At 61.5% G+C, this 56843-nt stretch carries 53 protein-coding genes and 1 pseudogene (2 of these 54 cut by a window edge); 21 read left to right on the top strand and 33 right to left on the bottom strand.

The features are described from left to right. Both CD175_RS02360 and CD175_RS02355 read right to left on the bottom strand, forming a co-directional pair. Positions 1–450 carry the 5' portion of a hypothetical protein gene (locus CD175_RS02360; protein ID WP_104447508.1) on the bottom strand. Its footprint begins 288 nt before the window's first position, so only the first 450 of its 738 coding nucleotides appear in the window; its start codon is at positions 448–450; its stop codon lies off the left edge, out of view. A gap of 190 nt (positions 451–640) precedes the next feature. Next, entirely contained in the window at positions 641–877 is a 237-nt protein-coding gene (locus CD175_RS02355) for a hypothetical protein (RefSeq protein ID WP_104447507.1), read from the bottom strand. Between the two features lie 275 nt (positions 878–1152). Between CD175_RS02355 and CD175_RS02350 the strand changes: the two genes are divergently transcribed. From CD175_RS02350 to CD175_RS02335, 3 genes are all read left to right on the top strand, one after another. Further along, a complete protein-coding gene (locus CD175_RS02350; protein ID WP_104447506.1) occupies positions 1153–1599 on the top strand; it encodes an anti-virulence regulator CigR family protein in 447 nt (148 codons plus the stop codon). 97 nt (positions 1600–1696) lie between these two features. Next, positions 1697–2197, top strand: a complete 501-nt coding sequence (locus CD175_RS31275) for a hypothetical protein (protein WP_205886312.1) — start codon at positions 1697–1699, stop codon at positions 2195–2197. Between the two features lie 283 nt (positions 2198–2480). Then, positions 2481–4400 (top strand): tyrosine-protein phosphatase, encoded by a 1920-nt coding sequence (locus CD175_RS02335; protein WP_104447503.1) that lies wholly within the window; start codon positions 2481–2483, stop codon positions 4398–4400. A gap of 147 nt (positions 4401–4547) precedes the next feature. Here CD175_RS02335 and CD175_RS02330 read toward each other — a convergent pair whose 3' ends face one another. Both CD175_RS02330 and CD175_RS02325 read right to left on the bottom strand, forming a co-directional pair. Further along, complete coding sequence (locus CD175_RS02330) at positions 4548–5549, bottom strand: AraC family transcriptional regulator (protein ID WP_104447502.1); 1002 nt, start codon at positions 5547–5549, stop codon at positions 4548–4550. 251 nt (positions 5550–5800) lie between these two features. Further along, complete coding sequence (locus CD175_RS02325; protein ID WP_104447501.1) at positions 5801–6253, bottom strand: hypothetical protein; 453 nt, start codon at positions 6251–6253, stop codon at positions 5801–5803. Positions 6254–6571: 318 nt separating this feature from the next. On the opposite strand from CD175_RS02325, the gene CD175_RS02320 reads away from it, so the two are divergent. Both CD175_RS02320 and ppk2 read left to right on the top strand, forming a co-directional pair. Further along, positions 6572–8293: a SulP family inorganic anion transporter gene (locus CD175_RS02320; RefSeq protein WP_104447500.1), complete on the top strand. Its 1722-nt coding sequence runs from the start codon at positions 6572–6574 to the stop codon at positions 8291–8293. 58 nt (positions 8294–8351) lie between these two features. Then, complete coding sequence (ppk2, locus tag CD175_RS02315) at positions 8352–9170, top strand: polyphosphate kinase 2 (protein WP_104447499.1); 819 nt, start codon at positions 8352–8354, stop codon at positions 9168–9170. A gap of 50 nt (positions 9171–9220) precedes the next feature. Here ppk2 and speF read toward each other — a convergent pair whose 3' ends face one another. Continuing rightward, positions 9221–11404: an ornithine decarboxylase SpeF gene (gene speF / locus CD175_RS02310; RefSeq protein WP_104447498.1), complete on the bottom strand. Its 2184-nt coding sequence runs from the start codon at positions 11402–11404 to the stop codon at positions 9221–9223. Between the two features lie 425 nt (positions 11405–11829). Here speF and CD175_RS02305 point away from each other — a divergent pair, with 425 nt between their 5' ends. Continuing rightward, positions 11830–12612, top strand: a complete 783-nt coding sequence (locus tag CD175_RS02305; protein WP_104447497.1) for a DeoR/GlpR family DNA-binding transcription regulator — start codon at positions 11830–11832, stop codon at positions 12610–12612. 138 nt (positions 12613–12750) lie between these two features. Here the strand turns inward: CD175_RS02305 and CD175_RS02300 are convergent, their stop codons facing one another. The 7 genes from CD175_RS02300 to CD175_RS02270 all read right to left on the bottom strand — a co-directional run bounded on the left by CD175_RS02300 (position 12751) and on the right by CD175_RS02270 (position 19068). After that, positions 12751–14046, bottom strand: coding sequence for an NAD(P)/FAD-dependent oxidoreductase (locus CD175_RS02300; protein ID WP_104447496.1), 1296 nt, complete (start codon positions 14044–14046; stop codon positions 12751–12753). Positions 14047–14510: 464 nt separating this feature from the next. After that, entirely contained in the window at positions 14511–15869 is a 1359-nt protein-coding gene (chrA, locus tag CD175_RS02295; RefSeq protein WP_104447495.1) for a chromate efflux transporter, read from the bottom strand. Positions 15870–15913: 44 nt separating this feature from the next. After that, positions 15914–16402 (bottom strand): molybdopterin synthase catalytic subunit MoaE, encoded by a 489-nt coding sequence (gene moaE, locus CD175_RS02290; RefSeq protein ID WP_104447494.1) that lies wholly within the window; start codon positions 16400–16402, stop codon positions 15914–15916. A 3-nt stretch (positions 16403–16405) separates the two neighbouring features. Then, positions 16406–16657, bottom strand: coding sequence for a molybdopterin converting factor subunit 1 (gene moaD / locus CD175_RS02285; protein WP_015095542.1), 252 nt, complete (start codon positions 16655–16657; stop codon positions 16406–16408). Next, the gene (gene moaC / locus CD175_RS02280; protein ID WP_104447493.1) at positions 16654–17160 is read right to left on the bottom strand and encodes a cyclic pyranopterin monophosphate synthase MoaC; all 507 of its coding nucleotides are present in this window, start codon (positions 17158–17160) and stop codon (positions 16654–16656) included. The genes moaD and moaC overlap by 4 nt, the downstream gene beginning before the upstream one ends. Before the next feature lie 43 nt (positions 17161–17203). Continuing rightward, complete coding sequence (gene fdhD, locus CD175_RS02275) at positions 17204–18031, bottom strand: formate dehydrogenase accessory sulfurtransferase FdhD (RefSeq protein ID WP_104447492.1); 828 nt, start codon at positions 18029–18031, stop codon at positions 17204–17206. Between the two features lie 146 nt (positions 18032–18177). Next, the gene (locus CD175_RS02270) at positions 18178–19068 is read right to left on the bottom strand and encodes a LysR family transcriptional regulator (protein ID WP_104447491.1); all 891 of its coding nucleotides are present in this window, start codon (positions 19066–19068) and stop codon (positions 18178–18180) included. 298 nt (positions 19069–19366) lie between these two features. On the opposite strand from CD175_RS02270, the gene moaB reads away from it, so the two are divergent. Together moaB and CD175_RS02260 are read left to right on the top strand one after the other, a co-directional pair. Next, positions 19367–19906, top strand: coding sequence for a molybdenum cofactor biosynthesis protein B (gene moaB / locus CD175_RS02265; protein WP_104447490.1), 540 nt, complete (start codon positions 19367–19369; stop codon positions 19904–19906). Beyond that, positions 19903–21108: a molybdopterin molybdotransferase MoeA gene (locus CD175_RS02260; protein ID WP_104447489.1), complete on the top strand. Its 1206-nt coding sequence runs from the start codon at positions 19903–19905 to the stop codon at positions 21106–21108. The genes moaB and CD175_RS02260 overlap by 4 nt, the downstream gene beginning before the upstream one ends. Before the next feature lie 241 nt (positions 21109–21349). Here CD175_RS02260 and CD175_RS02250 read toward each other — a convergent pair whose 3' ends face one another. Continuing rightward, on the bottom strand, positions 21350–22249 hold the full coding sequence (locus tag CD175_RS02250; protein WP_104447488.1) for a bestrophin family protein: 900 nt from the start codon (positions 22247–22249) through the stop codon (positions 21350–21352). 5 nt (positions 22250–22254) lie between these two features. Further along, positions 22255–23253, bottom strand: a complete 999-nt coding sequence (gene moaA, locus CD175_RS02245) for a GTP 3',8-cyclase MoaA (RefSeq protein WP_015095534.1) — start codon at positions 23251–23253, stop codon at positions 22255–22257. A 555-nt stretch (positions 23254–23808) separates the two neighbouring features. Between moaA and CD175_RS02240 the strand changes: the two genes are divergently transcribed. The 4 genes from CD175_RS02240 to CD175_RS02225 all read left to right on the top strand — a co-directional run bounded on the left by CD175_RS02240 (position 23809) and on the right by CD175_RS02225 (position 28886). Beyond that, positions 23809–26133, top strand: coding sequence for an FdhF/YdeP family oxidoreductase (locus CD175_RS02240; protein WP_104447487.1), 2325 nt, complete (start codon positions 23809–23811; stop codon positions 26131–26133). 155 nt (positions 26134–26288) lie between these two features. Continuing rightward, positions 26289–27710: a cytochrome ubiquinol oxidase subunit I gene (locus CD175_RS02235; protein WP_104447486.1), complete on the top strand. Its 1422-nt coding sequence runs from the start codon at positions 26289–26291 to the stop codon at positions 27708–27710. Between the two features lie 17 nt (positions 27711–27727). Continuing rightward, on the top strand, positions 27728–28744 hold the full coding sequence (cydB, locus tag CD175_RS02230) for a cytochrome d ubiquinol oxidase subunit II (RefSeq protein ID WP_104447485.1): 1017 nt from the start codon (positions 27728–27730) through the stop codon (positions 28742–28744). Then, positions 28731–28886, top strand: a complete 156-nt coding sequence (locus tag CD175_RS02225) for a DUF2474 domain-containing protein (RefSeq protein ID WP_104447484.1) — start codon at positions 28731–28733, stop codon at positions 28884–28886. Before cydB ends, CD175_RS02225 begins: the two co-directional genes overlap by 14 nt. A 106-nt stretch (positions 28887–28992) precedes the next feature. On the opposite strand, the gene CD175_RS02220 is transcribed toward CD175_RS02225, so the two are convergent. Beyond that, the gene (locus CD175_RS02220; protein ID WP_104447483.1) at positions 28993–29373 is read right to left on the bottom strand and encodes a hypothetical protein; all 381 of its coding nucleotides are present in this window, start codon (positions 29371–29373) and stop codon (positions 28993–28995) included. Positions 29374–29521: 148 nt separating this feature from the next. Then, on the bottom strand, positions 29522–30373 hold the full coding sequence (locus tag CD175_RS02215; RefSeq protein ID WP_104447482.1) for a CAP domain-containing protein: 852 nt from the start codon (positions 30371–30373) through the stop codon (positions 29522–29524). Positions 30374–30515: 142 nt separating this feature from the next. Between CD175_RS02215 and CD175_RS02210 the strand changes: the two genes are divergently transcribed. From CD175_RS02210 to CD175_RS02190, 5 genes are all read left to right on the top strand, one after another. Further along, positions 30516–31136: a cell wall hydrolase gene (locus CD175_RS02210; RefSeq protein WP_104447481.1), complete on the top strand. Its 621-nt coding sequence runs from the start codon at positions 30516–30518 to the stop codon at positions 31134–31136. A gap of 198 nt (positions 31137–31334) precedes the next feature. Then, the gene (locus CD175_RS02205; protein ID WP_104447480.1) at positions 31335–32312 is read left to right on the top strand and encodes an NAD-dependent epimerase; all 978 of its coding nucleotides are present in this window, start codon (positions 31335–31337) and stop codon (positions 32310–32312) included. A gap of 49 nt (positions 32313–32361) precedes the next feature. After that, on the top strand, positions 32362–33102 hold the full coding sequence (locus tag CD175_RS02200) for a glycosyltransferase family 2 protein (RefSeq protein ID WP_104447479.1): 741 nt from the start codon (positions 32362–32364) through the stop codon (positions 33100–33102). Continuing rightward, positions 33099–33377 carry a lipid-A-disaccharide synthase N-terminal domain-containing protein gene (locus CD175_RS02195; RefSeq protein WP_104447478.1) on the top strand — a complete coding sequence of 93 codons (279 nt, stop codon included), beginning with the start codon at positions 33099–33101 and terminating at the stop codon, positions 33375–33377. Before CD175_RS02200 ends, CD175_RS02195 begins: the two co-directional genes overlap by 4 nt. A gap of 3 nt (positions 33378–33380) precedes the next feature. After that, entirely contained in the window at positions 33381–34931 is a 1551-nt protein-coding gene (locus CD175_RS02190; RefSeq protein WP_104447477.1) for an ArnT family glycosyltransferase, read from the top strand. Between the two features lie 1015 nt (positions 34932–35946). On the opposite strand, the gene ahr is transcribed toward CD175_RS02190, so the two are convergent. Continuing rightward, on the bottom strand, positions 35947–36978 hold the full coding sequence (gene ahr / locus CD175_RS02185) for an NADPH-dependent aldehyde reductase Ahr (RefSeq protein ID WP_104447476.1): 1032 nt from the start codon (positions 36976–36978) through the stop codon (positions 35947–35949). Between the two features lie 199 nt (positions 36979–37177). Between ahr and CD175_RS02180 the strand changes: the two genes are divergently transcribed. Next, positions 37178–37378, top strand: a complete 201-nt coding sequence (locus tag CD175_RS02180; protein ID WP_007981151.1) for a YbdD/YjiX family protein — start codon at positions 37178–37180, stop codon at positions 37376–37378. 13 nt (positions 37379–37391) lie between these two features. Here CD175_RS02180 and CD175_RS02175 read toward each other — a convergent pair whose 3' ends face one another. The 6 genes and pseudogenes from CD175_RS02175 to CD175_RS02150 all read right to left on the bottom strand — a co-directional run bounded on the left by CD175_RS02175 (position 37392) and on the right by CD175_RS02150 (position 43959). After that, positions 37392–38159, bottom strand: a complete 768-nt coding sequence (locus tag CD175_RS02175; protein ID WP_104447475.1) for a metallophosphoesterase — start codon at positions 38157–38159, stop codon at positions 37392–37394. 260 nt (positions 38160–38419) lie between these two features. Continuing rightward, positions 38420–39892: an aldehyde dehydrogenase family protein gene (locus tag CD175_RS02170; protein WP_104447474.1), complete on the bottom strand. Its 1473-nt coding sequence runs from the start codon at positions 39890–39892 to the stop codon at positions 38420–38422. Continuing rightward, positions 39885–40712 carry an ABC transporter permease gene (locus tag CD175_RS02165; RefSeq protein WP_104447473.1) on the bottom strand — a complete coding sequence of 276 codons (828 nt, stop codon included), beginning with the start codon at positions 40710–40712 and terminating at the stop codon, positions 39885–39887. Before CD175_RS02165 ends, CD175_RS02170 begins: the two co-directional genes overlap by 8 nt. A gap of 1 nt (position 40713) precedes the next feature. Next, positions 40714–41631: an ABC transporter permease gene (locus tag CD175_RS02160; RefSeq protein ID WP_104447472.1), complete on the bottom strand. Its 918-nt coding sequence runs from the start codon at positions 41629–41631 to the stop codon at positions 40714–40716. Between the two features lie 31 nt (positions 41632–41662). Continuing rightward, a pseudogene (locus tag CD175_RS02155) lies at positions 41663–42804 on the bottom strand (ABC transporter substrate-binding protein). Positions 42805–42843: 39 nt separating this feature from the next. Then, positions 42844–43959 (bottom strand): ABC transporter ATP-binding protein, encoded by a 1116-nt coding sequence (locus tag CD175_RS02150; RefSeq protein ID WP_104447471.1) that lies wholly within the window; start codon positions 43957–43959, stop codon positions 42844–42846. 570 nt (positions 43960–44529) lie between these two features. Between CD175_RS02150 and CD175_RS02140 the strand changes: the two genes are divergently transcribed. Continuing rightward, positions 44530–44877 (top strand): DUF6124 family protein, encoded by a 348-nt coding sequence (locus tag CD175_RS02140; protein WP_104447469.1) that lies wholly within the window; start codon positions 44530–44532, stop codon positions 44875–44877. Between the two features lie 141 nt (positions 44878–45018). Here CD175_RS02140 and CD175_RS02135 read toward each other — a convergent pair whose 3' ends face one another. From CD175_RS02135 to CD175_RS02125, 3 genes are all read right to left on the bottom strand, one after another. Then, complete coding sequence (locus CD175_RS02135; protein WP_104447468.1) at positions 45019–45843, bottom strand: response regulator transcription factor; 825 nt, start codon at positions 45841–45843, stop codon at positions 45019–45021. A gap of 158 nt (positions 45844–46001) precedes the next feature. Then, positions 46002–46397 carry a VOC family protein gene (locus tag CD175_RS02130; protein WP_104447467.1) on the bottom strand — a complete coding sequence of 132 codons (396 nt, stop codon included), beginning with the start codon at positions 46395–46397 and terminating at the stop codon, positions 46002–46004. A gap of 23 nt (positions 46398–46420) precedes the next feature. After that, on the bottom strand, positions 46421–47650 hold the full coding sequence (locus tag CD175_RS02125; protein ID WP_205886311.1) for an MFS transporter: 1230 nt from the start codon (positions 47648–47650) through the stop codon (positions 46421–46423). Between the two features lie 133 nt (positions 47651–47783). Between CD175_RS02125 and CD175_RS02120 the strand changes: the two genes are divergently transcribed. Continuing rightward, positions 47784–48557, top strand: coding sequence for an AraC family transcriptional regulator (locus tag CD175_RS02120; RefSeq protein WP_104447466.1), 774 nt, complete (start codon positions 47784–47786; stop codon positions 48555–48557). Positions 48558–48598: 41 nt separating this feature from the next. Here the strand turns inward: CD175_RS02120 and phnX are convergent, their stop codons facing one another. The 5 genes from phnX to CD175_RS02095 all read right to left on the bottom strand — a co-directional run bounded on the left by phnX (position 48599) and on the right by CD175_RS02095 (position 54490). Continuing rightward, positions 48599–49426 (bottom strand): phosphonoacetaldehyde hydrolase, encoded by an 828-nt coding sequence (gene phnX, locus CD175_RS02115; RefSeq protein WP_102675516.1) that lies wholly within the window; start codon positions 49424–49426, stop codon positions 48599–48601. 86 nt (positions 49427–49512) lie between these two features. Then, positions 49513–50385 carry a LysR substrate-binding domain-containing protein gene (locus CD175_RS02110; protein ID WP_007980564.1) on the bottom strand — a complete coding sequence of 291 codons (873 nt, stop codon included), beginning with the start codon at positions 50383–50385 and terminating at the stop codon, positions 49513–49515. Positions 50386–50438: 53 nt separating this feature from the next. Then, a complete protein-coding gene (locus CD175_RS02105; protein WP_104447465.1) occupies positions 50439–51734 on the bottom strand; it encodes an MFS transporter in 1296 nt (431 codons plus the stop codon). 130 nt (positions 51735–51864) lie between these two features. Continuing rightward, positions 51865–52956 (bottom strand): iron-containing alcohol dehydrogenase PsrA, encoded by a 1092-nt coding sequence (psrA, locus tag CD175_RS02100; RefSeq protein WP_104447464.1) that lies wholly within the window; start codon positions 52954–52956, stop codon positions 51865–51867. Positions 52957–53152: 196 nt separating this feature from the next. After that, a complete protein-coding gene (locus CD175_RS02095; protein ID WP_104447463.1) occupies positions 53153–54490 on the bottom strand; it encodes a 2-hydroxycarboxylate transporter family protein in 1338 nt (445 codons plus the stop codon). 128 nt (positions 54491–54618) lie between these two features. Here CD175_RS02095 and CD175_RS02090 point away from each other — a divergent pair, with 128 nt between their 5' ends. After that, complete coding sequence (locus CD175_RS02090) at positions 54619–55533, top strand: LysR substrate-binding domain-containing protein (RefSeq protein WP_104447462.1); 915 nt, start codon at positions 54619–54621, stop codon at positions 55531–55533. A gap of 270 nt (positions 55534–55803) precedes the next feature. On the opposite strand, the gene leuD is transcribed toward CD175_RS02090, so the two are convergent. Beyond that, positions 55804–56412, bottom strand: coding sequence for a 3-isopropylmalate dehydratase small subunit (gene leuD / locus CD175_RS02085; RefSeq protein ID WP_104447461.1), 609 nt, complete (start codon positions 56410–56412; stop codon positions 55804–55806). 3 nt (positions 56413–56415) lie between these two features. Beyond that, positions 56416–56843 carry the end of a 3-isopropylmalate dehydratase large subunit gene (gene leuC, locus CD175_RS02080; RefSeq protein WP_104447460.1) on the bottom strand. It continues 994 nt past the right edge of the window, so only the last 428 of its 1422 coding nucleotides appear in the window; its start codon lies beyond the right edge, outside the window; the stop codon is at positions 56416–56418.

Below are 56843 nucleotides of genomic sequence, written 5' to 3'. Positions count from 1 at the left end.
AATGTTCGGCCCCCCGGTAACCGCCGAACTCAGCAGACCGTGCTCATCGAGTGTCGATGTTTGCCCCAGGCCGATATTGACGATGTTGGTCGAGACTTTGACCTGCACATTTGCCTTGAACAGGTTGGAGGCGAACAGCTGATACTGCGGCGTCCAGCTGAACTCGTTGTTGCTCAGGTAAGCGTCATAGGACTGCCAGACCACGTTGTAGTCGGCGTCACCCACCTTCTTGGCAAAGCACAGCTTGTAGCCGGACTTCTTCAGCAGCGTCAGGTCGCCGGGGGCGATTTCGATGGTGACGATTTTTTGCGAAGCCGCCAGGGCCGACCTCAGGACCCGGCCGTAATCCGCCGCCTTCAGTTGCGTTGCACCCATGATCGACTTGACGGCTTCTTGCACATCATTGTGAAGCTGCTGGCTCTGTTGGCTGACAGCGATTGACTTGCTCATGGTTTCCCTCTTCCTTGGTGGTGTGTTGGGCAAACAATGGGCTGCTGGCGCTTGGCGCTGCAGTCCATTGACGGCTTCACTCTAGGGGCGAGGGGTAGGGCGGCTAAGTGTCGTGGTGTTACAAGCGGGTATCGGGGTTGTATCAGGGGCCGGGTCAGCGGGGCAGCCGATCGGCCGCCCCGCCTTGACCTCAGGCGGCCCGGGCATCGGCCCAGACGAAGTTCCAGCTGGTGCGTTTGCCCTTGGCAATCTCGATCAGCTTGTTCTCAAACACCGTGTGATTGACCACGCCGGTGTAGGTCAGGGTGCGGGCGGCATTGTTCCCGGTGACCTCGCCCGGCTGGCCGCCAGACTCGACCATGGCTTTTTTCATATCGGCATCCGACGGGGCGCTGCTCTGGTTTTTTTCCACTTTGACGAAACTCATGATTCACCTCTTCCGTGATGGGGGATCGGTGCCAGCGCGCCGACAAGTCGACGACCCTGTTCCACACCGACGGCCATACTCTATTGGCCCGTTCGGCGGCGCAGAAGTGACAACTGCGGCGCTGAGGTAACAGTCGGGAAACAGCGCCACGCGTTGACGTATCTGCGACGTATCAAGCGGGGTGAACGGATCGTTGCGCCCGGTGACCCGATGGAACCAAGTCCGTCAATGGCGTCTAAAGTTCAGGGAACATTCCCGCCACGAAGGAACGACTCATGTTCAAGTCTCGATCGTTGATTGCAGCAATCACCTGTTTGGCCCTGGTCAGCGGCTCAGTGACTGCACTGGCTGATCCAGGAAACGGCCAGGGCAACAACAAGGCCAACCATGGCAACCAGGGCAGTCATGGCAACAAGAACAAGAATTCCGGCGGCGGGGATTGGAGTCATGGTCCAAGCATCAATCACAGCAGCGTGCTCGAGATCATTGGCGCCAACACGGGCTACTGGAGCCCCGGGCCTGCCTTGCCACCGGGTATTCAAAAGAACCTTGCCCGAGGCAAGCCACTTCCACCCGGCATTGCCAAAAAGCTGGATGGCCGGCTGGTCGGCAGGTTGCCCCACTATGACGGTTACGAGTGGCAGCAAGTCGGCACGGATCTGATCCTGGTCGCGTTGGCCACCGGGCTCGTTTATGAAATTCTCAATGGTGTGTTCGATTGATGTGTGAATGGCCTCCAGCCGCCTGTCGTCGAGCTTGAACTGTTTGCGGGATATCGCGTCATAAACCACGCGATATCAACCTCCTACGGAAGCAATCATGCTTTTCAAAAACAAGAGTCTCGTTGCTGTAATGTCATGCGCCATGATGCTTGCAGCCGCCCCTTTGCTGCCTGATGGCCTGTCGATCATGGGTTCTGCCTACGCGAAGGACGGCGGTGGCGGTGGCGGTGGCGGTGGAAACGGTGGCGGCGGCGGTGGAAACGGCGGTGGTAATGGCGGCGGAAACGGTGGCGGCCACGGCGGCGGCATGGGTGGCGGACACGCCGGCACAGGCCACTCCGGCAGTAACGGCCGCGGCAACGGGCTGGACAGCGACCATGCCGGCAAATCCGTGCGCGACCATGGCCTGAGCGGCAACCACTACGGTAGTGAGCGCAACGATGACAACGGTCATGGCAGCACGACCTCAGGCATCGCCCACTCCAAGGATACTCGCGGCATCTCCAAGGCCAGAGCTATCTCGACCTCGACGCCGGGTGAGCACAACACCAAAGGCTTGAGTAAAGCCGGGCTGTCGACCTCGAAAAAAACCCATTGAGTTCACAGCAGTAGCGAGCCGTTTCAGAAAAGCCAAAAGCCCGCTGAAAAGCGGGTTTTTTGCGTCTGGCATTTGATCGGCGGACATCGCGCAGCACGTTTCCCACCCGGCCTGTCATTGGTTTTCGGCACTGAGGCTGGCCGCACCCCGGGCCAGGCACGGACAGAAAACGAGCCACCCGGACACATCGCGCAGTGATTTGCGTCTGCGGGCGATTTGTCATGTTCAGCGTCAATTCAATGTAGATATTGGTCAGCCCAACGTATTCCAATGAGGCTGCACTGTGTTCCAACGACTTGTGTGTTCGCTGTCTGTTTTGAGCCTGTCCATCGCTGCCGCCCAGGCGGCCGAGACTGTTCCCCTCAACACGCCACGCCTGAAGAGCATCGATAACTTCCGCGATGTCGCCGGTCTCACCACGGCGTACACCACAGCCAACGACGGCACGATGCGTGGCGGGGTGTTTTACCGCTCCAATGCGCTGACGCCATCGGCGGCGGACCTGGCGACCCTCAACGGCCTGGGCATCAAGGCGGTCTACGACCTGCGCACGCCCACCGAGATCGCCGCCACGCCCGACACGATGCTCACAGGCGCGACCTACAGCAACATCGACATCATCGGCGGTTCAACGTCTGGCGCCAACGTCACCAACATCGCGTTCCACAGTGCCGCCGAAGCCACCGCGATGATGCAGGACACCAACCGTGATTTCGTCAGGAACGCGGGGATGCGCAGCGAGTTCAACCAGCTGTTCAATGAACTGGCCGCGGTCGACGGTGCCGCGCTGTTCCATTGCACCGCCGGCAAGGACCGCACGGGCTGGACCGCGGCTGTGCTGCAAAGCATCGCCGGGCTCGACGATGCCACCATCATGAGCAACTACCTGGCCACCAACGACTACACCGCGGCGCGTATCAAGGCGACCCTGGCGGCGATGCCACCAAGCATGGCGACCATCTATGGGCCGCTGATCGGTGTGGAAGCCAGTTACCTGCAAGCCGGGCTGGACCAGGTGACCGCGCAGTACGGCACCATGGACAATTACCTCAAGCAAGGCCTCGGCCTGTCCCAGGAAACCATCTACGTGCTGCGCGGCAAGATGGTGTTCTACAACAGCCTGCCGGGTGCGGCGGACCTGGCCGGCAACGCCGCGGCCGGTGCGCAGTTGTTGCAACAACTGCAGAACAGCAACCTGTCGGGCACCTACAGCGCCTACAACTACTACCTGCAATCAGCCATCGATGCGCGCAGCCTCGGCGGCGTCGAGTCCACCGTTGGCGGCCAGGTGCATGCCGATGCTGCGAGCTACCTGCTGCGCCAGGGCGCGATGATCGATCAGGCCGCTGCGCCCTTCACCAGCGGCACCGACCTCAAGACCGGGCAATATCGCCTGTGGAGCACCGCCCTGGCGGGGTATCTGGGCACCGACGGCTCCTCGCAGGCCTCCAGCAGCAACGAGCATAGCCAGGGCATGATGATTGGCCTGACCCAGCGCTTTTCCGAACAGCTCAGCGCCCATGCCGGCTTCGGCTACAGCAGCGGCAATGTCGGTGGCGCGGGTGGCGAGGCCGATACCGACCTGACCTTCTTCAGCGTAGGTGCCCGCTTTGCACCGAACGGTCTGGAGCGCGGCCTGTTTGTGGATGCCGATGCCAGCGCCGGTTATCTCGATTACGAGAGCAAGCGCGAACTCGGCGGCGGCCTGGGCACGGCCAAGGGCGACAGCCATGGCAACCTCACCGGCGCGACCCTGGCCGTGGGCTACCGTGTTCCGGTGAAGGGCGTGACCCTCGAGCCAAGCCTCGGTGTGCGGGTCAGCCATGTCAATCTGTCGGGCTTCCAGGAAAAAGGCAGCGAGCTGGCGCTGGACGTCGATGGCATCCACGAGACCCGCAAGAGCGCGGTGGCCAACCTCAACGCATCCTTTGCACCGGTCAACCTGGGCGCCTGGCAACTGGTGCCGGGGGTGCAAGTGGGCTACGAGCATGTGCTGGGCGACACTGAAGTCGACAGCGAAGGGCACCTGCTGGGCCTGGACATCGAGCAACAGGCCGCCTTCGACAACCGTGACCAGTTCACCGGTGGCGTCAACGTCATGGCCAACCTTGGGCCGTGGAGCGTGGGGGCTGAAATCGGCGCCAGCGGTGGCGGCGACAGCCATGGCTTCAATGGCGGGCTGAAGGCCAGCTACCTGTTCTGACGGGAAGCCATTCACTGGAGATCATTGTGGGAGCGAGCCTGCTCGCGAATACGTCATCACTTCCAACACCATGGTGACTGACGTTCCGCCATCGCGAGCAGGCTCGCTCCCACATTGGTTCATTGCCATTCCTGAATCCCCGAGGGTTCAGAGCATTGTTGAACCCATCGGCCGCGTTCGCACACCCTTTCTCACGTCTGCAGGACTGATACCGTAGGCGCTCTGGAAATACTGGCAAAACCGCCCGACGTTGCTGAAGCCGTATTGCAAGGCCACGTCTGTCACCGACGGCGCCGCCCCCTGGGACAGCGCGGCAAAGGCGCGCTCCAGGCGTACCTGGCGCTGATAGGCAACGATCGAAGTGCCCATGAAACGCTGAAAACCTTCCTGTAAGGCGCGCAGGCTGACATGGGTCAGTTGCGCCAGTTCCGTGCCGCTGGCCAGGTGGTCGGGGTGCGCCTGGATGTATTCGACGGCCAGCTTCACATGCCGCGGCGCTATCAGTGGGGAAGGGCGCCGGAGGGCCTCGGTGAAGTTGTGCGGCCAGGTTTCCAGTACCGCATCGACCAGCATTTCGCGAAGGCGCGAAGGCATCAGCGAACCGCTGTTGATCAGCAGGTCGAACTCGCTGCCCGTGGCCAGTTCGATCAATGCCCTGATGCCCTGCAAGGCCGATGCCCGCAGATCCACCACCGGTTCGAAATGCACCTTTTGCAGGATGGGTTTACCCAGCAGCGTCGACAGGCGCTCGGTGATCAGCCGACGGCTGATCGAAATCCCGTGCTGTGCGTGGTTATCGACAAAGCGCGCCGAGCGGACCTCGGCCTTGTCGATCGCCAGGCCGATCTGCGCGAAACCTACCGACTCGGTGACATGGTTGAAGATGATCTTGCCGGCGGTAGGAATGACGAAAGTGATTTCATCCAGGGGCGCGGGAAAGTCCACCGTGAAGTCGCCGCGATAGTGCATGCGCCGAAAACTGACACCTTCGTGCCGGCCGTAGACCCCGCCGATGATGATGTTTTTCGGCGGCGGCGGGGAGTCGGCATACAGGTTGCCGAACAGGTTCGAGAACAACGCGCCGAAGTCGTCGCAGCTTATGTCGTTGGACCTGATGATGATTTGCTTGCGCGTCGTGCTTGCGTACACCTGAAGTGTCACCTTGAGCGGATGGGCAAAGCCCTGGTACAGGGAACTGGCGATCGGAGATCGAGCGGATGCGGTTCGGGAAAGCGTCAGGACGTTATCAGTGAGTAATGACAGGTTTGTTACTGGTTGTTACTGGTTGTTGCCGCTGTTGTCGCCGGCCCCCGTTTCCATTCACCGAACACCACCGCTCGCACCGGACAATCGGTGGCACGAGCGGTACCGGGGCGTGGGCTGGCCTGCACTGGCCAGGGCTATTTCACCGGCTCTGTCGCCTTGATATCCCCGCAAAAGATATCGACGTTGCCATCGGTCGCAGCCGTTCGCACGACCACCGAATACTTGCCTTCAAGCAAGGTTTGCAACTGCACTGGCGCGGTTCGGGTAAAAGACCAGCCGCGTATGGGTTGGCGTTCGGTGTTGACGGTGTCGTTCATCGCGTAGGCGACTGACCCGGGTTGCTCGCAGGTGCCGTTATTGATGAACGAATAAAGGCGCAGGGGCAGGGTAACCCCGGTTGGAGCACCGCTGATGAAGAAGCTGAGCCCGGTTTTCTTGTCCCAGTCGGTCAAGGTGACGGTGCCGATCTGACCGGCGTTTTGCCGTGTGGCGACGAGGTTGAGGTTCACGCCATGGTGCGAGGAAGTGGCGCAGCCGAAAAGGCTGGCCGCCACCATGAGTGCTGCCAGAGAGGTCTTGAGCTTCATTGCCAAACTCCTGAGTTGAAGAACTGCAATGGGGGGAATTAGCGGGTATAGCTCAATAATCGCTTTCATGGCGTCGTCCATATAAGGCTTTCCATTTTTGCGCGCAGATGGTGGGGCGTCTGTCTCCTTCTCCAGCCATGTGGCGGCGTAGCTGTGCAAACCGGCTACATTTGTAGTCGAGCCTGCATGGATTGCCTGCGGGCAGGCGCACTTCGATGCCGATGAAGGTCTGTAGTGGTTACGCGTGCAGTTAAAGGATTGTGCGGTCAGTTGAGCCCACTCATCATCCGCACGGACGATTTGTGACTGGAGTGACTGATGAATCAACAAGGCAGCGATCCGCAAGCGCGGAACCCCGGCATTCCACAACGGGGTACCTTGCGCAGCCTGTTGATCCCGGAGTGGCTCGGCAGTTATCGGCCGGACTGGCTGCGGGGCGATGTGGTCGCCGGGCTGACGGCAGCGGCCGTGGTCATTCCCAAGGCGCTGGCGTACGCCACGATTGCCGGCTTGCCGGTGCAGGTCGGGCTGTACACGGTGCTGGTGCCGATGGTGATTTATGCCGTGCTCGGCACATCGCGCCCGCTCAGTGTCAGCACCACGACCACCCTGGCCATTCTCGCAGGCTCCGCACTGGGCCAGATCAGCCCCGATGGCGATGCGGCGACCCTGCTGGCGGGCTCTGCCACGCTGGCCCTGATGGTGGGTGCGATCCTGATCGTCGCGGGGTTACTGCGCCTGGGTTTCGTCGCCAATTTCATTTCCGAACCGGTGCTGGTGGGGTTCAAGGCCGGCATAGGCGTGGTCATCGTGCTCGACCAGCTCCCCAAACTGCTGGGCACCCACATCGAAAAAGGTGGCTTCCTGCACAACCTGGTGGCTACGGTTCAGAGCATCCCTCATGCCGCGCTGCCGACCGCGGCGGTCGGGGTGTTCATGATACTGCTGCTGGTCGGCATGAAGCGCTTTACGCCGCGACTGCCCGCACCCTTGATTGCGGTGGCGCTGGGCATCCTCGGCATGAGCCTGCTTGGCCTGGAGAGTTTTGGTGTGTCCGCCGTTGGCGTGGTGCCGATCGGGTTGCCGGCACCGACCCTGCCGCTATGGTCGCTGGCCGAAACCCTGTGGCCTTCGGCGATGGGTATCGCGCTGATGAGTTTCACCGAAACCATCGCCGCGGGACGCGCTTTCGCCCGCAGTGACGAGCCTGCACCACAACCGAATCGGGAGCTGCTGGCCACTGGCGTTGCCAACATAGGCGGTGCGTTTCTCGGGGCCATGGTCGCGGGTGGCGGGACCACTCAAACGGCGGTCAACCGCCTGGCCGGCGCCCGCTCGCAACTGGCCGCACTGATTACCGCTGCACTGGCATTGGGCACTTGCCTGCTGCTGGCACCGCTCATTGGTTTGATGCCCAATGCCACGCTCGCCGCCGTGGTGATCGTGTATTCGGTGGGCTTGATCGAGCCGGCGGAGTTTCGCGAAATCCTGTCGGTTCGGCGTACCGAATTCGCCTGGGCCGTGGTGGCGATGATCGGCGTGATGCTGCTGGGCACGCTGCAAGGGATCGTCGTGGCGATCATCGTCTCGTTGCTGGCCCTGGCCTATCAGGTCTCGGACCCACCGGTGCATGTCCTCGGGCGCAAGCCCGGCACCAATGTGTACCGGCCGCCGTCTGACGAACACGCCGACGACGAACACTTTGACGGGCTGCTGTTGCTCAGGCCCGAGGGGCGGGTGTTCTTCGCCAATGCCGAGCGCATCGCCGAGAAAATCCGGCCGCTGATCGATGCGGCGACACCCAGGGTCGTGGTCCTGGACCTGCGCAGCGTGTTCGATCTGGAATACACGGCCCTGAAAATGCTCACCAGCGCCGAGCAGCGCATGAGCGAGAAAGGCATTTCACTGTGGCTGGTGGGTATGAGCCCCAGCGTATGGGACATGGTCATCAAGGCCCCCTTGGGCCATACGTTGGGCGAGGCACGCATGTTCCTGAACCTGGAACTGGCGGTTGAACATTACCAGCGCAGTCGACGCTGAATGAACGCGGCCGGGTGCTTTCCGGACGCTGTGTGACGCATTGAAGGAGGTAACGGGCATGGCAAAGAAGAAGGCTGCAACGAAGAGCAAGCCGGTTGAAAGCGGCAAGCTCAAGAACAAAGTGTATCTCGAGGAACTGGCGCGGCTGCATGTCGAACTGGTCAAGCTGCAGGAGTGGGTACAGCACTCGGGCGCCAAGGTCTGCATCGTCTTTGAGGGCCGTGATGGCGCCGGCAAGGGCGGGACCATCAAGGCACTGACCGAACGGGTCAGCCCGCGGGTGTTCCGGGTGATGGCATTGCCGGCACCGACCGAGCGGGAAAAAAGCCAGATGTATGTGCAACGTTATCTGCCGCACCTGCCGGCGGCCGGTGAAGTGGTGATCTTCGATCGCAGCTGGTACAACCGCGCCGGTGTCGAGCGGGTCATGGGGTTTTGCACCGACGAGCAGGTGCGCACCTTTCTCACCGGGGTGCCACGCGTCGAGCAGGCTCTGGTCGAATCGGGAATCATCCTGATCAAATACTGGCTGGAAGTGAGCCCGGAAGAACAGACCCGACGCCTCAAGGCGCGCATCACTGACGGGCGCAAGATCTGGAAGCTGTCACCGATGGACCTCAAGTCCTATAACCGCTGGTACGACTACTCCCGTGCCCGGGACGACATGTTCGAGGCCACCGACACCGAGTTCGCCCCGTGGCGGGTCGCCAACTCGAATGACAAGCGGCGGGCGCGCCTGAACATCATCAGCGATGTGCTGAACAGCATTCCTTATGAAGAAGTACCGCGGGCGAAAGTGAAACTGCCCAAGCGCCAAAGCCCCGGCAACTATCGGGATCCGAACTATCCGTTCAAGTACATTGCGGAAAAATTCTAGAAAGATGCATTGGGCAGGAGCCGGCCTGTGCCAGCTCCTGCCGCATGCCATCAAGCCTTGATCACATACCCATACGCCCGGGTACGACCGCCTTCCTGCTTCAGGTACACCCCTTGCAACTCCGGTGTGAAGCCGGGCAAGCGGTTGATGCCTTCTTCCAGCGCCAGGAAGTATTTCAACACCGCGCCCCCCCAGATTTCACCCGGCACCACGCAAAGCACCCCTGGTGGATAGGGCAGCGCACCTTCAGCGGCAATACGCCCGTCCGCATCGGCCAGCGCCACCAATTCGACGTTGCCGCGGATGTACTCGATTTGCGCTTGCTGCGGGTTCATGGCCTTTTTCGGGAAGTGTTCCTTGCGGAACATGTCCTTCTGCAACTGCTGCACGTTGTGGTGGCGATACAGGTCGTGCATTTCCTGGCAGAGCTGGCGAATGGTGTAGTTGCGGTAGCGCTCCTGATGCTGCGCGTAGATGGCCGGCAGCACCCGGCTCATCGGCGCGTCGTCGCTGATGAAGCGTTCGAAGCGGGCGATCTGGGCGGCCAGGTGGGTCATCTTCGCCCAGTCTTCGGCCGGGGTGAGCAGGAACAGGATCGAGTTGAGGTCGCATTTTTCCGGGACGATGCCGTTCTCGCGCAGGAAGTTGGCGAGGATGCCGGCGTGAATGCCGAAGTCGGTGTAGCTGCCGTCCACCGGGTCGATGCCCGGCGTGGTGAACAGCAATTTGCACGGGTCGATGAAGTACTGCTTCTCGGCGTAGCCGGCAAAGGCGTGCCAGCGGTCCTTGGGATGGAACTCGAAGAAGCGGATGTCGCTGGCGATGTCTTCCGTTGGGTAGTCTTCCCAGGCGCGCCCTTCGATGGTGTCCGGCACGAACGGGCGGACCATGGTGCAGGCTTCGAGAATCAGCTTGCGCGCCTCGATGCCGAACTTCACGCAGTCCTCCCACAGACGCAGGCCGCTGCGGCCCGAGTGAATGCGCGCGTTGACATCCAGCGAGGCGAACAGCGGGTAGAAGGGGCTGGTCGAGGCCTGGGCCATGAAGGCGTTGTTCAGCCGGTGGTGGTTGCAATAGCGGGCCTGGCCCTTGATGTGCCGGTCTTTCTTGTGCACCTGGGAGGCCTGGGAAAAACCGGCCTGCTGTTTGTGCACCGATTGGGTGACGAAGATGCCCGGGTCGTTTTCGTTCAGGTCGAGCAACAGCGGCGAGCAGTCTTTCATCATCGGGATGAACTGCTCGTAGCCGACCCACGCCGAGTCGAACAGGATGTAGTCACACAGCTTGCCGATGCGGTCGACCACTTGCCGGGCGTTGTACACGGTGCCGTCATAGGTGCCCAACTGAATGATCGCCAGGCGGAACGGCCGTGGCAGTTGGGCCTTGTCCGGGGCGACTTCGGCAATCAGTTCGCGCAGGTAGTCTTCTTCGAAACAGTGGGCGTCGATGCCGCCGATGAAGCCGTAGGGGTTGCGCGCGGTTTCAAGATACACCGGCGTAGCCCCGGCCTGCAGCAGCGCGCCCTGGTGGTTGGACTTGTGGTTGTTGCGGTCGAACAGCACCAGGTCGCCCGGGGTCAGCAGGGCGTTGGTCACCACCTTGTTCGACGCCGAGGTGCCGTTGAGCACGAAGTAGGTCTTGTCGGCGTTGAACACTTGCGCGGCGTGTTTCTGCGCCAGCAGCGCCGGGCCTTCGTGGATCAGCAGGTCGCCGAGCTTGACGTCGGCGTTGCACATGTCGGCGCGAAACAGCGTCTCGCCGAAAAAGTCGAAAAACTGTCGGCCGGCCGGGTGCTTGCGAAAGAACTGGCCGCCCTGGTGACCGGGGCAGGCAAAGGTCGCGTTGGCCGCTTCGGTGTACTTCTTCAGTGAGTCGAAGAATGGCGGCAGCAGACTGTCTTCATAGGCCCGGGCCGCTGTTTCCAGTTGGTTGCCATGGTACTCGGCGTTGGCGCGGGTGAGATCGAAAATGCCGTTCACCTGCAGCAGCACGTCCGTCAGGTGCTTATAGACTTCCCGGGGACGGTTGGCGGAATCCGGCGAGGCCACCAGGAAAATCGGAATGTCGAAACCGGTGCGCTGAATGGCACCCAGGGCGCCGGCCATGACGTCATTCACAGACACCACCGCCACGGCGACGTTGGTGAAATCGGTCTGGCTGAGCGCTACCACTTCCCGAGCGTTCTTGAAGCTTGCGGCGGCGCCATCGCTGGCGGCTATTTTCAGGGGTTTCATCGTGGCGTCTCCAGGCGGGCACTCAATTGTCCGCAACTTTTTAAGAGATCAACTTCCGAGGGAGCCTTCCAGTTCCCCTGATCGGAAATCGTGTCACCACTGGTTATAGAGCATATTCCTGATCTGTCAGCCTTTTACCGCGACCTTGCACATCTTGACGCCTCACGACCTGTCGGTCAGGCGTGTACCAGCGCAATGGTGAACGAGACCACGATCATGCACGCAAAGGCAAAATTGATATTCATGAGGTTTCCATCCAGGACATGAGTGACGGCGCCATCTTGAACAGCTCACGGGAAAATAAAAAATTCGCTGTAATGATTTGAAAGATCGAAAAAAATGATACCGGGCCGGTTCGTTGTTTTTGCCGGGGGTTGCGGATACTCTCGTGCAACACGCAGTCACACGCATAAACGGGCAAAAACATGCAAGACAACCATTCTGCTGCCGAACTGCCGTCAGTGCGCCGGCAAAAAATCCTGTTGATCCTCGAGCGTGACGGCAAGGTCATGGCCTCGGAGTTGAGCCAGCATTTCGCGGTGTCCGAAGACACCATCCGCCGCGATCTGGCGGAACTGGCCAGTGCCGGCCTGGTGCAGCGGGTGCACGGCGGGGCGCTGCCGCGGCCCAAAGACACGGGCAAGGACTATTTCACCCGGATCAGCGAAACCGATGAGGTGAAAACCCATCTGGCGCAACTGGCTGCGCAACGGGTGCAGGACGGTCAGATCGTGGTGTTCGATTCCGGCACCACCACCTTGCAGATCGCGCGTTCGCTGCCGACGGACATCGCCATCACCGCGATCACGGCGTCGCCGATGACGGCCATTACCCTGTCCGAATACAAAGGCATCAAGGTGATCCTGGCCGGCGGCCAGCTCAACCCGGCGACGATGTCGGCCAGCGGCCACGAAACCCTGCGGCTGCTGGCGGGCATTAAGGCCGATCTGCTGTTTACCGGGGTCTGCGCGATTCACCCGCAGGTGGGCTTGAGCTCACTGCACTTTGATGAAGTGCCGGTGAAGCAGGCGATGCTCGATTGTGCCTCCCATGTGATTGCCGTTACCACGGCGGACAAACTCGGCGCGGTGGAGCCCTTTGTCGTCGCGCCTTGTAACCGTGTGCACACGCTGATCACCGAGCGGCATGTGGCGTCTGGCAATGTCGAGGATTATCGGGTGTTGGGGGTTGAGGTGGTGCAGGCTTGAGCTTTTTTTTGCTGGTAGATGTGTTGAATGTACCGGCCTCTTCGCGAGCAGGCTCGCTCCCACAGGTGCTGTGCAAATCCTTGTGGGAGCGAGCCTGCTCGCGAAGGGGCCAACACAAACAACATCAATGCAGGGGGCTCAGCGCAATCGCTCAAGCATCTGGTAGTACCACATCCCGGCAGCCAGCATCGGGTTGCCCAGCAGGTCGCCCATGGGCACGCGGATGTGCTGGCAGGCGGCGAAGGTGTCGAACTGCTCCATTTGGCCTGTGATCGCGCGGCTCATGATTTCACCCATGATGTGGGTGGTGGCGATGCCGTGGCCGGAGTAGCCCTGGCAATACCAGACGTTGTCCGACAGCTTGCCCAGTTGCGGGATGCGGTTGATCACGATGCCCATCGCGCAGCTCCACTGGTAATCGATGGCCACGCCTTTGAGCGCCGGGAAGGTCTGTTCGATGCACGGGCGCAGCTCGGCGGCGATGTCGCGTGAATCCTTGCCGCTGTAGTTGGCGCCACCACCGAACAACAGGCGACCGTCAGCGGTGAGGCGGTAGTAATCGAGCACGAAGCGGCAGTCGTAGACCGCCAGGTCTTCGGGGTTGATCTGCCTGGCCAGATCGCCCAGCGGCGCGGTGGTGACGATGCCGCCCATGGCCGGGAAAATCTTGCCCTTGAGCTTGCCCGGTTCCAGCTTGTGGTAGACGTCGCCGGCCAGCAGCACCTGGTTGGCGTCGATGTGCCCGTGGGCGGTGCGTACGCCAGGGCTCTTGTGAAGGCCATCGCCATGGATGATCTCCAGCACTTCGCTGTTCTCGAAGATCAACGCGCCCAGGCTTTCGGCTGCGCGAGCTTCACCGATGCACAGGTTGAGCGGGTGCAGGTGCATGTTGCGGGTGTTCTTGATCGCGCCGTGGTAGAGGTCGCTTTGCAGCAGGTCGCGCACCTGGCTGCGGTCGAGCAGGCTGACTTCATCACCCATGCCACGGCGCACCGCCTCGTCGTAATCCTTGCGCAAGCCGTCCATGTGCGCGGGTTTGTACGCGGCGTGCAGGTGGCCGTGCTTGAGGTCGCAGGCGATGCCGTATTTTTCCACGCGCTGCCGGATGATCTGGTGCCCGCGCCAGCGCAGGTTCCAGATGAAATCGTCGACTTCATCGCCGATGGAGCGGCGCATCTGTTTGCGCATGGCTTCGTCGCCCGACAGGCTGCCGGTGACCTGGCCGCCGTTGCGCCCGGTGGCGCCCCAGCCGATCTTGTGGCTTTCGACGATGGCGACCTTCAGGCCTTTTTCCGCCAGCTCGACGGCGGTGGCCACGCCGGTGAAACCGCCGCCGATGATCACCACGTCAACCTTGTGCCGGCCTTGCAGCGTCGGGTAATCGGTGTCCTGGTTGAGGGTGGCGGTGTAGTAGGAGTTGCAACGTTGTGTCATGTCGGTGTCCACGCAGAATTGGGAGAAACCAATGCCGGTCAGTCGAAGTGCGCAACCTGTAGGAGCTGGCTTGCCAGCGAAGGCGTCGTGTCAGTCGCCATGGTTGTTGGCAGGTACACCGCTTTCGCTGGCAAGCCAGCTCCTACAGGGATTGCATACGCTGAGCAAATGTAGGGATAGCGAAGGAGGGTGCTCGCCGATCAGGCGAGCAGGGCGCTATCCGGCGGACGTGCGGAGTGACGCAACTTGGAACGGCGCAGGGCCATGGGCAGGTTGACGATGCGCTTCATGCAATGCCGTCCGCGGCCAGCAGCGAGGTGGCCTGGATCGAAATGTTCAGCAGTGACGGCAAAGTACGCATGGCGCAGGTTTCCGGCGGCGGAAATCGTCGGTGGCGAGTGGAACAAGCCATCCGGGGGATGGCTGGATACTAGGGAGGATTGGGGCGCGTGTAAATGTTTGATTCAGAACATCAGGTGCACCACCAGACCGATCAACCCGCAGCCGATCAACACCTCGATCACTCCGCGCTTGAACCGCAGCAAGGCAATGCCCGCCACGATGGCGATCAGCAGTGAAGGCCAGTCCAGTGTGCCTTCGAAGCCTTTGGGCCACAGCACGTGATAGGCAAAGAAACACGCCAGATTGAGAATCACGCCCACCACGGCGGCCGTAATGGCCGTCAGCGGCGCGGTGAAGGTGAGTTCGTTGTGCGTCGACTCCACCAATGGCCCGCCAGCGAGGATGAACAGGAACGAAGGCAGGAAGGTGAACCAGGTCACCAGCGTGGCGGCCACTGCACCGGCGACAAAGGCTTGATCCGGCCCGAAGACCTGCTGCACGTAGGCGCCGATGAAACCGACGAAGGCGACGACCATGATCAAGGGACCTGGAGTGGTTTCACCGAGCGCCAGGCCGTCGATCATCTGCGTCGGCGTCAGCCATCCGTAGTGACCGACCGCGCCCTGGTACACATACGGCAGCACCGCATAGGCACCGCCAAAGGTCAGCAGCGCAGCCTTGGTGAAGAACCAGGCCATCTGGGTCAGCGTGCCTTCCCAGCCGAACAGGGCGGTGAGTGTGGCCATGGGCAGCGTCCACAAAATCGCACCGATAACCGCCAGGTACGCCAACTTCAAACCACTGAAGCGGGCGTGTTCAGGGGACGGAGTGTCGTCGTCGATCACAGCCGGGCCGTAGGAGTGTTTCGCCGCGCTGTGGCCACCGGTCCTGAATTTTTCCGGTGCCAGGCGTCCGCCGAAGTAACCGATGACCGCCGCGCCGAGCACGATCAACGGAAACGGCAAGTTGATCACGAAGATGGCCACGAAGGACGCGGCGGCGATGCCCCATAACCAGGCATTCTTCAGCGCCCGCGAGCCGATCCGGTGAGCCGCCTGCACCACGATGGCCGTGACCGCCGGCTTGATCCCGTAAAACAGTCCGGCGACCACGGGCACCTCGCCAAAGGCGATGTACACCCAGGACAGGGCAATCAGGACGAACAACGACGGCAGCACAAACAGCACGCCGGCGATCACGCCACCCCAGGTCCGGTGCATCAGCCAGCCGATGTAGGTCGCCAACTGCTGAGCCTCGGGCCCGGGCAGCAACATGCAGTAGTTGAGGGCGTGCAGAAAGCGCCGCTCGGAGATCCAGCGCCGGCGTTCGACCAGTTCCTGATGCATGATCGAAATCTGCCCGGCCGGTCCGCCAAAGCTGATGAAGCCAAGCTTGAGCCAGAACAGGAAGGCTTCGCGCAGGCTGATGGTCCGGGGCTGGGGCACAGCCTGTTGCGTGATCGGAGAGGGCGTGGGGCTCAAGCGCGAGTTCCTTGTGCAGGCAAACGTTGAGCCCGTGACTGTAGCTATGCCGGAACGCGTTGCATAGCCGCCTCTTGTGACGTATCTGCCCAGCGCTCGACAGCGGATCGGTCGCTGTCCCGGGCATCGACCCAGCGTGCGCCGCCGGCCACGTCTTCGCGCTTCCAGAACGGCGCGTCGGTTTTAAGGTAGTCCATAATGAACGCGCAGGCCTCGAAAGCGGCCTGGCGATGCGGGCTGCTGACGCCGACAAACACGATCGGCTCGCTGATCGACAACGGGCCGATCCGATGCACGATCTCCACGGCCCGCAGTGGCCATCGGCCCCGGGCGTTGTCGATGATCTTCTGCAGCGAACGTTCGGTCATGCCCGGGTAGTGCTCCAGAAACAACCCGGCGACCGCCTCACCCTGATTGATGTCGCGCACGTAGCCGACGAAGTTGACCACAGCACCCACGCCCGGATCGTTGGCCTGCAGGCTGGCGATCAGCCGGCCGACGTCGAACACTTCACGCTGGACCCGAACCGTCATGCCTCAGCCCCCGGTGACCGGTGGAAAAAAGGCGATCTCGTCATAGTCCTCGATCACCCGGTCTGGATGGCACAGCTCCTGGTTCAGTGCGCACATCAGGTTGTTTTCACCGAGCACCTGGCTCCACAACTCGCCGCGAGCCATCAGCAAGCGGCGCACGTCTTCGATGGTCCTGAGGCTGTCGGTCAGGGGCAGTTTTTCACCGCCCAGGTTGAGCTGCTCGCGGTAACGGGCGAAGTAATTGATCAGGATCATTGTGCGTCCTCGAACTTGAAATGACCGGAGCGGCCACCCTGTTTACTGAGCAGGCGGATGTCGTCGATGACCATGCCCCGGTCCACGGCCTTGCACATGTCGTAGAGGGTCAGGGCCGCCACACTGACGGCGGTCAGGGCTTCGAGCTCGACCCCGGTCTGGCCCTCGACGCGGCAGGTGCCGAGGATTTTCACGCTGTCCGGTGCGCAGGCCTTGAGTTCGACATGGATCGAACTGAGCAGCAGGGTGTGGCACAGCGGGATCAGCTCATGGGTCTTTTTCGCCGCCATGATTCCGGCGATCCGCGCCACGGCAAATACGTCGCCTTTGGGGTGGCCGTCGCTTTGAATCAGCTTCAGGGTTTCCGGGCGCATCCGCACCCAGGCCTGGGCCTGGGCTTCACGTTGCGTCGGGGGTTTTTCGCTGACATCGACCATGTTGGCGCGACCCTGGTTGTCGAGGTGGGTCAGGCCGTTGGGCGATGCATTTGAAATGTCTGTCATGGGAGGTTCCTGCGCTGGCCGGCGCGGTGATCAGGTGAAGGCATCATGCCGGGCTGTAAATGCGTGGCGCGTTGCGGTGGGGGACGTGAATCAGGTTGAGGCGATGCTTGATCGCCCATTGCACGGTCAGGGCGGTGGGCGCCGACAGGCTGACCAGCGTGCCGAGCCTGGCCCTGACGGCCTTGTGGATCAGCTCCAGGCTGCAGCGGCTGGTGACCACGGTGAAGCCGCTGCGGCTGTCGATGCCGGCGTGTTGCAGGGCACCGATCAACTTGTCCAGCGCGTTGTGGCGGCCAATGTCTTCGCGGCAGATCAGCGCGTTGCCTTCGCTGTCGAAGTACAGTGCCGCGTGCAGGGCGCCGCTGCTGCGGGCCATTTGCTGGGCCTGTTCGATGCGGTGGCGGATGTCGATGAAGTGCTCGGCGGGCGGCAGGGCAACCGGCTCGAGAATCTCCAGTTTCGGCAGGGCCTGCTCCAGCGCTTCCACGCCGCACAGTCCGCAGCCACTGGTACCCGCCATCTGCCGACGATGGTTCTTCAGCGCCCAGAACGCGCGGCTGGAGATCTGCACGTCGGCTTGAACGGCCTGGTCGAAGTGGGTGAGGCGCAGGTCGTAGATTTCGCTCTGGTCCTCAACGATGTCGTTACTGACGCTGAAGCCTCGGATGAAATCTTCCAGGTTGCCCGGCGAGACCATCATCACGGCCTGACTCAGGCCGTTGTAGGTGATTGCCAGTGCAATCTCGGCGGCCAGCGCTGCCTGACAGACTGTCGCGGCGTTGTCGTATTCGCGAAAGTTCACGCTCAGCGGTTTGGGTGCGGGGGCGTTGGTGTCGCTTCGAATATCGGCTTGATCAACTTGGCACAACATGAAAAGAACCTCGAAGCGCTGAATTGAGTTCAGGCTACGGGTAACTTTTAAAAGCGTCCAATCGCTTGTTCCGATATGCCGATTGGTGATGTCTATCAGGCTGGTCAAACATGTCCGGTTCGGTTTTATATAAAACCGAAAGTTGATCAGTTAGTCCGACTGAATAAAGTTCGTGCTTCGGCGAAACACTTCTCGGCAATCGCCGAACGTGGCTCGGTCTTGCGCATCACCAGGCCCAGGGGCGCGAGTACGCTGGCATCCGGCAATTCGATAAACGACAGGTGTTCGATGGGTTCTTCCAGGCCGCTGTCCAGCGGCATGATCGCGCAGCAGAAACCTTCGTGAATCGCCTGCAGCAACTGGTAGGTCGAATCGCTTTCCAGAATCGGCTGCGGGTCCAGTCCGCGGCTGCGAAAGCTCAGGTCGATGGATTTGCGGTAGTGCATGCCGTTGCTGAGCATCCCCAGCGGCAGTTCGGCGGCGTCCTCCCAGCTCATTTGCGTGCCGTCGAAATGGAAGTGACGGGTGTCGTACAGCAGGCCGACGCGGGTCTCGCCGATCTCGAAAAACTCGAAATAGCTCGGGTTGACGTGGTCGAGGTAGCACACGCCCAGGTCCAACTGATTGTTGCCCAGACCCTCGATGATCTGGTCGGAACTCAGGGACGACAGGCTGTACTTGAGCTCGGGAAAGCTGCGGGACAGGCCCTGGATGTAGGTGACCGGGTTGAAGCTGCTGAGCGGCACCAGCCCCAGGCGCAGGTTACCCACGAGCTGGCCCCGGCACGCGGCGGCCTCGGCGAACAGCCCGTCGTGGGCGGCCAGCAGGGTCCTGGCCCAGGCCAGTACACGCTCGCCGGCCTCGGTAAAACCTTCGAAGCGCTGGCCCCGGGTGACCAGCACCAGGTCCAGTTCATCCTCCAGGTTGCGCAGGCGCATCGACAGCGTGGGCTGGGTGATGTGGCAGCGCGCGGCCGCCTGGCCGAAGTGGCGGGTCTGCTCCAGGGCGATCAGGAACTTGAGTTGTTTGATGTCCATGACGGCACCTGCTGGCGGGGGAGTGAAGGGTTAAGTATTGACTCAGGTGCGCAAGACACAAGGCGAGGCGGAAACGTGAGGTGCGGACGATCTCACTGTCTTTGGCGTGCGTCCAATCACTGTTGTTTAAGGGGTTATCGACGGGCTCTATCGTCGAGAGTGACTTCTGGCTTTTTATATTGATAGAGCGGCTCGATAGTCTGGTTGGTTAGAGTGATTAGACACTCCCGTGATTATCCAATTAGTCTCTGAAAGTTATTTAATTTAGCTATTTAATTCATGCCTGCCGGAGAACCCCATGAGCGTCAAACCGGATGCCTTGTTTATACCCTTGAATATTGCCGTGCTGACGGTCAGCGATACCCGCGAATATGCCAATGACACCTCCGGCCAATTACTCGTCAGCCGTTTGCTGGAAGCCGGCCACACCCTCAGCGAGCGCAACCTGCTCAAGGACGACCTGTACAAGATCCGCGCACAGGTGGCGAACTGGATCGCCAACGACGGCATCCAGGTGGTGCTGATCACGGGCGGCACCGGGTTCACCGGCCGCGACAGCACCCCAGAGGCAGTGGCCTGCTTGCTGGATAAACAGATCGATGGTTTCGGTGAGCTGTTCCGGGCGATTTCGATCCTCGACATCGGCACCTCCACGGTGCAGAGCCGGGCGCTGGCTGGGCTGGCCAATGGCACGCTGGTCTGCTGCCTACCGGGTTCCACGGGCGCCTGCCGCACGGCGTGGGAAGGCATCCTTGCCGAGCAGCTCGACGCGCGCCACCGGCCGTGCAATTTCGTACCGCACCTCAAGCCTGTGCAAGCCTGCGGGACGCGCGGATGAGCGCTTCGCCCTTGATGCCGGTAGAGGACGCCATCGACCGTTTACTGACAATGGCCGAGGCGCAGTGGATTGAAGACAGCGAAGCCGTGCCGCTCAATGCCGCCAGGCAACGGGTATTGGCCAATGACCTGTTGGCGACCCTCGATCTGCCGCCGTGGCCGAACAGCGCCATGGACGGCTATGCCCTGAATGTCGAGGGTTGGGACGGGGAACCGCTGGCCGTGTCGCAGCAGGTGTTTGCCGGTCAGGCCCCCGAAGCCCTGGCACCCGGAACCTGCGCACGCATTTACACCGGCGCACCGGTTCCGGCGGGTGCCGACTGCGTGGAGATGCAGGAGAACACGCAGGCACTGGATGACGGACGTATCCGCTTCAAGCAGCCCCTGAGTACCGGCAGCAACATCCGCCCGCAAGGCCAGGAGAACCGCGTCGGCGATGTGCTGCTGCGTGCCGGCAAGCGTCTCGGCCCGTTCGAACTGGCGGTCGCGGCGGCGCAGGGCTGCACCCATGTGCAGGTGGTGCGCCGACCACGGGTAGCGTTGCTGTCCACCGGCGATGAACTGGTCGAGCCGGGCAATCCCCTCAAGCCCGGCAGCCTCTACAACAGCAACCGTACATTGTTGAGCCATTGGTTGAGTGCCTTGGGTTGCGAGGTCATCGATGCTGGCATTCTTCCCGACGAACCACGCCAGACGCGGCTCAAGCTCGAACAGCTGCAACACACGGCAGACCTGATGCTCAGCACGGGCGGGGTGTCCGCCGGTGACGCCGACTGCCTCGGCCAGGTGCTGCGCGAGTGCGGCAAGCCGTTGCTGTGGAAACTCTCGATCAAACCCGGCAAGCCATTGACCGTGGGCCACTTCGGCCGCGTGCCGGTGATTGGCCTGCCGGGTAATCCGACATCGGCGTTGGTCACTTTCGGCCTGTTGGCCCGGGCTTATCTGTTGCGGATTCAGGGCGTGGAAGAGGTCGAGCCGTTGAGCTTCCCGGTCAGTGTCGGCTTTGCCTGGCCCAAGCCCGGGAGCCGCCGCGAGTACCTGCGGGCGAAACTCGAAGACGGTCGAGCGGTGTTGTATCCGAACCAGAGCTCAGGCGTGTTGCTGGGCGCATGCTGGGCGGACGGACTGGTGGAAGTGCCGGAAGGTTGCACGCTGGGCGAGGGTGATACAGCGCGGTTCATACCCTTCAGCGAACTGTTCTGACACTGCCCCTTGTGGGAGCGAGCCTGCTCGCGAAGAGGCCGGCACATCCAATAGAGAGGTTGACTGACCCACCGCCTTCGCGAGCAGGCTCGCTCCCACAGTTTTGATCTTCAGTGAACGCCAATCCCACGGTTACCCACAATACCTGTGGGAGCGGGCTTGCCCGCGAAGAGGTCGGCACATTCGACAGAGATGTCGGCAGACAGACCGCTATCTGCAGGTTTTGTGTGTGTAGTGAATGTCAGTTCAACACAAAATCCACCGGCTCCAGTTGCGGCGGCAACTCCGTCACACCCAGTGCCGCCAGCACATCGCGCTCGATGTTGCGCACGATGGCGTCGGTGGGCAGGTCGTTTTCGTCGCGGCCGAAGGGGTCTTCCAGTTCGTCGGCAATCGCATCCAGGCCAAAAAAGGTGTAGCTGACAATCGCAGTGAAAATCGGTGTCAGCCAGCCCAAGGGTTCGGCCATGGCAAACGGCAGGAGGATGCAGAACAGGTAGATGGTGCGGTGCAGCAACAGGGTGTAGGGAAACGGCAGCGGGGTGTTCTTGATCCGCTCACAGACGGCCTGGGCGTGGGTCAGGCCGGCCAGGTGGTTGGCCATGAGCGTGTAGCGCCAGTCGTTGATCGCCCCGGACTCGTTGAGTGTCGAGCACTGCTGACCGACCTGCATCAGGATCTGCCCGCTGATGTCCGTGGTGTCGCCCTTGGGCATCGGGTGCAGCCAGTCGCCACTGGCGGCCAGTTCGTTCTCCCGGCGCAGGCGCGCGTTGAGGGCATGGGCGAAGCCGCACAGATTGCTGAGGATCGTATGCCGCTCATTCGTGTCCTTGATCACCAGGGTTTCACGAATCATCGAGCGGACCTCGACTATCACCTCGCCCCATGCCTTGCGCGCTTCATACCAGCGGTCGTAGCAGGCGTTGTTGCGAAAGCTCATGAAGATCGACAACGACAAACCCAGCAGCGTGAAGGGCGTTGCACTGACCTTGGAAAAGTAGCTGGGATGCAAGGTTTCAATGAGCACGATGGCCGAGGCGAGCAACGTCACCATCAGGCTGCGCCAGGCAATGCGCTTGGCGATCGAACCCTTGAGGGACGTCAGCACGCCGATCAGGTTGGGTTTGGGTCTCACGATCATGGGGTTCAGCCGCCCGTCATGTTCATGAAGCGAATGACCTGGACATCGTCGTTCACTTCGAAGTTGTGTCGATAAGGCTTGAGTTTCATCGCCTCGATAATGGCTTTTTCCAGGCGCTCGGGCTGTCCGGGGTGGCTGCGCAAGACAGCCTTGAGATCCACCGAGTGCTCATTGCCCAGGCACAGCAGCAGGCGTCCTTCCACGGTCAGCCGCACCCGATTGCAGGTGCCGCAGAAGTTGTGGCTGTGGGGGGAGATGAACCCCAGGCGAATCTGCGGTGCCTCGGCCAGGCGCCAGTAGCGCGAGGGACCCTGGGTCGACTCGGCGGAATCAATCAAAGTGTAGCGTTCGGCGATGCGTTCGCGGACCTGCGCGCTTGCGAAAAACGATTCGGCGCGGCTGTGCTCGTCGATGGTGCCCAACGGCATTTCCTCGATGAAGGAAATGTCGAGGTTGCGGTCGATGGCGAAGCTCACCAGATCATTGATCTCATGGTCGTTGCGGCCCTTCATCACCACGCAGTTGAGCTTGGTGTTGCGAAAGCCCGCCTGGTTGGCCGCGTCGATGCCCTTGATGACCTGCGCCAGGTCACCGGTGCGGGTCAGTTCGCGAAAGCGTTGCGGGTCCAGGCAGTCGAGGCTGATATTGAGGCGCTTGACCCCGGCCTCGAACAACGGCCCGGCCAGTCTGGCCAGTTGCGAACCGTTGGTGGTCATGCACAGTTCACGCAGGCCGGGCAGGGCGGCGATCTTTTCGCACAGCTGCACCACGCCCGGACGAATCAGCGGCTCGCCCCCGGTGAGACGGATCTTGCGGGTGCCCAGCGCGACGAAGCTTTGCGCCGTTTGATAGATCTCTTCCAGGGTCAGCACCCGTTGGCGCGGTAGAAACTGCATGTCCTCGGCCATGCAATACACGCAACGGAAATCGCAGCGGTCGGTGACCGACATGCGCAGATAGTCCACGCGCCGGGAGAAGCCATCGATCAAGACTCGTTCTGACATGACACCCTCGCTTGGTGTTGGATGGGCTTTTGTGTAGGAGCGAGCCTGCTCGCGATGGTCGTTAACGGTTACGCGTGATTGCTGGCTGAACGCGGTGCTCTTGAGTCCATCGCGAGCAGGGCTCGCTCCTACAGGTATTGCGCTGATAACGGATCTGTTGAGCGCAGGTGTAGGAGCGAGCCTTGCTCGCGATGGTCGTTAACGATGACGCGTGCTGACTGACTGAACGCGGTGCTCTTGAGTCCATCGCGAGCAGGCTCGCTCCTACAGGTATTGCGCTGATAACGGATGTGTTGAGCGCAGGCTAAGAGCAACTTTAACGGGCGTCCAATCACTATTAACAACCGGGTGATCGAGCGGGTCGATGATGAACTTTGTTTTGTGGTTTAAATGGCTTTAATTTATTTTAAGTCATTGATAAACAATGATAAAAAACCGTGATAGAGCGTTTCGATAATGTGGTCGTAAATAGCGATTAGACAATAATTAACCCCTGTTCATATGCTTTTCTCCGTCAAACGATCAATGGCCTGAATCAGGTCACGGAGAAGTACCATGTCTCAAGTCGACCGCTACAAACCCTACAAAGGTGCCGCCGCCGGTTGGGGTGCACTGATTGCTGTTACCAGGAACTGGCTGGGCAGTGAAAACGCGCTGAAGAACATTCGCGCCATGCTCAAGACCAACCAGAACGGCGGCTTCGACTGCCCCGGTTGCGCCTGGGGCGAGTCGCCGGAAAACGGCATGGTCAAGTTCTGCGAAAACGGCGCCAAGGCGGTTAACTGGGAAGCCACGGGCCGTCTGGTCGACCCGGCGTTCTTCAACAAATACAGCGTCTCGGCGCTGGCAGAACAGAGCGATTACTGGCTGGAGTATCAGGGCCGCCTGACCCACCCGATGCGCTATGAGGCGGCCACCGATCGTTACGTGGAAACCACCTGGGACGAGGCCTTCGCGACGATCGCACGGCACCTCAACGCGCTGGAATCGCCGGACCAGGCCGAGTTCTATACCTCGGGCCGGGCCAGCAACGAGGCGGCGTTTCTCTATCAGTTGTTCGTGCGGGCCTACGGCACCAACAACTTTCCCGACTGCTCGAACATGTGCCACGAAGCCAGCGCGGTGAGCATGATCGAAAGCCTCGGCGTGGGCAAAGGCACCGTGGTGTTCGACGACCTGGAACATGCCGACGCGATCTTCGTCATCGGCCAGAACCCCGGCACCAACCACCCGCGGATGCTCGAACCCTTGCGCGAAGCGGTCAAGCGCGGAGCCCAGGTGATCTGCATCAACCCGCTCAAGGAGCGCGGACTGGAGCGCTTCCAGCATCCACAGCACCCGATCGAAATGCTCATGAACGGCTCCGAGCCGACCAACACCGCGTACTTCCGCCCGGCCCTGGGCGGTGACATGGCGGTCATGCGCGGCATGGTCAAGTTCCTGCTGCAGTGGGAGCGCGAAGCACAGGTCAGCGGCGGCGAGCCGGTGTTCGACCATGCGTTCATCGCCGAACACACCTCGGGAATGGGGGCCTACCTGGGCGAAGTCGACGCCACCAGCTGGGAGCACATCGAGCAGCAGTCGGGCATGTCCTTGGCTGACATCGAACTCGCCGCCCGCATGTACGCCCGGGCCAAACGGGTGATCATGTGCTGGGCGATGGGCCTGACCCAGCACACGCACTCGGTGCCGACCCTGCAGGAAGTCATCAACCTGATGCTGCTGCGCGGCAACGTCGGCCGTCCCGGCGCGGGCCTGTCACCGGTTCGCGGTCACAGTAACGTACAAGGCGACCGCACCATGGGCATCAACGAGCTGGCGCCCACCGAGTTGCTCGATGCCCTGGAAAAACGCTTCTCCTTCAAGCCGCCGCGTGAGCATGGTCACAACACCGTGATGGCGATCGGCGCGATGGAGCAGGGGCGTTCGAAGGTGTTTATCGCCCTGGGCGGCAACTTCGCCCAGGCCACCCCCGACACGCCGCGTACCCACGCCGCGTTGCGCAAGTGCGACCTCACCGTGCACATCGCCACCAAGCTTAACCGCAGCCATCTGGTCACCGGCCGTGAAGCGCTGATCCTGCCGTGCCTGGGCCGCACCGACATCGACATGCAGGCCGAAGGGCCGCAAGGCGTCACCGTGGAAGACACCTTCAGCATGATCCACATCTCCCACGGCCAACTGAAACCGAAGTCCAAACACCTGCTGTCGGAACCGGCGATCATCGCCGGCATCGCTGCCGCGACACTGGGCAAGCACCCGATCGACTGGAACTGGGCCATCGGCGACTACGGCCGCATCCGCAACATGATTGCCGACACCATTCCCGGCTTCGAAGATTTCAACCGGCGCTTGCTGCACCCGGGCGGTTTCCACATGCCCAACGACGCGGCCAGGCGCATCTGGAAAACCGCCAGCGGCAAGGCCCAGTTCGCCCCGAGCGTGCTGCCGGAGCACCTGATCAGCGAGGGCGTGCGCAACCTGGCGGTCAAGCCGCACCTGATTCTGCAGACCATGCGCTCCCACGATCAGTACAACACCACGCTGTACGGCCTGGATGACCGTTATCGCGGGGTCTACGGCATGCGCGACGTGGTGTTCGCCAACGAGCAGGACATTCGCCGGCTGGGTTTCGAGCCGGGGCAGAAGGTCGATCTGGTGGCGCTGTGGGATGACGAGCGCGAGCGTCGGGTCAGCGGTTTCACCCTGATCGCCTACGACATTCCGGCCGGTCAGGCGGCGGCGTACTACCCGGAGACCAACCCGCTGGTGCCGCTGGAAAGTTACGGTGACCGCACCTTCACCCCGACTTCCAAGTTCGTTGCCATCCGGCTGGAGCAGGCCAAGGCCAGCAACCTGATCTCGACGTCCGCCGCCTAGTACCGGGGCGCTCACCGTTCACTGTGACTGTAGGAGCCGGCTTGCCGGCGATAGCGGTTCGTCAGGCGACCCCTGTGTCGATGGCCATTGCTCAATCGCCGGCAAGCCGGCTCCTACAGGTTTATCTCCTTTAAAGCCTCGATGAGGACTTCGACATGTTTAACCTGGAGGCACTGGACCTGGCGCGGATGCAATTCGCGTTCACGGTTTCGTTCCACATCATCTTTCCTGCCATCACCATCGGGCTGGCCAGTTTCCTGGCGGTGCTCGAAGGGCTGTGGCTGAAGACCCGCAACGACACCTACCGCGATCTCTACCATTTCTGGTCGAAGATCTTCGCCGTCAACTTCGGCATGGGCGTGGTCTCGGGGCTGGTCATGGCCTACGAGTTCGGCACCAACTGGAGCCGCTTCTCCGACTTCGCCGGCAGCATCACCGGGCCTTTGCTGACCTATGAGGTGCTCACGGCGTTCTTCCTCGAGGCCGGTTTCCTCGGGGTCATGCTGTTCGGCTGGAACCGGGTAGGGCGTGGCTTGCACTTCTTCTCGACGGTGATGGTGGCCATCGGCACGCTGATTTCGACCTTCTGGATTCTCGCCTCCAACAGCTGGATGCAGACGCCACAGGGTTTCGAGATCGTCGACGGTCGCGTGATGCCGCTGGACTGGCTGGCCATCGTGTTCAACCCGTCGTTCCCGTACCGCCTGGCGCACATGGCGATTGCCGCCTTCGTGGCCACGGCGTTCTTTGTCGGCTCGTCGGCGGCGTGGCACCTGCTGCGCGGCAACGACACCAGGCAAGTGCGCAAGATGCTGTCGATGGCGTTGTGGATGGCCTTGATCGTCTGCCCGATCCAGGCTGTGGTCGGCGACGCCCACGGCTTGAACACCCTGGAACATCAACCGGCGAAGATCGCCGCGATTGAAGGGCACTGGGAAAACAACGGTAGCGAAGCGACGCCGCTGGTGCTGTTCGGCATCCCGGACATGCAGGCCGAGAAAACCAAATACGCCATCGAGATTCCGTACCTGGGCAGCCTGATCCTGACCCACAGCCTCGACAAGCAAATCCCGGCGCTCAAAAGCTTCCCGAAAGAGGATCGCCCCAACGCGACGATTATTTTCTGGAGCTTCCGCGTCATGGCCGGGCTGGGCATGTTGATGGTGCTGGCCGGCGTGCTCGGCCTGGTCCTGCGTCGCAGCGGTGCCATCTACCGCAACCGCTGGTTCCTGCGCCTGATGCTGTGGATGGGCCCAAGCGGCCTGATCGCCATGCTCGCCGGCTGGATCACCACGGAAGTGGGGCGCCAACCGTGGGTGGTGTATGGCCTGCAACGTACCGTGAATGCCGCGTCCAATCACAGCGTCACGCAGTTGAGCATCTCGTTGGCGCTGTTCGTGGTGATCTACTTCTCGGTCTTCACGGTGGGTATCGGCTACATGATGAAACTGGTGGCCAAGGGGCCCAAACCCCATCACGAGCATGCGCCTGCGGGGCATTCCGATCAGGTGATCACACCGTGCCGGCCGCTGTCTGCCGACGCTGAAATCCTCGAAACCGACGCCCGCGTCAATTGAAGGAAGGGAGTTGAGTCATGGGTATTCAAGGTATCGATTTATCGCTGATCTGGGGCGTGATCATCGCTTTCGGCGTGATGATGTACGTGATCATGGACGGCTTCGACCTGGGATTGGGCATTCTGTTTCCGCTGATCCCGGATGCGAAGGAGCGCGATGTGATGATGAACACCGTGGCACCGGTCTGGGACGGCAACGAGACCTGGCTGGTGCTGGGTGGCGCGGCGCTGTACGGGGCGTTCCCGCTGGCCTATTCGGTGATCCTGGAGGCGCTGTACCTGCCGTTGATCCTGATGTTGTGCGGCTTGATCTTCCGTGGCGTGGCGTTCGAGTTTCGTTTCAAGGCCAGCCCTGAAAAGCGTCATGTCTGGGACATGGCGTTCATCGGCGGCTCGCTGCTGGCGACCTTCTCCCAGGGCGTGGTGATTGGCACTTACATTGCCGGTATCCCGGTGGTCGACCGCCAGTTCGCCGGTGGTTCGCTGGACTGGCTGGCACCCTTTCCGTTGTTCTGCGGATTCGGCCTGATCGTCGCCTATGCGCTGCTCGGCAGCACCTGGTTGCTGGTCAAGACCGAAGGCATGCTCGAATCGCGCATGCGCCTGTTCACCCGGCCCCTGGCCTGGCTGCTGTTGGCGGTGATCGGCGTGATCTGCGTGTGGACGCCGATCCTGCATCCGGACATCGCCACCCGCTGGTTTGCCCATGCGCACCTGGCAGTGTTCGCAGGCCTGGCGGTGCTGGCCTTGCTGGCGATGTTCGGCTTGCTCAAGACCCTGCGCCAACGCCACACCCATTGGCCGTTCGCCTTCACCCTGATGCTGGTGTTCCTCGGCTACATCGGCCTGGCGTTCAGTATCTGGCCGAACATCGTGCCGCCGTCGATCAGCCTGTGGGCCGCGGCGTCACCGCCGACCAGCCAGTTGTTCATCCTGATCGGGGCGTTGTTCATCCTGCCGATCATCCTGATGTACACGGTCTGGAGCTACTACGTGTTCCGCGGCAAAGTGAGGATTGGCGATGGCTACCATTGATTCCCGTGAACCGGCACCGGCGCCTTGGTACAAGCGCTTTGGGTGGCTGGTGTTGATCTGGCTGGGTAGTGTGGTTGCGTTGGGGGTGGTGGCGGGGGCGTTGCGGGGGTTGATGCAGGTGGCTGGGATGAGTAGTCACTGAGGTTCACTGTGGAAAAAGAAACCCGGAGTCCATGACAGGGCTTCGGGTTTTTTGTTGGGCAGGCTGTGTGATTTTCTCCGATACGGACTTGATTCTTTAGTACCTTTCAATGGCTCTCAATGAAGTAGGCTGAAACCCTGAGTGCGATCAGGGAAAAAAACAAAACGAACAAAATAATCACCGGAAATATCAAAAGATTTTTGTAGTGCCTTGGAAGGTTTTTCACTTCTTTGGCATCAACAACGCCTCTTCGAGCGCTGAGTGCGGGCATCATCAATACCATGGCAATAACGCCGCCGCGCATGACCTTGCCGATCAGGCCGCCCGCTGAAAATGCGTCTCTGGTGGTTTTTATAAAAGAGCAATTGGGTAGACGTTCTTCGATTGCGTCAACGTACTTGTGTGCGATGAAGGCGACAGCGAAACAAGTCAATATCATCGGCGCCAGTATCAATCCGGCAATCAGACCTATCGGGATGCTTGTCATTTTTTAACCGCTCCATTTTCCTGTTTCCCTCCTGCCCATCACCAGCGGCAACTTCAACCTATCTTGTCAGTGTGAAGTTACTCCGCTCTTCGACGTGTTCATTGACCACAAAGAACCCCCAATGCAATTGCTTCGGGGGCTATGGCACTCACTGCGCCCCAAACATCGCCGTCCAGTAAATCCCCGCATCGCTCTTCGGATCGGTCGCGTAAGCCGCGCCCAGTTCGCGGAACTGCGGGTTCATCAGGTTGGCGCAGTGGCCGGGGCTGGTCAGCCAGCCTTCGACCACCTTGTGTGCGGTGTCTTGCCCGGCGGCGATGTTTTCGCCGATCTGCTGGAAGTCGTAGCCGGCCAGTTCCGCGCGGTCGCCCGGGGTGCGGCCATCGCGGTCCTTGTGGTCGAAATAGTTGTTGTTGGCCATGGAGCGCGAGTTGCCTTCGGCGGCGCTGGCCAGTGTGGCGTTCCAGGCCAGCGGTGGCGCGGCGGCGAAGGATTGCCCGCCGCACTGGCGTGGGCGGGTGCGTGCGGCGTTGAGTTCGGTGAGCAGCTTCTGGCCTTCGGTCTGGGCGTCGCCCAGGCGTGCGCTCAACAATGGCCGAGCGACCACGATGCGCCATTGCCGGTCCTGGCGGAAGACGCCGACATCGACGAATTGCGGGTCGAGGACGATCTGGCAAAAACTCTCCTGGATCGCCTTCATCGCCGCGGCTGCATCGCGAGGTCCGGACAGGCTGATGGCCTGCACGTTCTTCATCGGATAACCGGCAGCGGCCATGGCTTGCTGCAGATCACCGATGTTCGGGGCGGTCAGCACCAGGCGCGGGTCGGCCGACAGTGGCGGCAGCTCCGATGACACCTGGCCGGCACAGCGTTGCAGTTGGCTGCGGTAGAGGTTGATCGATTCGATCAATTGCGCTTCGTCCGCCGCCATGGCGTTGGCGGCACATACCAGGCCCAGTGACAAACCGGCCAGGCGCATTGCGGATGAAATGAAACCCATGAAAATCCCCCTTGAGCAGATGGCGCCCATGATGTGCGAAGTTGACCCATCCAGGACAACGGATTTATCCAGAGTGTAGTGGGGTAAGCGAAATCATTTCACTACTACACTGTATCGAATCGCTCACCGAGTGACACCGACCATGCGCCTCGACTGGATCGCCACCTGCCTTGCCCTCACGCTGTTCGCCGGCCCGGTATCGGCTACGGATCAGGAACAAAAAAAGGAATCGGCCGAGAACAAGGCCGAGGTGCTGGAACAGAAGGCCGCCGAGAATAAAAACCCCGCAACGGAACCCAAGGTCGAAGCCATTACCCCGTCCGAGGTCCAGGCCGTTGACCCGGCGGGTGTCGCGCCGCTGGACGATGCGATCACGTGCCTGGCCCGCTCCATTTACTGGGAAGCCAAGGGCAAGGACGCTGCCGACATGGAGGCGGTGGCCAATGTGGTCATGAATCGCCTGGGTCACGAGGGCTTTCCGGACACGGTGTGCAAGGTGGTCAAGCAGGGATCGGAGACCAAGAGTTGTCAGTTCTCCTGGTGGTGTGACGGCAAACCCGATTCGGTCCAGGAAGAGGTGCCTTACGCGATGGCCAAGGAAATCGCGCGCAAGGCCCTGAACAAGGAGCTGCCGGATCGCACCCAGGGTGCCTTGTATTTCCATGACCGTACGGCCAAGCCGGATTGGGCCAGGAAATACATCAAGACCGTGGATATTGGCTTGTTCCGCTTTTACAAACCCCATGGCGGATCGGCCAGATAGCAGCGGTGATTTCGGCCAAATATTTTATTTTTTTGAAGTCGCGCAAGGCGTTATCGAAACTGAAATGTTTCTGTTTTATAAGCTTCACAACGTAACCGTGCGCAAATGACGCGATAAGCAGGAACCACACATGAAGCTGATGAGGGTCTGGATCAATAATCTCGCGCCGATCACGGCGCTGTCGATGGCGTGCCTCCCATGACCGTCCTGGTCACCGGTGCCGCCGGTTTCATCGGTTTTCATACGGTCCAGCGCTTGTGCCGCGAGGGGCAGGACGTCGTCGGTATCGACAACCTCAACGACTACTACGACGTGGAACTCAAGCACGCACGCCTCAAGGTGCTGGAGACTTTGCCGGGTTTTCGCTTCCGGAAAATGGACATCGTCGACAAACCGGCCTTGATGGACCTGTTCCGCGACCACGGGTTTACCGAGGTGGTGCACCTGGCGGCGCAAGCCGGGGTGCGTTATTCGCTGGACAACCCGGATGTCTATGCCCAGTCGAACCTGGTGGGTTTTCTCAATGTGCTGGAAGCCTGTCGGCACCATCGCCCCAAGCATCTGATCTACGCCTCGAGCAGTTCGGTGTACGGCACCAACAGCAAGATGCCGTTCAGTGTCGATGACCCTGTCGAACATCCCGTATCGCTGTACGCCGCCAGCAAGCGCGCCAATGAACTGTTGGCCGAAAGTTACTGCCATTTGTATGGCTTGAAAGCCAGTGGCCTGCGCTTTTTTACCGTCTACGGCCCGTGGGGTCGCCCGGACATGGCGCTGTTCAAGTTTACCGACGCCATCCTCAAAGGCCTGCCCATCGACATTTACAACCAGGGCCAGATGTCACGCGACTTTACCTACGTCGACGACATCGTCGAAGGCATCGCCCGACTGCGGCCCAAGCCTCCGGTGCCGCAAGGCTCTGCCGCTGGCGTCAACCGGCTCTTCAATATCGGGCGTGGCAAACCAGTGGCGTTGCTGGATTTCGTCGAGTGCCTGGAGTCGGCCTTGGGCCTGCAGGCCCGGCGCAACTACTTGCCGATGCAGGCCGGTGATGTGGTCAAGACCTGGGCCGATGTCTCGGCACTGGCCGAATGGGTGGGCTTCAGCCCGCAGGTGACGCTGGAAACCGGCGTCGCAGCGTTTGTGCAGTGGTATCGGCAGTTCTATCGGATTTGAAGCGTTCGCCTCTGATCTCGGAAAAATCATAAAGGGCGAGAGAGACTCCATGAGCCAAGACATTTTTGTATCCGTACTGATTCCCGCCAAGAACGAAGCGAACAACCTCAAGCCGCTGCTAGAGGAAATCCGCGTGGCGTTGGCCCATGAGTCGTACGAAATCATCGTCGTCGACGATGGCAGCACCGATGCGACCCTGCAGGAACTGCGGCAGATCCGCCACGACGGCTTGAACACCCTGCGCATCCTCCATCACGAGCGGTCGCTGGGGCAAAGCACCTCGCTGTACCACGCCGCCCGCGAGGCCCGCGGGCAATGGCTGGCGACCCTCGATGGCGACGGCCAGAACGACCCGGCGGACATTCCCGGCATGCTGGCGCTGGTGCGCGGCGAACCGGGCAAGGTCGATGTGCAACTGGTCGCCGGGCACCGGGTCAATCGCCGCGACACCGCGAGCAAACGCTACGCCTCGCGGTTCGCCAACAACCTGCGCCGCCGCCTGCTCAAGGACGCCACCCCGGACACCGGTTGCGGCCTGAAGCTGATCGAGCGCGCGGCGTTCCTGCGCCTGCCATACTTCGACCACATGCACCGCTTCATTCCGGCGCTGATCCAGCGTCACAACGGGCGCATGATCGTGCACCCGGTCAACCACCGGCCGCGCACGGCCGGGGTGTCGAAATACGGCAACCTCGACCGCGCGTTGGTCGGCATTCTTGACCTGATCGGTGTCTGGTGGCTGATCAAGCGCACGCGGCTGAACACCATTGCCCAGGAGCTCGAAGGATGATGCTGACCCGTGAAACCCTGTGGCTGGTGGTCGGCTTTGCGGGGCAGATTGCCTTTACCGGGCGTTTTGTCCTGCAGTGGCTGTACAGCGAATACAAAAAGCGCAGCGTGATCCCGACCAGCTTCTGGTACTTGAGCATCGTCGGCAGTTCCTTGCTGCTCGCTTACGCCATCTACCGTCAGGATCCGGTGTTCATTGCCGGGCAGGCCTTTGGCTCCCTTGTCTATTTTCGCAACCTGCAATTGATTGCCAAAAGCCGCAGCGTGAAGGAATAAACCATGCGTAGATCGTTGTCGCCCCGGGTCGAGTGCCTGGGGCTGATGCTGCTTGCCCTGTTGTTGATCGGCGCGGGGCTGGGGCTACGCCAGGCACAGAACGTGGATGAGGAGCGCTTCCTCGGCGTCGCCCTGGAGATGCTGCAGAACGGCTCGTGGTTGATCCCGCACCGTGCCGCCGAGATCTACGGCGACAAACCGCCGATTTTCATGTGGACGGTGGCGTTCTTCACCTGGCTGACCGGCAAGCCCAACATCGCGCTCTACCTGCCGGGACTGTTTTCGGCCGTGACGGTCACGGCGATGGTCTATGACCTGGGCCGTCGCTTGTGGACCCAGCGTACCGGGCGCAACACCGCGCTGCTGTACCTGGCGACCTACCAGACCTACAGCATCCTGCGCACCGGCCAGATCGACAGCTTTTTGATTCTGTTCACTTCGCTTGGCCTGTACGGTCTGGCGCGGCATCTGCTGCTCGGCCCGGCGTGGCGCTGGTTTTACGCCGGCTGCGCGGCCATGGGCATCGGCGTGATCACCAAGGGCGTGGGTTTCCTGCCGGCGCTGTTGCTGATTCCGTACGCCTATGCGGTGCGCAAAGGCTGGCCGGGTGTGGTGGCCATGCCTGGCGAGGCGCGCAAGTGGTTGCTGGGGGTTGCGCTGATGCTTGGCGCCATCGCGATCTGGCTGTTGCCCCTGGCCTTGTCGATCTTCTTCAATGGCAGCGCGGACGAAATGGCCTATGCGCGGGAGATCCTCCTGCACCAGACCGCAGGCCGCTATGCCGCCGCGTGGCATCACCGCGAACCGTTCTGGTACTTCTTTACCAACGTGATTCCGCAGTACTGGCTACCGTTGGTGCTGGTGCTGCCATGGCTGGTGCCTGCCTGGCGCCGTCAGTTGCAAAAGCGTGACGGCCGGGTCCTGGTGTTGCTCGGTTGGGTGGTGCTGGTGGTGCTGTTTTTCTGCATCAGCACGGGCAAGCGCAAGCTTTACATCTACCCGGCGCTGCCGGGGCTGGTGCTGGTCGCCGCGCCGCTGATTCCGTGGCTGCTCAAGCGCTGGTTCAAAAAGCACCCGCGTTTGCGTCGGGTGTTCCCGGCACTGGTGGCGACCTGGTTCGCGCTGTGGTTCGCCCGGGGGTTCATCGAACCGCTCAAGGACGGCACCAACATCGATCAGGGGCTGATGGCGCAGGCGGCGACCATGACCCAGGGCGCCGATCTGGTGCTGGTCAACTGGGAGGAGGGGCACTGGTTGTTCGCCCGCCAGCCGATCGTGCATTTCGGCATGGATAACTCGTCCATCGAGAAGGCCGCGCTGTATCTGCGCGAACACCCCAAGGCCTACGCTTTGGTGCCGGATGACGTTTTGAACCAGTGTTTCAAAGCCGAAGCGGCCCGTGAACTGGGCGAAAACGCCCGGGCGAACTGGTCGATCGTGGGGGTGGATGCCGACAACGGCAAATGCCAGCCGCCAGAGGCCGGCAAAGCCTATCGGTTCAGCTGGAACGACCCGCACATGCCAATGGTGCCGGCGCAGGCAGCCAATCCCTGAGGGTAAAAAAGGTCCTTCACGCAACCCCGGGAACCTGTAGGAGCCAGCTTGCTGGCGATGGACTCAAGCGCGCCGCGTTCATCCTGTTCACCCGCGTTATCGTTGACGACCATCGCTGGCAAGCCAGCTCCTACAAGGGACCGTGCCCACGCTGAAACTGTAGGAGCCGGCTTGCCGGCGATGGACTCCAGTGCGCCGCGTTTATCCAGGTTCACACGCGTAATCGTTAACGACCATCGCTGGCAAGCCAGCTCCCACAGGGGACCCTGTCCCCGCTGAAACTGTAGGAGCCAGCCTGCTGGCGATGGACTCAAGTGCGCCGCGTTTATTCAGGTTCACACGCGTTATCGTTAACGACCATCGCTGGCAGGCCAGCTCCTACAAGGGACCCTGCCCACGCTGAAACTGTAGGAGCCAGCCTGCTGGCGATGGACTCCAGTGCGCCGCGTTTATCCAGGTTCACACGCGTAATCGTTAACGACCATCGCTGGCAAGCCAGCTCCCACAGGGGACCCTGTCCCCGCTGAAACTGTAGGAGCCAGCCTGCTGGCGATGGACTCAAGTGCGCCGCGTTTATTCAGGTTCACACGCGTTATCGTTAACGACCATCGCTGGCAAGCCCGCTCCTACAAGGGACCCTGCCCACGCTGAAACTGTAGGAGCCGGCTTGCCGGCGATGGACTCAAGTGCGCCGCGTTTATCCGGTTAACACGCGTTATCGTTAACGACCATCGCTGGCAAGCCAGCTCCTACAAGGGACCGTGCCCACGCTGAAACTGTAGGAGCCAGCCTGCTGGCGATGGACTCCAGTGCGCCGCGTTTATCCAGGTCATACGCGTAATCGTTAACGACCATCGCTGGCAAGCCAGCTCCTACAAAGGACCGTGCCCACGCAGGGAAACTGTAGGAGCCAGCCTGCTGGCGATGGACTCAAGTGCGCCGCGTTTATCCGGTTCACACGCGTTATCGTTAACGACCATCGCTGGCAAGCCAGCTCCTACAGGAGGCCGTGAGCTCACTTGCTGGCGTCCAGCACCACGCGGTAGCGCGCCTTGCCGCTGCGCAAGTGATCGATGGCGTCGTTGATCCGGCTCATGGGAAACATCTCGACCTGCGGCAGGATCTGGTGGCGGGCACAGAATTCCAGCATGGCCGCGGTGTTGGCGGGTGAACCGACCGGTGAGGCGGACATGGTTTTTTGCTGGGGAATCAGGTTGAACACGTGCACCGGAATGGCGTCGGGCACGACGCCGACAAAGTGCAGGCGCCCCTTGCCGCGCAGGGTGGCGAGCATGGCTGTCCAGTCGAGGTTGGCGTTGGCGGTGACCAAGAGAAAATCCAGGGTGCCGGCAATGGCGTTGAGCGCATCGGAGTCGGTCGAGGCGACCACCTTGTGTGCGCCCAGGCGCCTGGCTTCTTCCTGCTTGCTCAGCGATGAGGTGAACGCCGTGACTTCGCAGCCCCAGGCATTGAGAAAGCGCAGCGCCAGGTGACCAAGGCCGCCGATGCCCACCACGCCAACCCGGTCAGTGGGCTTGATGCCGAATTCCACCAGCGGGTTGAACACGGTCGAGCCGGCACAGAACAACGGGCCGGCCATCGCCGGGTCGAGTCCGGCCGGGATCGGCAAGGCCCAGGCCCAGTGCGAGCGGACGCGGTCGGCAAAACCGCCGTTGCTGCCGATGATGGTCGGTTGCACCGTGCTGCACAGGTTATGCGAGCCTTCGATACAGGACGTGCAATGCATGCAACTGCCCTTGTACCAGCCGATGCCCACTCGTTGTCCCGGTTCCAGGCCACGCACCTGGGCGCCCATGCGCACGATACGACCGACCACCTCATGGCCGGGAATGAACGGGTAGCGGCTGATACCCCAGTCGTCGTCGATCAGCGACTGGTCGGAGTGGCAGACGCCGCAATATTCCACGGCGACTTCCACCTCATCGTTGCCCAACGGACCGGGATCGTAGCTGTAGCGTTCCAGTGGCGCGCCCGCTGTCGTGGCGGCCCAGCCGGTAAAGGTGGTGAGTTCGCTGCTGTCGCTCATGGGATACCTCCAGATCAGAAGTCAGGGGTCTTGGCCGCTCGGGTGCAGCGGCGGAGCGAGGAAAGTGTAGCGGGTTGCCGGCGGTCCATCGGGCGCGAGCCTGGATACTTGAAAATACAAAGGCGTCCGATCTGGACACAATGCCGATACATGAGCGCGGTTTCATGGGCCAGGTCCCACGCCCACAGAGAGATCCGCCATGTTCCGCAAACTGCAGCAGGTTGCCAGAATGTTCAGCCAGAGCGCCCGATTGATGGTCGGTGTTCCCGAGTACGACAACTACGTGGCACAAATGGCCCGCAACCGTCCGGGTGAGCCAGTGATGAGTTATGAGATGTTTTTCCGCGAACGTCAGGAAGCGCGTTTTGGCCGGGGGAAATGCAATACGCGGTGCTGCTGACCCGAGCGTTACCTCAGAAATCCAGATCGATCACGAAGGCATCATCGAAATCAGGATTTTCATTGATGCCGTTCTTGGCATAGCCCCGAGGGTTGCAGACCACCCGGGTGTTGCCCACCCGATAATCAAAACTGCCATGGGTGTGCCCATGCAGCCACAGTGCCGGCTGCCAGTCTTTGATCCGCGTTTCGAGGTCCGAGACAAAGCTTGAGTTGATTGGCGAGCCGGCAAAGCTCGGGCCGATGCTCAACCGTGTCGGGGCGAAATGAGAGACCACCACCGTGGGCGTGCTGCTGTCGCGGGCGAAGCAGTCTTCCAGCCAGGCGACCGTCTGCAGAAACACCAGCTGGGAAATGGCCGGCGTGAACAGGTCGGGAAAGTCGGGGGCGATCTTGATGTGGCTGAAGTCACGGATCAGTTGAGTCGCCAAGTCGATGCCCAGCGCTCGATCCTCGGGGTTGTCGAGCAGACGATAGTCAGACCACAAGGTGCAACCGAGAAAACGCACGCCGTTGTGGACGTACTCCGAACGTTCCAGCACGTGAATCTGCGTGCCTTGCGCCAGGCTGTTCAGCTGTTCGTAGGTGGAGACCAGGTCACTGCCATAGAACTCATGATTGCCCGCCACGTACAGCAGCGGAACCGGGCACGCCCTGGCCCACTCGATGGCCTTGGCGGGGCGCGCGATGTCCCCGGCGAGCACGACAATATCGGCGTCCACGGCGGGAAACGGGATCGCGTTGACGGACAGGTGCATGTCGGACAGCAAGGCGATGCGCATGGATCAACTCCGGCGTGGCTTGGAGGGCGGGTCATTGAGGGCGGGTCATTCAAGTTACGCGGTGTGAACCCCTCGCCACAACCCTCCTGCTCGCGATAGCGGCGTGTCAGGCGCCACCTATTTTGGATGTGCTGGCCCCATCGCTGGCAAGCCAGCTCCTACAGATCGCTGGCATATGACAGTGTTTTTGTAGGAGCCGGCTTGCCGGCGATGCAGGCGCCACGGTCTGCCATTCAGACCTTCTTCCTCGGTATGCCTGCTTACTTCAAATACCACCCCCACGGCTGGTCACTGACGTACTCGGTCACCTGCTTGACCTCCAGATAATTGTGTAGCCCCCATTGCCCCAGTTCCCGGCCGATACCGCTGTGTTTCATCCCGCCCCAGGGCGCTTCGACGAAGGTCGGTTGCGAGCAGTTGACCCAGACGATCCCGGCGCGCAGCTGGTTGGCGACCCGGGCAGTGCGCTGCAAGTCGGCGCTCATCACGGCGGCCGCCAGGCCGAAGCGGCTGGCATTGGCCATTTGCAGGGCTTGCTCTTCGGTCTTGAAGCGCTTGATGCACAGCACCGGGCCGAACACTTCTTCGCGCCACAGAATGCTGCTGTGGCCGGGCTCATCGAAGATCGCCGGCTCAATGAAATACCCTTCGGCCAGATGCGCCGGTCTCCGTCCGCCGGTGAGCAAACGGGCACCACTGGCCAGGCCCTGGTCGATGAAACCGAGCACCTTGTCGTACTGGCCCTGGCTGACCAGCGGACCCAGCAGAACCCCGGGCTGCATACCGGGGCCGATACTGATCTTGCGAGTTTCTTCCACCAGCCGTTCGATCAGACGCGGGGCGATGGATTCCTGCACCAGCAGGCGTGATGTGGCGCTGCACACCTGGCCCTGGTTCCAGAAAATCCCAAACAGAATCCACTCCACGGCGGCTTCGACATCGGCGTCATCGAACACGATGAAGGCCGACTTGCCACCCAGTTCCAGGCTGATGTTCTTGATGTCCCGGGCCGCCGCCGACATGATTTTCGCCCCGGTGGGCACGCTGCCGGTGAAGGCCAGTTTGTCCACGCCCGGATGCTCGGTAAGCGGGCTGCCAGCGTCGGCGCCGAGGCCGGTCACCAGGTTCAACACCCCGGCCGGCAGGCCAATACGATCGGCGGCGGCGGCCAGTTCCAGGGCGGTCAGCGGCGTCAGCTCGGACGGTTTCAGCACCACCGTGGCCCCGGCGGCCAAGGCTGGCGCCACCTTCCACGCGGCCATCAGCAGCGGGTAGTTCCAGGGGATGATCTGCCCGGCCACGCCAATCGGCTCGTGGCGGATGCGGCAACGGAAACGCTCGTCCGGCAAGGCCAGCGGCTGGTCCTGTTGCTGGTCCAGATCGCGGGCCAGACCGGCGTAGTAACGGAAGCAGGCAATGGCATCGCCGATGTCCCACTGTGCTTCGGGCAGCGGTTTGCCGTTGTCGCGCACTTCCAGTTCCGCCAGCGCTTGCTGGCCATTTTCGAGCTCGGCAGCCAATGCTTCCAGCCACTGCGCACGCTCGGCGCCGCTGGTTTGACCCCAGCCATTGTCGAAGGCCCGCCGGGCCGCGCGCACGGCATGGTCGATATCCTCTTCAGTTCCCGCCGCCACCCGGTGGAAGACCTGTTCGGTGGCCGGGTCGATCACGTCCAGATAGCCGCCCAGGTCCGGGCTGACCCATTCGCCGTTGATGTAGAGCTGATCACGCATGGTGCGACTCCTGGACGCCGGTGCGGCGGTTTTGCAGATGGCGGGAAGTGAACAGCAAGGCCAGCGACACGCAGATGATCACCGTGGAAATCGCGTTGATCTCCGGTGTCACGCCGCGGCGGATGGAGGAAAAGATGTAGATCGGCAGCGTCGTTTCGGAACCGGCGACGAAGAAGGCGATGATGAAATCGTCGAAGCTGAAGGTGAAGGCCAGCAGGAACCCGGCCATGATCGCCGGGCTGATCTGCGGCAGGGTCACCCGCCAGAAGGTGTCCATCGGTGGCGCGTACAGGTCCGCGGAGGCTTCCAGCAGGGCCTTGTCGAGGGAATCGACGCGGCTGCGCACGATCACCATCACCAGGGCCATGGTGAACAGCGAGTGCGCGGCTATCACGGTGAAAAAACCCATGTTCAACTTCGGCACAGTCGGCAGCCAGCTCGCCAGCAGCGGGTTGATCAGGTCGAACAGGCTGATGAAGGCGATCAGCGTCGAGATGCCGATGACGATACCGGGCACGATGATCGCGCAGTAGGTCAGCGCATCGAACAGCAGGCGTACCTTGGCGCCACAGCGCTGCAAGCCGAACACCGCCAGGGTGCCGAACAGCGTGGCGATCACCGCGGAACTTGCGGCAATCAGTGCGCTGTTGCCCAGGGCTTCCATGATGAACGGGTTGCCGAACGCGGTGCCGAACCATTGCACCGAGCAGCACTGGAAGGCCAGGCCACTGCGCCCGGCGTTGAAGCTGAACAGTACGATCAAGGCAATCGGCGCGTAGAGGAACAGGTACAGCGAAGTCGAATAGCTGCGCAGCCACATGTCACAAGCCTCCATCGGCAGGGCGGCCGCCGTAGCGCGCCACTAGTTTCAGATATACGCCGATGATCAGCAGCATCATCGTCACCAACGTCATGGCCAGCGCACTGCCGAACGGCCAGTTGCGCGATTGCAGGAACAGGTCGACCAGCGCATTGCCGACAAAGAACACCTTGCCGCCGCCGAGGATGGCCGGTATCAGGAACTCGCCCATCAGCAGGATGAACACCAGCATCACCCCGGTGATGATCCCCGGCGCCGACAGCGGCAGGGTGATCCGGCGAAAGCTTTCGAAGGCGCTGGCGCCCAGGTCGGCGGACGCTTCGAGCAGGCGCTTGTCGAGTTTTTCCAGGCTGACGTAGATCGGGAACACCATCAGCGGCAGGTAGCCGTAGACGATGCCGATCAGCACCGCCCACGGCGTGTTGATCAGCCGCACATCCTCGAGACCCAGGCTGGCCAGTAGCGCCGGAATGCCTTTGCCGCTGAGGATGAAAATCCACGCGTAGGTGCGGATCAGAAAACTGGTCCAGAACGGCACGATCACCAGGGTCAGCAACAGCGAACGGTTCCTGCTGACCTTGACCGCGAGGAAGTACGCCAGCGGATAGGCCGCCACCAGGCACACCAAAGTGCCCAGCGGCGCGAGCATCAGCGTATTGCTGAACGCTGCGCCGCGAGAACCGAGGTTCAGGTAGTTGGCCAGGGTGAAGCCACCGGCGTAACCGCCCACGGCGCTGCGCTCGCCGAAACTGAAGACCAGGATGATCACCAGCGGCATCAACAACAGCAGCAGGAACCACAGGGTCGAAGGCAAGAGCATCAGCAGGGTGATGCGCCGGCCGAGGCTGCGCCGTTGGCGAACCTCGACCGACAGGGTATGGCCCGGCTGCACCGTTTGCGGGTGGGCGGCGGCATTCATGGGTGACTCCTCATTGGCCATGGTCAGGCGATCAGGCGGACTTGAAACGCGCCATCAGTTCGGCACGCGCCGGGCTGGTCAGCGTCGCGGCGGCACCGAACTCCAGCGGGCTCAAGGCCTCGGCGGCCGGGTACATGATCGGATCGTCGAGCATCGCCACCGGCAGCAGCGCGTCGACACGCTTGTCGCCACTCGGGTAGCCGTGGCTCAGCACTTCCAGCTTGTTGTGCTGCGGATCGAGCAGGTAGTTGATGAAGGCGTAGGCGGCGTCCTTGTGCTCCGAGCTTTGGGAATCGCGAAGAAGTCGCTCCACAACTCGCCACCTTCCTTGCCCAGTTCGAACTGCATTTGCGCGTTGTCGCGGTGCAGTTGCGAAGCATCGCCGGTCCACGACATCGCCAGCCAGGCATCGCCGCTGCGCATCGACGGCTGAATGTCGGAGTTGATCGCGAACAGGTGCGGCTTGACCTCGATCAGCAGCTTTTCCGCGTCGGCCAGTTCTTTCGGGTCCAGGGAGTTGAAGCTGTAGCCGAAGCTTTTCAGGGCATTGCCGATAGCGGTCAACTGGTAGTCGTGGACCATCGTCCGGCCACTGGCCGGGCCCTGGGCGGCGACCCAGAATTCCTTCCAGCTGGTCGGGCCGTTTTTCAGCTTGCCGGTGTCGTAGAGCATGCCGGTGGTGCCCCAGTTTTTCGGCACCGCGTAGACCTTGCCGTCCACCGTGCCCTGGGCCATGAATTTCTGCTGGAACGCCGAGGCATCGAAGTTGGGAATGCGCGACAGGTCCAGCGGTTCGATCAGGCCCAGCCCGACGTAGGTGCTGATGGTGTAGTTAGTCGGCACCAGCACGTCCCAGCCGCTGCCGCCGGCCTGCAATTTGGCGAGCATTTCCTCGTTGGAACCGAACACGCTCATCGACACCCGGGCGCCGGTGGTCTTGCCGAAGGCGTCGAGGTTTTCCTGGCTGTGGTAGTTCGGCCAGGTCGCCAGCGACAGGCGATCACCGAGCTTGGCCTGCTCGGCGGCCTCGGCGCTGGAGGTCAGCAGGCCGGGCATGTTGGTGGCGACCACGGCGGCGGCAATACCGAGGCCGGTGCGGCCAAGGAACTCGCGGCAGCTGATCGAGCCGTTCTGCCAGCTGCGCAGGGTTTTGATAAAGGTCTTCTGGTCCATAGCACGCTCCACATCCGGTTGATGAAACGAATCGATGATTTACAACGCCATGGCCAGGCCATTGGCGTGATCCCAGCCGACGCGAACCGCTGCGCCGTGTTCGAATGCATTGGCGCCGTGATCCTGCTGGCGCGGCACCCGCACGCAGACCACGCCGAAGGCCTGGGTGCGTACGCGGTATTCGGTGGAATTACCCAGGTAAATGCGGTCTTCGACGCAGCCCGGCAGCTTCACTTCGCGGCTCATTTCGGCATTGGCGCCGGCGATGCTGATCAGCTCCGGGCGCACCGCAATGCAACCGGCTGTGTTGGCGCTCAGGGCTTTGCCGGTAGGCGTCAGCGGGCTGGTCAGTTCCAGACCCTGCTCGGTACGCAGCACCACCGAATTGCCGTTGAGCTGGCGCACGGTGCCGTCGAACAGGTTGGACTCGCCGATAAAATCGGCGACGTAGTGGCTGGCCGGGGCTTCGTAGAGTTGCTCCGGGGTGGCGGTCTGGATGATCGAACCGTTGTGCATCACGCTGATGCTGTCGCTCATCGACAGGGCTTCTTCCTGGTCGTGGGTGACCAACACGAAGGTGATGCCGACCTCGCGCTGCAAACGCAGCAACTCCGATTGCATCTCCTTGCGCAGCTTGCGGTCCAGCGCGGCCAGCGGCTCGTCGAGCAGCAACACCGTCGGCTTGTTGACCAGTGCGCGGGCGAGGGCGACACGCTGTTGCTGGCCGCCGGAAAGCTCGCTCGGCTTGCGCTGGCCAAAGCCGCTCAGACGGACCATCTCCAGCGCTTCATCGGCCATGCGCAGTTGCTGTTTCTTGTCAGGGCGTGGGGTTTGATAACGCAGGCCGTAGGCAATGTTCTGCGCCACGGTCAGGTGCGGGAACAGCGCGTAATGCTGGAACACCATGTTCACCGGCCGCTCGAAAGCCGGCACCCCGGCGACGCTCTTGCCGGCCAGACGAACCTCGCCGCTGGTGGGCTGCTCGAAGCCGGCGATCATGCGCAGGGTGGTGGTCTTGCCACAGCCCGAACCGCCGAGAAAGGAATGAAACGAGCCACGCCGCACCGCGAAATCCAGACCACTGACGGCCTGCACCTCGCCATAGCGTTTGACCACATTGCAGAATTCGATATCGCTTGGCGGGGTGTTGTTCACGAGGCGGGCTCCCTTGCAGTGATGAATCAGTGCGTCGGGGGCCAAACTAGCAATGGGGGTTTTGCGGTGTATATATCCCTACGGGGATAGAAGCAGATTGTTGTAGGAGCGAGCTTGCTCCGGGCTGCGTTCCGACGATGGGCTTGAGAGCGCTGCGTTCAGCCAGTCATCCCGCGTATTCGTTAAGGACCATCGCGAGCAGGCTCGCTCCTACAAAATGCAGATGCGTGTTTAAAGACATCCGGGGTTACTTCGCGAAGGCTACACAACCTTGCGTCGTTGCCTACAGGTACGCCAGAATCCGCCGGCTTGTGCGCCTTGGGCCTGGGTTTTATCGTTTACCGGTCGCTGGATAACAACAGTGATCGGGTTTGGTAGCCCAGGTATGCGAGGTGCAATGCTTCATCATTTGCAGTGTTTTTCTACTCTGCTCTATGGTGGCCATGCACAGGGCGCCTTCGGGCGCGCCGGTCTCCTTGCATCCCGGTCTACCAACCTGCGTATGGCCACCACCCTCCGTTTGGTAGCGTGAGAGTGATGGCTCCTTTTTACGATGCAGGGAGTTTCACTATGTTCAAAGTCACACCCAACCCGCCGGACACCGATCCGGCATCCCCGTACGAAAACCTCGATTCAAGCAAGCTCCACGAAGCCGCCGAGCGCGCCCTCAACCCGGGCCCCCACATCATGGCCACCCCTCACAAACCCAGCACGATGTTCTTCGTCAATCCCGAACTCAATGCCGAAACCTTGCTGGTGCACGCCTGTGAGTCGCTGGCGTCGGCCAATGTCATGGCCAACGATCTGGTGGATCATTTGGAAGGGACGCGCCGCAATGCGCTGTTGGGCATTGCGCAGGTGATCATGTTGGGGGAGTTGGCGGTGAACCGGGCGCTGGATCAGCTTGATCCGCCCTGACCACAATCTCCAGATCAGCGATAGACCTGTGGGAGCGAGCCTGCTCGCGAATACGGTTTAACATCCAGCGTGGATGTTGGCAGATACACCGCTTTCGCGAGCAGGCTCGCTCCCACAGGGATAGGCGTATACCAATGGGTGTCAGGCCTGCAGCCTGAGGCCGGGCGCCTGCAATGGGTCCTCCGTCAGCTCCCGAATGAACAACCCCAGCAACTCCGACTGGCTGCCAATGCCCAGCTTGGAGTAGATGTTCTTGCGGTGAATCTTCACCGTGCCGGGGCTGATGTTGAGTTGTTCGGCCACCGAGGCGCTGGAGTGGCCGCGCAGCAATAGCTGGACAATCTCCTGCTCGCGCCCGGTGAGGATGTGCGCGCCGAAGTGGTCGAAGGCTTCGCGGATCTTGAAGTCCAGGTCTTGCGCCGGTCGCGGTTGTTGGGCCTGGCGCAAGCGCCAGGCTTCATTGATGACCTGTTCGACCACCGCTTGCGCGCATTCGACGAGCTGCATTTCGTCCCGGCTGAAGGCGCAACTGGCACTGGAGCGCATCAGCGACAACACCGCCGTGGCGCCACCACCGAGGTCGACGAAGAACGCCACTTCCTCGGCCAGTCCGGTCTGCTGGTAATAGGTCAGGAAGTACTCGCCGAGGTAGAAGTGGTCGGGCGCGAACTGGCGCAGTCGCCACAGCCCCGGCGCCTGCCCGCGTGTACAGGCCAGGTAGAACGGATCGAGCAGGTAAGGCCCGCACTGGTAGTCGTCGACGTACACCGCGCGCTTGTCCGCCGAAAACGTATCGAACAACGCCAGTGGCCGGTGATTGCCTTCGTAGACAAACAACACGAAATGATCGACCGGGCAGATTTGTCGAAGCCAGTGGCTCAACCCCGACAGCCGCGCATGCCCGGCAGGCAGGTCGAGCAGGTGGGCGACTCCGGTGGTCCAGAGTTTCAGTTCCTTGGGGCGCATGGCGGCTACAGGCAGAAGAGGATGGCCTTTGGATGCACAAAGTACGCCATGGCGGGTGGCCCCGTGTGGAGCGGGGCGGCGCACGGCAAGGCGTTCAAAAGACGCACCGCATTGGGGCCGGGTGTTACCGAGTGCTACAGGGTTGGTAGCAGAAATGATCAGGCGGTCGAGTGGTGCTGGACGATCTGGATGAGGTTGCCGCAGGTGTCGTCCAGTACCGCGAGGGTGACCGGTCCCATCACCGTCGGTGGGCGGGTGAACTGAACGCCGGCGGCGCTGAGCCGGGCATATTCGGCCTGCACGTCCTCGACACCGAAAAACGTGCAGGGAATTCCGTCCTGCTTGATCGCGCTCTGGAAGGTTTTTGCCGCGCCGTGGGCATTGGGCTCCAGCAGCAGCTCGACGCCATCGGGATCGCCAGGGGACGTCAGCGTCAGCCAGCGATGTTCGCCCATGGGAATGTCGTGCTTGAGTTCAAAGCCGAGTACATCCCGGTAGAACGCCAGTGCCTTGGCCTGATCATCAACGAGCACGCTGGTGACTACGATTTTCATGGGGTGTTCCTCCTGATGGCCATTCACGCTCCCGAGGGGCGTTTGCCAGTAGACGGCAACATTATGGTGAGAATTCCCAGCAGTGGCAGGAAAGAACAGAGCGTGTACACGTACTCGATGCCATGGATATCCGCCAGGTGCCCGAGCAGCGCAGCACCGATCCCGCCGAAACCGAACATCAGGCCGAAGAACACCCCGGCGATCATGCCGACGTTGCCGGGCACCAGTTCCTGGGCGAAGACCACGATGGCCGAGAATGCCGAGGCGAGGATGAAGCCGATGATCATGCTCAACACGCCCGTCCAGAACAGGTCGACGTAGGGCAGGGCAAGGGTGAACGGCGCTGCGCCGAGGATCGAGAACCAGATCACCTGCTTGCGGCCGATCCGGTCGCCGATCGGGCCGCCAAAGAACGTACCCGCCGCGACGGCACCGAGGAACAGGAACAGGTACAGCTGCGAACTGGCCACCGACAGGTCGAATTTTTCGATCAGGTAGAAGGTGAAGTAACTGGTGAAGCTGGCCATGTAGAAGTATTTGGAAAACACCAACAGCGCCAACACCACCAGGGCGAAGGTCACCCGCCGTTTCGACAGTCCGTGGGTGGCCTTGCTGCCTTGCTTGAGCTTGAACAGGTTCAGGTGATTGCGATACCAGCGGCTCAGGCCGTATTGCACGAGGATGGCGAACACCGCGAACAGGCCGAACCAGGCGACGTTGCCCTGGCCATAGGGAATGATGATCGCGGCGGCCAGCAAGGGGCCGAAGGCGCTGCCGGCGTTGCCGCCGACCTGAAAGGTCGATTGCGCCAGGCCGTAGCGACCGCCCGAGGCCAGGCGCGCCACCCGCGAGGTCTCCGGGTGAAAGGTCGACGAGCCAACCCCCACCAGCGCCGAGGCCACGAGAATCGCCGGAAAACTGCCGACCATCGACAGCATCAGGATACCGATCAGGGTGCAGACCATGCCGGCCGGCAGCAGCCACGGTTTGGGATGACGGTCGGTGTAGAAACCGATCCACGGTTGCAGCAGTGAAGCGGTGAGCTGGAAGGTCAGAGTGATCAGGCCGACCTGGGTGAAGCTCAGGCCATAAGTGGCCTTGAGCATCGGGTAGATCGACGGCAGCACGGCCTGGATCAGGTCGTTGATCAGGTGCGCCAACGCACAGGCGCCGATGACGCGCATGACCAGGGGGCTGGCCTGGCTGGCGACCGAGACGGTGGGTGAGGGCGAGCTGAGGGTAGTGGTCGACATGGGCAGTTTCCGGATAAAAAACGCGAGCCGCGAACGCAAGGCTCAGCCAATTTCAGGGTTCGGCGTTATCCTATGGCCCTCAAAGTCGCCCGTCTCGCGCAACTCGGGCGCCGACCATCGCAAAAAGGGCGTCATGATCAAGCCATTGCAGACATTTCTTGCGGAGATCGACCAGGGCGGCTGGAGCGTTCGCAGCAGTGCGACCGACTACCCGGAAAACTGGTTTATCGCGCCGCATTCCCATGAAAAGCATCAACTGATCTATGCCATCGAAGGCGTGATGGTGGTGCACGCCGCCACCAGCCAATGGACGGTGCCACCGAGCCGTGGCATCTGGATGCCAAGTGGGGAAGTGCACTCGATTCGCTGCGTGGGGCCGATCAAGATGCGCAGCGTGTTTGTGCACCCCAACGCAAGCCCGGACCTGCCCGGCGAAACCCGCGCGGTGAGTGTGTCCGCATTGCTCAGTGAGCTGATCAAGGTCTCGGTGGATTTCGATTTCAATTGCGATCCGGACTCGCGGGAAGCCCGGGTGCTGCGGCTGATCCTGGATGAACTGACGATCCTGCCGACCTTGCCATTGAACCTGCCGCAGCCCACCGATCAACGGATCAACCAGATCTGCAGAACATTGCAGCAAGACCCAGGCGATGGCTCGACCTTGTCGGACTGGAGCGATCGATTGAGCCTCGACGCCAAAACCATCCAGCGTCGCTTTCGCAAGGAAACCGGCATGACCTTCGGCCAATGGCGCCAGCAAGCGCGACTGCTGCTGGCGCTGGAACGCATCGCCGTCGGGGAGAAGATCATCGACATCGCCGGGGAGCTGGGATACGACAGCCCGAGCGCGTTCACGACCATGTTCAAGAAGCAGTTCGGCAAGACGCCGAGTGATTTTTTCAGGTGAGGCGGCCGCCCGTGGGACGGCCGCTTGATGCCTGAATCCGTTCAGGACCCTTGCGGTGTTTCACCCCGCGCCAGTCGGGCATTGATGTCTTCGATGACCGCCGGCAGATCGACGATGGTGTCGATCAGGTAGTGCGGGCGGGAGCCTTCAAACATCCTGACGATGCGGGCCCGCTCACTGTCCAGCCTGTCGGAAGGCAGGGCCTTGTATTGTTCGTAGGTCAAGCCCAGGGCATTGCCGGAACAGGTCAGCGCGACCGTCCACATCCCGGCGGCACGGCCTTCGAGAATGCCGGGCCAGGTGTCGTCGACCTTGACGCAGGCGGCGACGTCGCTGATCCCCAGGGCAATCACGTTGGCCAGGGCCTGGGCCGGGTAGGGGCGGCCGTTCGGCACCTCGTCGGTGGCCACCACATGGTCCGCCACGTAGCCATTGTGCCGCGCCAGTTCGACCACCTTTTCCATGACAACGGCCGGGTAACCGGAGCAGGAGCCGATTTTCAGGCCCTTGTCGCGCAAGGCATCGATGGTGTTCAGCGCGCCGGGTATCAGGGCCGAGTGCAGGGCGATTTTCTCGATCTGCAGCGGCATGAAGCGCTCGTAGAGTGCGGTGACATCGTCATCGGTCGGCAGGCGGTCAAACACGGCACGGTAGCGCTCGGCGATCTGCGGCTGATTGCACAGGGTGCGGATGTGATCCCACTTGCCCATGCCCATCGGGCCCCGAGCTTCTTCCAGCGAAACGGCGACGCCGAACTCTGCAAAGGCCTCGACGAAAATCTGCGTGGGGGCGAAGGAGCCAAAATCGACAACGGTGCCGGCCCAGTCCAGGACCACGGCTTGCAGTTGGGTCGGTTGTTGGTAGTTCATGGTATTTCTCCATTTTTTGTTGTGGGCAGGCCGTCCCTCCTGTCGCCAGGAAGTAGGCCTGTGGATTGCTCAAGGGTGAGACGAAATCAGGTGGCCGGCGTTGGGCTCGAGTCGAACAGCTCCGCGATCATCGGCCGGTTTCGGCGAATGCCCAGGCAGCACAGGTGGTAGTCGATGGAAAACGGGTGATTGACGAAGGTGATCGGTTTGGTGCCGGGCGTTTCGGCGTACTCGACGGCCGAGACGAAACCGATACCGATGCCCTTGGCGATGGCATGGACGATGGCCTCGCGGCTGTTCAGCTGCATGACGCAATTGAGGGCGACGCCCAGGCGCTTGCAGCTTTCCTCTACCAATTGACGAGTGCGGGAGCTTTTTTCCCGCAGCACCCATTTCTCTTCGCTGATCTGCTCGACGTGTACTTCTTTCTGTCGGGCCCAGGGATGGTCCTCGCGCACCACCGCAATGATCGGGTAGCGCCGGTAAAGCTGCGTGTCAAAACGCTGGTCGAATTCGGACAGGGCCAGGATCGCCACATCGATATCGAAGTTGAACAGGCGATCCAGGGTCTCTTTTTCCGGAGAAAACGAGGTTTCCAGCTCGATGTCCGGGTGCCGCTGCATCAGTTCGTAGGTCAGGTTCATCGCAATGGGCGGGGACACCGCGCCCAGGCGCAGCATGCCGGTCTTGCGTTGCTTGAAACTCTGTAGCAGTTGCACGGCTTCATCCTCCTGGCCGAACAGGCCCTGGGTGATCGCATAGAGTTGGTGCCCGGCGGCACTCATTTCGATAAAGCGGCCGCGGCGATGGAACAGCTCCACGGAAAACTTCTTCTCCAGGGCATTGACCTGCTCACTGACCGTGGGCTGGCCGACGCTCAGGTACTCGGCGGCGAGGGTGAAGCTGCCGGTCTTGGCCACCGCATGAAATGAACGTAGCCACTTGTGGTACTGGTACATAGACGATCCTGTTCAGAAGCCGCGCCTTCGATTCAACCTGCCGTGCCCGGCAATCAACGCCTGATGAACAACGCGACAATCGCACTGCACAGGCAGGCGCTGGTGACCACGATGAAGATCAGCGAGGTGTTGCCGGTACTGTCGAGCATACTGCCGATCAGCGGTTCCGCCAGGCCGGCGAACAGATAGGAAGAGAAGTTCATCACGCCGGTCGCCGTGCCGGCGCGCTTGGCGCCCACCAGGTCCGGGCACAGTGCCCAGAAGCTGGAAGCGGGGCCGTACACGAAGAAACCGCAGAGAAACAACGCCACAAGGCCGGTCGCGCTGTGGGGGGCAAGGGTCCACATCCACAAACTGGTGGCCGCACCGAGGAACATGTAGAGCATGATCGCCAGGTAGCGCTTGGAGCCGAACAGTTTGTCCGAGATCCAGCCGTTGCTCAGCGCGCCGATGGCCATGCCGACCGGAAGGGCTACGGTGATCCATTTCGGATCGATCATGCTGTCGCCGCTTTTCCAGTTGGCGCCCAGAAAGTGCACCGGCACCCAGACGATCAAACCGTAGCGGGCAGCGTTCTGGAACCCCAGGGACACGGCGGCGATGATCAGGCGAAAGTTCTTCAGTACCGCTTTGTAGCGTTGCGCCGATGTTTCGGTTTCACCGTGCGCCACCTCATGGTTCTTGTCCTCGGCGTTGGCCACGCCCGTGTCGGCCAGCGGTTCGAATCCCAGGTCTTGCGGACGCTCGCGGGCCACCAGGTAGAAGATGATGCCGCCCGCCAGCATGAGCAATACGGGCAGGCGGAAGATCCAGCGCCATTCCAGATGCATCACTTCCAGCACAACGATCGAGGTCACGTAGGAAAGAACGGAAGCGCAACCGGCCGCGAACACGTAGAAGCCGTAGACCTTGCCGCGTTCACCCGCGCTCCACCAGTTGGAGATCAGCCGGCTGCCCGGTGCCCAGCCCAATGCCTGGAAGTAGCCATTGATGCCCCAGGGCAGGATCAGCCCGGCAAAACCGCTGGCGAAACTGGTCACCCAGTTGGCGCCACAGGACAGCACGGCGCCCAGGGTCATGATGCGCCGGCCACCGAACTTGTCGGCGAGGTTGCCGTTGATGGCCTGGCCAATGGCGTAGGCCCAGAGCATGGCGGCCGAAGCCCAGCCCAGGGTTTCCTTGGTCAAACCGAATTCGGCCTGGATACCCGGGATGGCGAAACCGAAGGTCTGGCGTCCGGTGTAGAAAAACAGATAACAAAACATGGCTGCCAGCAACATGCGCCACTGAGCGATGCGGAACGACGCGGTGTGTATGGCGAGATCTGGCATGGTTTGGGCACGATTCATGATCTTTTCCTTATTCTTGTTCGTTCCCTGCGAGTTGCGTCGCAGGGTGCACTCTTTTTCAGGTGCGGCAGGAAATCGTCGCGGCTCGTTACGCCGCTGGCAGTGTTGTGTCTTGGGGGGCTGTCGAGCCCTAGGCCGCTCGTGAGCCGATGAAGTTCTTGCCGCGCGCGCCCTGCAGGGCGAAGTCGATCATGGCTTGCGCCTCTTCGGCCGTTACGCCGTAGTCGGCGAACTCGGTTTTCACATCCAGGCTGTGCAGGAAGGCGCGCAAACGGGCCTGGGCTTTATCCAGGTCTGGCCCGAAAACCCGTTGCAGGGTCTTATCACGCGTTGCGTCGTGGCCCCAGGCAAGGCCCAATACCAGTGGCAAGGTGAAGGAGCAGGCGATGCCGTGGGGCAAACCGTAGTGCAAAGTCATCTCATAAGAAATGGAGTGGGCCAGCGCGGTCTTGGTGTTGGAGAACGCCATGCCGGCCTTGAGTGCGGCGAGGGCCATCCGTGAACGCAGTTCCTGGCTGGACAGGTCACGCCACAGCAAGGGCAGGCATTCGAGGATGTCTTCGATGGCCGAGATGGCGAAGGTGTCGGAAAGCGGGTTGGCGTTGATGTTCCAGATCGATTCCAGTGCGTGGGACAAGGCATCCAGGCCTGTGGACACGGTGACGCTGGCCGGTACCGTGAGCATCAATTGCGGATCGATGATCGCGACCTTTGGCCAGGTACAGTCCAGGTGCAGGGAATACTTCTTGTGGTTGGCCGCGTCCCAGATCGTCGCCCAGGGTGTGACTTCACTGCCGGTGCCTGCCGTGGTCGGGGCTGCGATCAGCTGTTTGCTGCGTACCGGAACGAAGGGTTTGCCGCTTGCCAGCAATGCCAGCAGCTCATCGAAGCGGCCTGACTCGGTGCCGACAATCAGCGCTTTTGCCGTGTCGATGGCGCTGCCACCTCCGACGGCAATCACCGCATGGCAATCGCCGGCTTCTTGCCAGAAGCGTTCATAGGTCGCGCGCAGTTGGGCGACATCGGGATTGGGCTGGACATCTTCGATCACGTAGACCAGACGTTCGCCCAGCAACGCGTGAAGGCGATCCACCAGCCCCAGGTCACGGGCTTCGGGAAAGGTCACGACGGCAACGTTCTGGTGTTCGGTGATGGCGGCAAGCTCTTGCAGGCTGCCCCAGCCGAAACGGGTATCCACTGGGTTGTGAAATCGGGCGGTCATGGCGGGTCCTTGGTTTTTGTTGTTGGAAGTGACGCCATGCTCGCGGTCCACGGACTGCTGCACAAATCGATAATTCGCAGGTTTGAATCGGCTGGGCCGATAACGGCAAATCGGGAGGGGGGGGGTGCAGGCAGCAAAACACCGGCGCCGGGCCGGTGTTTTTTGCGTTTGGAGTTACCGGGTGGACGGCTCGTTCTCAAACAAAAAGCCGCAACAGTATCGTCGCCAGAATCACCGTCGAAGCCCCACCAATGCGCGTGGAAATCTGCGCGAACGGCATCAGCGACATGCGGTTGGAAGCCGAGAGGATCGCCACGTCTCCGGTGCCGCCCAGGCCGCTGTGACAGCAGGTCACGATGGCCGATTCGATGGGGTACATCTTCATCAGGTTGCCAATGAAAAAGCCGGCCACGGTCATCGACACCACCACCGAGACGCACACCAGCACATAGCCGACCGAGAACACTTTCACCACGCTGTCCAGCGGCACGTAGAGCATGCCCAGGCCGATCATGACCGGCCAGATGAAGGCCGACGACACCAGCTTGTAAAAGGTGTTGGCGCCTTTCTCGAGTTTCTCCGGCAGCACCCGAAGGTACTTAAACAGCACCGCCACGAGGATCATCATCACCGGACCGGGAATGCCCACGACTTTTTCCAGCAGGCCACCGAGGACGAAGAACGCGCAGATCACCAGCACCCCGGCACCCATGACGCGAAAGTCGACAAGGGAGCCGGTGTCTTCCTTGACCTTGAATTTATCGTTCTCGTCCTTGGCGCGGATCAGCGAACCTTCGCCATTGAGGTTCGGGCGTTTGAGTGCCAGGCGCGCGAGAAAACCGGCACAGATGATCGCCGCGATGTTGCCGACCACGGCGGCGGGCGCCAGTTGCGCCACGTAGATATCCGGGGTGCCGCCGAGGATCGACGAGTAGGCCAGCGACAGGGGCAGAATCCCTTCGCCGATCCCGCCGCCAATGATCGGCACGATGATGAAAAAGAACGTGTGGTGAAAGCTGTAGCCCACCAGTTTGCCAACCAGCAACCCGCTGGCAACGGCGGCCAGGGTGCCGACGAGCAGGGGAATGAACATCCGCAGCATGCCCTGGACCAGGATGAAACGACTCATCCCCAGAATGCTGCCGACCACCAGGCTGGCGATCACGAAGTACAGGAAGTTGGCTTCCTTCATGAGCATTTTGGTGGCGTCGATCGTCGCCGGCCCGAAGAAGCCGTAGAACACCAGGATCGACGGCAGCATCAGGCACAGGATGGCGCCGCCGCCGATTTCCTTGAGGATCGGCAGGCGCGAGCCCAGCTGGCCGAAGAACACGCCCATGGTCATGATCACGGCGAGCCCGCCGATCATGTTCTTGGGCAGGAAGCCCAAGTGGGCGGAGAGATAAACGATGACCGCGATGCCGAGAAAGATCGGCAGCGGGATGACGCCGATTTCGTAGGCGCAGAGGCTGCGCAGGCGTTGCACGAAACCGCCGTCGGGGGCGTTAAGGGTTTGCTCGTAGGGCTTGTTCATGTCGCGCTTTCCTCATGTTGTTTTTATCGAGGATTCAGAAACCACGGTTGGCCGGGGATGGATTGCCACTCGGTAGATCGATGCTATCATTCGCGAATAACGTGATAAACAGCAAAAGTATGAGGCGTATGAACACGAATCGTGATCAATTTCCCTTGCCTGAAGACCTCAAGGTGTTCCTCACCGTCGTGCGCAAAAACGGCTTCGCCAGCGCCGCCGAGGAGTTGGGGTATTCGCCGGCCTACATCAGCAAACGCATTTCCGTGCTGGAAACCACGCTCTCGACCCGCCTGCTGCACCGCACGACAAGACGCATCGCACTGACCGACGACGGTGAGCGGGTGCGGGTGTGGGCGGAGAAGTTGCTGGGTGATTTCGATGATTTCGTCGGCGAAATATCCGAGGCGCGGCAGCAGCCCATGGGCTCGTTGCACATCTGCAGCAGCTTCGGTTTTGGCCGCAACCATGTAGCGCCGGCCATCTGCGAGCTGTCGCAGACCTATCCGAAACTCGAACTGCGCCTGGACGTGTTCGATCGCGTGGTCGATATCGTCGGCGAGGGCTTCGACCTGGAGATCCGCGTAGGGGATGACCTGCCGGGCCAGCACCTGGGGCGCAAACTGGTGAGCAACCGGCGGGTGCTGTGTGCGACGCCCGAGTACCTGGAACGGCGCGGTGTGCCGCAATCGCTGCCTGACCTCAAAGACCACGATTGCCTGGTGCTCAAGGAGCGCAACAACGCGTTCGGCGTGTGGAGCCTGACGAAGGACGGGCAGGAAGAATCGGTGCGTGTCAGCGGGCCGTTATCCTCGAACAACGGTGAGATCGTGTTGCAGTGGGCCTTGAGTGGCGGCGGGATTCTGTTGCGCTCGATGTGGGATGTGAAGCCGATGCTGGAGCAGGGGCGACTGGTGCAGGTGCTGCACGATTACACCCAGAGCGCCAACGTGTGGGCGGTGTACCCGACGCGGCTGAGCCAGTCGGCCAAGCTGCGGGTTTGTGTCGAGTTTCTCGAGGAATATTTTCGTCATCTGTCTCTGTAAGAGCGAGCTTGCTCGCGATGGATTCGAGAGCGCCGCGTTTAGCCAGTAAGCATGCGTTATCGTTAACGACCATCGCGAGCAGGCTCGCTCCTACAGGAATCTGTTCGGCGCGTTGCTACGTGGTGCCAATGACATCCAGCCCCACCGGCGTCATTATCCTCTGTAGGAGCGAGCTTGCTCGCGATGGATTCAAGGGCACCGCGTTTAGCCAGTGAGCACGCGTTATCGTTAACGACCATCGCGAGCAGGCTCGCTCCTACAGGTTCCTTATCAGTTCAGCCAGGGATTTTCCGCCAGGTGCCGGGCTTCGAACTGGCGAATCTGTTCGGCCCGTTGCAACGTGGTGCCAATGGCATCCAGCCCCAGCAGCAACGACTGCTTGCGCAGTTCATCGATCTCGAACGGGATCACGTTGCCGTCAGCCAGTTCGATGGTTTGCTCCGGCAGGTTGACGCTGATTCGAGCCGTTGCCGGGTTGCTGGTCAACGCGGCAATCTGCTTGAGTTGAGCTTCGGTCAGCTGAATCGCCAACACCCCATTGCGCTGGCAGTTGTCGTAGAAAATGCCGGCGAAGTTGGTGCCGATCAGTGCGCGGATGCCGACCTGCTTCAGTCCCCAGACCGCATGTTCGCGACTCGAACCACAGCCGAAATTGGCACCCACCACCAGAAACGCAGCCTCGCTCCAGGCCGGTTGGTTGAGGATGAACCCCGGATCGGGTTCGCCGGACTCAAGGAACCTCAAGTCAAAGAACAGCCCCTTGTCCAGCCCCTTGCGATCAATCCCTTTGAGGAACTGCTTGGGCATGATCACGTCGGTGTCGATGTTGGCGGCCAGAAGCGGGGCGGCGCTGCCGCGGACGATAGCGAAAGGTTGCATGGTTCAAGCCTCCAGCGCGAAGGTGCGCACGTCGGTCAAGTGCCCGGTAATCGCTGCGGCGGCGACCATGGCCGGGCTCATCAAATGGGTGCGCGCACCGGCGCCTTGCCGGCCTTCGAAGTTGCGGTTGGTGCTTGACGCACAACGATCACCGGGGGCGAGCACGTCGTCATTCATGGCCAGGCACATCGAGCAACCCGACTGGCGCCATTCAAAACCGGCGTCGAGGAAGATCTGCGCCAGCCCTTCGTCTTCGGCCTGGTCACGCACCATCGTCGAACCGGGAACAATCATGGCCCGCACGTGGGCCGCCACCCGTTTGCCGCGCACGACGCGGGCGACATCGCGCAGGTCCTCGATGCGCGCATTGGTGCACGAGCCGATGAAAGCGTGGCTGATCACCACGTCGCTGAGCGGCATGCCCGGCTCCA

It is taken from the genome of Pseudomonas laurylsulfatiphila (assembly GCF_002934665.1).
GTDB classification, from domain to species: domain Bacteria; phylum Pseudomonadota; class Gammaproteobacteria; order Pseudomonadales; family Pseudomonadaceae; genus Aquipseudomonas; species Aquipseudomonas laurylsulfatiphila.
The sequence above is the reverse complement of the archived record's forward strand: the minus strand, read 5'-3'. Positions and strand labels throughout refer to the sequence as shown.

Coding starts and splice junctions, on each gene's coding strand:
- CD175_RS02355 (WP_104447507.1), bottom strand. CDS start 877: ATGAGTTTCGTCAAAGTGGAAAAAAACCAGAGCAGCGCCCCGTCGGAT.
- CD175_RS02350 (WP_104447506.1), top strand. CDS start 1,153: ATGTTCAAGTCTCGATCGTTGATTGCAGCAATCACCTGTTTGGCCCTG.
- CD175_RS31275 (WP_205886312.1), top strand. CDS start 1,697: ATGCTTTTCAAAAACAAGAGTCTCGTTGCTGTAATGTCATGCGCCATG.
- CD175_RS02325 (WP_104447501.1), bottom strand. CDS start 6,253: ATGAAGCTCAAGACCTCTCTGGCAGCACTCATGGTGGCGGCCAGCCTT.
- CD175_RS02320 (WP_104447500.1), top strand. CDS start 6,572: ATGAATCAACAAGGCAGCGATCCGCAAGCGCGGAACCCCGGCATTCCA.
- ppk2 (WP_104447499.1), top strand. CDS start 8,352: ATGGCAAAGAAGAAGGCTGCAACGAAGAGCAAGCCGGTTGAAAGCGGC.
- speF (WP_104447498.1), bottom strand. CDS start 11,404: ATGAAACCCCTGAAAATAGCCGCCAGCGATGGCGCCGCCGCAAGCTTC.
- CD175_RS02305 (WP_104447497.1), top strand. CDS start 11,830: ATGCAAGACAACCATTCTGCTGCCGAACTGCCGTCAGTGCGCCGGCAA.
- CD175_RS02300 (WP_104447496.1), bottom strand. CDS start 14,046: ATGACACAACGTTGCAACTCCTACTACACCGCCACCCTCAACCAGGAC.
- moaE (WP_104447494.1), bottom strand. CDS start 16,402: ATGACGGTTCGGGTCCAGCGTGAAGTGTTCGACGTCGGCCGGCTGATC.
- moaD (WP_015095542.1), bottom strand. CDS start 16,657: ATGATCCTGATCAATTACTTCGCCCGTTACCGCGAGCAGCTCAACCTG.
- moaC (WP_104447493.1), bottom strand. CDS start 17,160: ATGACAGACATTTCAAATGCATCGCCCAACGGCCTGACCCACCTCGAC.
- fdhD (WP_104447492.1), bottom strand. CDS start 18,031: ATGTTGTGCCAAGTTGATCAAGCCGATATTCGAAGCGACACCAACGCC.
- CD175_RS02270 (WP_104447491.1), bottom strand. CDS start 19,068: ATGGACATCAAACAACTCAAGTTCCTGATCGCCCTGGAGCAGACCCGC.
- moaB (WP_104447490.1), top strand. CDS start 19,367: ATGAGCGTCAAACCGGATGCCTTGTTTATACCCTTGAATATTGCCGTG.
- CD175_RS02260 (WP_104447489.1), top strand. CDS start 19,903: ATGAGCGCTTCGCCCTTGATGCCGGTAGAGGACGCCATCGACCGTTTA.
- CD175_RS02250 (WP_104447488.1), bottom strand. CDS start 22,249: ATGATCGTGAGACCCAAACCCAACCTGATCGGCGTGCTGACGTCCCTC.
- moaA (WP_015095534.1), bottom strand. CDS start 23,253: ATGTCAGAACGAGTCTTGATCGATGGCTTCTCCCGGCGCGTGGACTAT.
- CD175_RS02240 (WP_104447487.1), top strand. CDS start 23,809: ATGTCTCAAGTCGACCGCTACAAACCCTACAAAGGTGCCGCCGCCGGT.
- CD175_RS02235 (WP_104447486.1), top strand. CDS start 26,289: ATGTTTAACCTGGAGGCACTGGACCTGGCGCGGATGCAATTCGCGTTC.
- cydB (WP_104447485.1), top strand. CDS start 27,728: ATGGGTATTCAAGGTATCGATTTATCGCTGATCTGGGGCGTGATCATC.
- CD175_RS02225 (WP_104447484.1), top strand. CDS start 28,731: ATGGCTACCATTGATTCCCGTGAACCGGCACCGGCGCCTTGGTACAAG.
- CD175_RS02220 (WP_104447483.1), bottom strand. CDS start 29,373: ATGACAAGCATCCCGATAGGTCTGATTGCCGGATTGATACTGGCGCCG.
- CD175_RS02215 (WP_104447482.1), bottom strand. CDS start 30,373: ATGGGTTTCATTTCATCCGCAATGCGCCTGGCCGGTTTGTCACTGGGC.
- CD175_RS02210 (WP_104447481.1), top strand. CDS start 30,516: ATGCGCCTCGACTGGATCGCCACCTGCCTTGCCCTCACGCTGTTCGCC.
- CD175_RS02205 (WP_104447480.1), top strand. CDS start 31,335: ATGACCGTCCTGGTCACCGGTGCCGCCGGTTTCATCGGTTTTCATACG.
- CD175_RS02200 (WP_104447479.1), top strand. CDS start 32,362: ATGAGCCAAGACATTTTTGTATCCGTACTGATTCCCGCCAAGAACGAA.
- CD175_RS02195 (WP_104447478.1), top strand. CDS start 33,099: ATGATGCTGACCCGTGAAACCCTGTGGCTGGTGGTCGGCTTTGCGGGG.
- CD175_RS02190 (WP_104447477.1), top strand. CDS start 33,381: ATGCGTAGATCGTTGTCGCCCCGGGTCGAGTGCCTGGGGCTGATGCTG.
- ahr (WP_104447476.1), bottom strand. CDS start 36,978: ATGAGCGACAGCAGCGAACTCACCACCTTTACCGGCTGGGCCGCCACG.
- CD175_RS02180 (WP_007981151.1), top strand. CDS start 37,178: ATGTTCCGCAAACTGCAGCAGGTTGCCAGAATGTTCAGCCAGAGCGCC.
- CD175_RS02175 (WP_104447475.1), bottom strand. CDS start 38,159: ATGCGCATCGCCTTGCTGTCCGACATGCACCTGTCCGTCAACGCGATC.
- CD175_RS02170 (WP_104447474.1), bottom strand. CDS start 39,892: ATGCGTGATCAGCTCTACATCAACGGCGAATGGGTCAGCCCGGACCTG.
- CD175_RS02165 (WP_104447473.1), bottom strand. CDS start 40,712: ATGTGGCTGCGCAGCTATTCGACTTCGCTGTACCTGTTCCTCTACGCG.
- CD175_RS02160 (WP_104447472.1), bottom strand. CDS start 41,631: ATGAATGCCGCCGCCCACCCGCAAACGGTGCAGCCGGGCCATACCCTG.
- CD175_RS02140 (WP_104447469.1), top strand. CDS start 44,530: ATGTTCAAAGTCACACCCAACCCGCCGGACACCGATCCGGCATCCCCG.
- CD175_RS02135 (WP_104447468.1), bottom strand. CDS start 45,843: ATGCGCCCCAAGGAACTGAAACTCTGGACCACCGGAGTCGCCCACCTG.
- CD175_RS02130 (WP_104447467.1), bottom strand. CDS start 46,397: ATGAAAATCGTAGTCACCAGCGTGCTCGTTGATGATCAGGCCAAGGCA.
- CD175_RS02125 (WP_205886311.1), bottom strand. CDS start 47,650: ATGTCGACCACTACCCTCAGCTCGCCCTCACCCACCGTCTCGGTCGCC.
- CD175_RS02120 (WP_104447466.1), top strand. CDS start 47,784: ATGATCAAGCCATTGCAGACATTTCTTGCGGAGATCGACCAGGGCGGC.
- phnX (WP_102675516.1), bottom strand. CDS start 49,426: ATGAACTACCAACAACCGACCCAACTGCAAGCCGTGGTCCTGGACTGG.
- CD175_RS02110 (WP_007980564.1), bottom strand. CDS start 50,385: ATGTACCAGTACCACAAGTGGCTACGTTCATTTCATGCGGTGGCCAAG.
- CD175_RS02105 (WP_104447465.1), bottom strand. CDS start 51,734: ATGAATCGTGCCCAAACCATGCCAGATCTCGCCATACACACCGCGTCG.
- psrA (WP_104447464.1), bottom strand. CDS start 52,956: ATGACCGCCCGATTTCACAACCCAGTGGATACCCGTTTCGGCTGGGGC.
- CD175_RS02095 (WP_104447463.1), bottom strand. CDS start 54,490: ATGAACAAGCCCTACGAGCAAACCCTTAACGCCCCCGACGGCGGTTTC.
- CD175_RS02090 (WP_104447462.1), top strand. CDS start 54,619: ATGAACACGAATCGTGATCAATTTCCCTTGCCTGAAGACCTCAAGGTG.
- leuD (WP_104447461.1), bottom strand. CDS start 56,412: ATGCAACCTTTCGCTATCGTCCGCGGCAGCGCCGCCCCGCTTCTGGCC.